At 47.2% G+C, this 57,671-nt stretch carries 52 protein-coding genes (2 of these 52 only partly in view); 25 read left to right on the top strand and 27 right to left on the bottom strand.

Going from position 1 to position 57,671, the window contains the following annotated elements; all coding sequences use genetic code 11:
* The 5 genes from THEBA_RS12975 to THEBA_RS12955 all read left to right on the top strand — a co-directional run.
* A protein-coding gene (locus tag THEBA_RS12975) for an ABC transporter permease (RefSeq protein ID WP_006489421.1) crosses the window boundary here: on the top strand, nt 1-445 show its final stretch. 524 nt of this gene lie to the left of the window's left edge; 445 of the gene's 969 nt are visible here — the last part of the coding sequence; the start codon falls outside the window, past its left edge; it ends in the stop codon at nt 443-445.
* Nucleotide 446: 1 nt separating this feature from the next.
* Nucleotides 447-1,538 (top strand): ABC transporter permease, encoded by a 1,092-nt coding sequence (locus tag THEBA_RS12970; RefSeq protein ID WP_006489422.1) that lies wholly within the window; start codon nt 447-449, stop codon nt 1,536-1,538.
* Nucleotides 1,535-2,512, top strand: coding sequence for an ABC transporter ATP-binding protein (locus THEBA_RS12965; protein WP_006489423.1), 978 nt, complete (start codon nt 1,535-1,537; stop codon nt 2,510-2,512). Before THEBA_RS12970 ends, THEBA_RS12965 begins: the two co-directional genes overlap by 4 nt.
* Entirely contained in the window at nt 2,509-3,495 is a 987-nt protein-coding gene (locus THEBA_RS12960) for an ABC transporter ATP-binding protein (RefSeq protein WP_006489424.1), read from the top strand. The genes THEBA_RS12965 and THEBA_RS12960 overlap by 4 nt, the downstream gene beginning before the upstream one ends.
* Nucleotides 3,496-3,752: 257 nt before the next feature.
* On the top strand, nt 3,753-3,902 hold the full coding sequence (locus THEBA_RS12955) for a hypothetical protein (protein ID WP_014731912.1): 150 nt from the start codon (nt 3,753-3,755) through the stop codon (nt 3,900-3,902).
* A 1,246-nt stretch (nt 3,903-5,148) separates the two neighbouring features.
* Here the strand turns inward: THEBA_RS12955 and THEBA_RS12940 are convergent.
* From THEBA_RS12940 to THEBA_RS12875, 14 genes are all read right to left on the bottom strand, one after another.
* Nucleotides 5,149-6,177: a zinc-dependent alcohol dehydrogenase gene (locus tag THEBA_RS12940; protein ID WP_014731910.1), complete on the bottom strand. Its 1,029-nt coding sequence runs from the start codon at nt 6,175-6,177 to the stop codon at nt 5,149-5,151.
* Between the two features lie 11 nt (nt 6,178-6,188).
* A complete protein-coding gene (locus THEBA_RS12935) occupies nt 6,189-7,175 on the bottom strand; it encodes an aldo/keto reductase (protein WP_014731909.1) in 987 nt (328 codons plus the stop codon).
* Between the two features lie 14 nt (nt 7,176-7,189).
* On the bottom strand, nt 7,190-7,750 hold the full coding sequence (hxlB, locus tag THEBA_RS12930; RefSeq protein WP_014731908.1) for a 6-phospho-3-hexuloisomerase: 561 nt from the start codon (nt 7,748-7,750) through the stop codon (nt 7,190-7,192).
* The gene (locus THEBA_RS12925) at nt 7,747-8,400 is read right to left on the bottom strand and encodes an orotidine 5'-phosphate decarboxylase / HUMPS family protein (RefSeq protein WP_236609264.1); all 654 of its coding nucleotides are present in this window, start codon (nt 8,398-8,400) and stop codon (nt 7,747-7,749) included. Before THEBA_RS12925 ends, hxlB begins: the two co-directional genes overlap by 4 nt.
* On the bottom strand, nt 8,400-8,801 hold the full coding sequence (rbsD, locus tag THEBA_RS12920) for a D-ribose pyranase (protein WP_014731906.1): 402 nt from the start codon (nt 8,799-8,801) through the stop codon (nt 8,400-8,402). Before rbsD ends, THEBA_RS12925 begins: the two co-directional genes overlap by 1 nt.
* Nucleotides 8,802-8,815: 14 nt before the next feature.
* A complete protein-coding gene (locus THEBA_RS12915; RefSeq protein WP_014731905.1) occupies nt 8,816-9,565 on the bottom strand; it encodes a GntR family transcriptional regulator in 750 nt (249 codons plus the stop codon).
* A 44-nt stretch (nt 9,566-9,609) separates the two neighbouring features.
* A complete protein-coding gene (gene xylB / locus THEBA_RS12910) occupies nt 9,610-11,139 on the bottom strand; it encodes a xylulokinase (RefSeq protein WP_014731904.1) in 1,530 nt (509 codons plus the stop codon).
* Nucleotides 11,136-12,068: a ribokinase gene (locus tag THEBA_RS12905; RefSeq protein ID WP_014731903.1), complete on the bottom strand. Its 933-nt coding sequence runs from the start codon at nt 12,066-12,068 to the stop codon at nt 11,136-11,138. The genes xylB and THEBA_RS12905 overlap by 4 nt, the downstream gene beginning before the upstream one ends.
* A gap of 18 nt (nt 12,069-12,086) precedes the next feature.
* Nucleotides 12,087-12,500: a VOC family protein gene (locus THEBA_RS12900; protein ID WP_014731902.1), complete on the bottom strand. Its 414-nt coding sequence runs from the start codon at nt 12,498-12,500 to the stop codon at nt 12,087-12,089.
* Between the two features lie 6 nt (nt 12,501-12,506).
* Nucleotides 12,507-13,499, bottom strand: coding sequence for an ABC transporter permease (locus THEBA_RS12895; RefSeq protein WP_006489440.1), 993 nt, complete (start codon nt 13,497-13,499; stop codon nt 12,507-12,509).
* A 1-nt stretch (nt 13,500) separates the two neighbouring features.
* A complete protein-coding gene (locus tag THEBA_RS12890) occupies nt 13,501-15,024 on the bottom strand; it encodes a sugar ABC transporter ATP-binding protein (protein ID WP_014731901.1) in 1,524 nt (507 codons plus the stop codon).
* A 14-nt stretch (nt 15,025-15,038) separates the two neighbouring features.
* Nucleotides 15,039-15,734: a deoxyribose-phosphate aldolase gene (gene deoC, locus THEBA_RS12885; protein ID WP_014731900.1), complete on the bottom strand. Its 696-nt coding sequence runs from the start codon at nt 15,732-15,734 to the stop codon at nt 15,039-15,041.
* A gap of 77 nt (nt 15,735-15,811) precedes the next feature.
* Nucleotides 15,812-16,780: an ABC transporter substrate-binding protein gene (locus tag THEBA_RS12880; protein ID WP_006489443.1), complete on the bottom strand. Its 969-nt coding sequence runs from the start codon at nt 16,778-16,780 to the stop codon at nt 15,812-15,814.
* Nucleotides 16,781-17,000: 220 nt separating this feature from the next.
* Entirely contained in the window at nt 17,001-18,809 is a 1,809-nt protein-coding gene (locus THEBA_RS12875) for a diguanylate cyclase domain-containing protein (RefSeq protein WP_014731899.1), read from the bottom strand.
* 386 nt (nt 18,810-19,195) lie between these two features.
* On the opposite strand from THEBA_RS12875, the gene THEBA_RS12870 reads away from it, so the two are divergent.
* The 5 genes from THEBA_RS12870 to THEBA_RS12850 all read left to right on the top strand — a co-directional run bounded on the left by THEBA_RS12870 (nt 19,196) and on the right by THEBA_RS12850 (nt 25,455).
* Nucleotides 19,196-19,993 carry an electron transfer flavoprotein subunit beta/FixA family protein gene (locus THEBA_RS12870; protein WP_014731898.1) on the top strand — a complete coding sequence of 266 codons (798 nt, stop codon included), beginning with the start codon at nt 19,196-19,198 and terminating at the stop codon, nt 19,991-19,993.
* Complete coding sequence (locus THEBA_RS12865) at nt 19,986-20,984, top strand: electron transfer flavoprotein subunit alpha/FixB family protein (RefSeq protein WP_014731897.1); 999 nt, start codon at nt 19,986-19,988, stop codon at nt 20,982-20,984. Before THEBA_RS12870 ends, THEBA_RS12865 begins: the two co-directional genes overlap by 8 nt.
* Nucleotides 20,981-22,387: an FAD-binding oxidoreductase gene (locus tag THEBA_RS12860; RefSeq protein ID WP_014731896.1), complete on the top strand. Its 1,407-nt coding sequence runs from the start codon at nt 20,981-20,983 to the stop codon at nt 22,385-22,387. The genes THEBA_RS12865 and THEBA_RS12860 overlap by 4 nt, the downstream gene beginning before the upstream one ends.
* Before the next feature lie 577 nt (nt 22,388-22,964).
* On the top strand, nt 22,965-24,191 hold the full coding sequence (locus tag THEBA_RS12855; protein ID WP_014731895.1) for a transposase: 1,227 nt from the start codon (nt 22,965-22,967) through the stop codon (nt 24,189-24,191).
* Between the two features lie 634 nt (nt 24,192-24,825).
* Nucleotides 24,826-25,455, top strand: coding sequence for a class II aldolase/adducin family protein (locus tag THEBA_RS12850; protein WP_014731894.1), 630 nt, complete (start codon nt 24,826-24,828; stop codon nt 25,453-25,455).
* Between the two features lie 386 nt (nt 25,456-25,841).
* Here the strand turns inward: THEBA_RS12850 and THEBA_RS12845 are convergent, their stop codons facing one another.
* Together THEBA_RS12845 and THEBA_RS12840 are read right to left on the bottom strand one after the other, a co-directional pair.
* Nucleotides 25,842-28,340: an ABC transporter substrate-binding protein gene (locus THEBA_RS12845; RefSeq protein ID WP_014731893.1), complete on the bottom strand. Its 2,499-nt coding sequence runs from the start codon at nt 28,338-28,340 to the stop codon at nt 25,842-25,844.
* 534 nt (nt 28,341-28,874) lie between these two features.
* Nucleotides 28,875-30,044 carry a TraB/GumN family protein gene (locus THEBA_RS12840; protein ID WP_006489455.1) on the bottom strand — a complete coding sequence of 390 codons (1,170 nt, stop codon included), beginning with the start codon at nt 30,042-30,044 and terminating at the stop codon, nt 28,875-28,877.
* A 117-nt stretch (nt 30,045-30,161) separates the two neighbouring features.
* Between THEBA_RS12840 and THEBA_RS12835 the strand changes: the two genes are divergently transcribed.
* Nucleotides 30,162-31,121, top strand: coding sequence for a GNAT family N-acetyltransferase (locus THEBA_RS12835; RefSeq protein ID WP_014731892.1), 960 nt, complete (start codon nt 30,162-30,164; stop codon nt 31,119-31,121).
* Between the two features lie 706 nt (nt 31,122-31,827).
* On the opposite strand, the gene THEBA_RS12825 is transcribed toward THEBA_RS12835, so the two are convergent.
* Nucleotides 31,828-32,763 (bottom strand): alpha/beta hydrolase family protein, encoded by a 936-nt coding sequence (locus THEBA_RS12825; protein WP_006489459.1) that lies wholly within the window; start codon nt 32,761-32,763, stop codon nt 31,828-31,830.
* Between the two features lie 67 nt (nt 32,764-32,830).
* Here THEBA_RS12825 and THEBA_RS12820 point away from each other — a divergent pair, with 67 nt between their 5' ends.
* From THEBA_RS12820 to THEBA_RS12765, 12 genes are all read left to right on the top strand, one after another.
* On the top strand, nt 32,831-34,012 hold the full coding sequence (locus tag THEBA_RS12820) for a DUF401 family protein (RefSeq protein ID WP_014731890.1): 1,182 nt from the start codon (nt 32,831-32,833) through the stop codon (nt 34,010-34,012).
* 49 nt (nt 34,013-34,061) lie between these two features.
* Nucleotides 34,062-35,210 carry an ABC transporter ATP-binding protein gene (locus THEBA_RS12815; protein ID WP_041928324.1) on the top strand — a complete coding sequence of 383 codons (1,149 nt, stop codon included), beginning with the start codon at nt 34,062-34,064 and terminating at the stop codon, nt 35,208-35,210.
* Nucleotides 35,191-36,084, top strand: coding sequence for an ABC transporter permease (locus tag THEBA_RS12810; RefSeq protein ID WP_407656316.1), 894 nt, complete (start codon nt 35,191-35,193; stop codon nt 36,082-36,084). The genes THEBA_RS12815 and THEBA_RS12810 overlap by 20 nt, the downstream gene beginning before the upstream one ends.
* A complete protein-coding gene (locus tag THEBA_RS12805) occupies nt 36,084-36,872 on the top strand; it encodes an ABC transporter permease (RefSeq protein ID WP_014731887.1) in 789 nt (262 codons plus the stop codon). Before THEBA_RS12810 ends, THEBA_RS12805 begins: the two co-directional genes overlap by 1 nt.
* 15 nt (nt 36,873-36,887) lie before the next feature.
* Nucleotides 36,888-37,901 (top strand): extracellular solute-binding protein, encoded by a 1,014-nt coding sequence (locus THEBA_RS12800; RefSeq protein WP_014731886.1) that lies wholly within the window; start codon nt 36,888-36,890, stop codon nt 37,899-37,901.
* Nucleotides 37,902-38,050: 149 nt separating this feature from the next.
* Nucleotides 38,051-39,001: an AAA family ATPase gene (locus THEBA_RS12795; protein WP_014731885.1), complete on the top strand. Its 951-nt coding sequence runs from the start codon at nt 38,051-38,053 to the stop codon at nt 38,999-39,001.
* Nucleotides 38,988-40,259, top strand: a complete 1,272-nt coding sequence (locus tag THEBA_RS12790) for a DUF58 domain-containing protein (protein ID WP_014731884.1) — start codon at nt 38,988-38,990, stop codon at nt 40,257-40,259. The genes THEBA_RS12795 and THEBA_RS12790 overlap by 14 nt, the downstream gene beginning before the upstream one ends.
* 103 nt (nt 40,260-40,362) lie before the next feature.
* The gene (locus tag THEBA_RS12785; protein WP_014731883.1) at nt 40,363-41,664 is read left to right on the top strand and encodes a hypothetical protein; all 1,302 of its coding nucleotides are present in this window, start codon (nt 40,363-40,365) and stop codon (nt 41,662-41,664) included.
* Between the two features lie 185 nt (nt 41,665-41,849).
* A complete protein-coding gene (locus THEBA_RS12780; protein ID WP_006489472.1) occupies nt 41,850-42,050 on the top strand; it encodes a cold-shock protein in 201 nt (66 codons plus the stop codon).
* A 131-nt stretch (nt 42,051-42,181) separates the two neighbouring features.
* Nucleotides 42,182-43,999: a DAK2 domain-containing protein gene (locus THEBA_RS12775; protein WP_014731882.1), complete on the top strand. Its 1,818-nt coding sequence runs from the start codon at nt 42,182-42,184 to the stop codon at nt 43,997-43,999.
* Nucleotides 44,000-44,008: 9 nt separating this feature from the next.
* A complete protein-coding gene (locus THEBA_RS12770) occupies nt 44,009-44,782 on the top strand; it encodes a DUF1295 domain-containing protein (protein ID WP_014731881.1) in 774 nt (257 codons plus the stop codon).
* A 7-nt stretch (nt 44,783-44,789) separates the two neighbouring features.
* A complete protein-coding gene (locus tag THEBA_RS12765) occupies nt 44,790-45,419 on the top strand; it encodes a glycerol-3-phosphate acyltransferase (RefSeq protein ID WP_014731880.1) in 630 nt (209 codons plus the stop codon).
* An 11-nt stretch (nt 45,420-45,430) separates the two neighbouring features.
* Here THEBA_RS12765 and THEBA_RS12760 read toward each other — a convergent pair whose 3' ends face one another.
* The 6 genes from THEBA_RS12760 to THEBA_RS12735 form a co-directional block, all read right to left on the bottom strand.
* A complete protein-coding gene (locus THEBA_RS12760) occupies nt 45,431-46,147 on the bottom strand; it encodes an ABC transporter ATP-binding protein (RefSeq protein WP_006489481.1) in 717 nt (238 codons plus the stop codon).
* Entirely contained in the window at nt 46,137-46,931 is a 795-nt protein-coding gene (locus THEBA_RS12755; protein WP_006489483.1) for an ABC transporter ATP-binding protein, read from the bottom strand. Before THEBA_RS12755 ends, THEBA_RS12760 begins: the two co-directional genes overlap by 11 nt.
* Nucleotides 46,928-47,974, bottom strand: a complete 1,047-nt coding sequence (locus THEBA_RS12750) for a branched-chain amino acid ABC transporter permease (protein ID WP_236609168.1) — start codon at nt 47,972-47,974, stop codon at nt 46,928-46,930. The genes THEBA_RS12755 and THEBA_RS12750 overlap by 4 nt, the downstream gene beginning before the upstream one ends.
* Nucleotides 47,975-47,978: 4 nt before the next feature.
* Nucleotides 47,979-48,920 carry a branched-chain amino acid ABC transporter permease gene (locus THEBA_RS12745; RefSeq protein ID WP_006489487.1) on the bottom strand — a complete coding sequence of 314 codons (942 nt, stop codon included), beginning with the start codon at nt 48,918-48,920 and terminating at the stop codon, nt 47,979-47,981.
* A gap of 65 nt (nt 48,921-48,985) precedes the next feature.
* On the bottom strand, nt 48,986-50,089 hold the full coding sequence (locus THEBA_RS12740) for an ABC transporter substrate-binding protein (RefSeq protein WP_014731879.1): 1,104 nt from the start codon (nt 50,087-50,089) through the stop codon (nt 48,986-48,988).
* Between the two features lie 299 nt (nt 50,090-50,388).
* Entirely contained in the window at nt 50,389-51,726 is a 1,338-nt protein-coding gene (locus THEBA_RS12735; protein WP_014731878.1) for an MATE family efflux transporter, read from the bottom strand.
* Nucleotides 51,727-51,818: 92 nt separating this feature from the next.
* Between THEBA_RS12735 and THEBA_RS14760 the strand changes: the two genes are divergently transcribed.
* Nucleotides 51,819-52,022, top strand: a complete 204-nt coding sequence (locus THEBA_RS14760) for a hydrolase-like protein (protein WP_236609167.1) — start codon at nt 51,819-51,821, stop codon at nt 52,020-52,022.
* A 544-nt stretch (nt 52,023-52,566) separates the two neighbouring features.
* Nucleotides 52,567-53,802, top strand: a complete 1,236-nt coding sequence (ltrA, locus tag THEBA_RS12720) for a group II intron reverse transcriptase/maturase (RefSeq protein ID WP_014731877.1) — start codon at nt 52,567-52,569, stop codon at nt 53,800-53,802.
* Nucleotides 53,803-54,283: 481 nt separating this feature from the next.
* Here the strand turns inward: ltrA and THEBA_RS12710 are convergent, their stop codons facing one another.
* The 4 genes in view from THEBA_RS12710 to THEBA_RS12695 are tightly spaced (at most 34 nt apart) and all read right to left on the bottom strand, a layout consistent with a single transcriptional unit that may run on beyond the window.
* Entirely contained in the window at nt 54,284-55,342 is a 1,059-nt protein-coding gene (locus THEBA_RS12710) for a GAF domain-containing protein (protein ID WP_014731876.1), read from the bottom strand.
* A gap of 34 nt (nt 55,343-55,376) precedes the next feature.
* Nucleotides 55,377-56,486, bottom strand: coding sequence for an N-acetylglucosamine-6-phosphate deacetylase (nagA, locus tag THEBA_RS12705; RefSeq protein WP_014731875.1), 1,110 nt, complete (start codon nt 56,484-56,486; stop codon nt 55,377-55,379).
* Between the two features lie 30 nt (nt 56,487-56,516).
* Nucleotides 56,517-57,581: an SIS domain-containing protein gene (locus THEBA_RS12700; RefSeq protein ID WP_236609166.1), complete on the bottom strand. Its 1,065-nt coding sequence runs from the start codon at nt 57,579-57,581 to the stop codon at nt 56,517-56,519.
* A gap of 26 nt (nt 57,582-57,607) precedes the next feature.
* Nucleotides 57,608-57,671: the final stretch of a LacI family DNA-binding transcriptional regulator gene (locus THEBA_RS12695; protein WP_014731873.1), read on the bottom strand. Its footprint extends 947 nt past the window's final position; only the last 64 of its 1,011 coding nucleotides appear in the window; its start codon lies beyond the right edge, outside the window; it ends in the stop codon at nt 57,608-57,610.

Below are 57,671 nucleotides of genomic sequence, written 5' to 3'. Positions count from 1 at the left end.
GGCGCCTTTCAGCCTGGAAAAGTTTGTGGATCTACTTAAACACCTGTGGATTCCTCTCGTTGTAGTAGGCATGAGCGGTCTTGCTGGACTCATGCGTGTCATGCGCGGGAACATGTTAGATGTCATTTCTTCTCCCTTTGTCACCTCGCTCAGGGCTCACGGGCTCGATGAAAAGACCGTAAAAAGGCACGCGATAAAAAACGCACTCAATCCGATGGTCAGCATAGCCGGAACGGAGCTTCCTAACGTATTCAGCGGCACCATAATAGCCGCTATCGTCCTGAATCTGCCGACGATGGGACCGTTCTTCTATAACGCGCTTCTCAACCACGACCAGTATCTAGTAATGACGTTCCTTATGTTCATCGCCATCATAACCCAGATCGGGAATCTATTTGCCGACATAGCGCTTGCCGTTCTCGACCCACGGATAAGGATGAGCTGATATGCAGAGCACGAAAAGCCGGATTGCAAAGAATTTCTTCAAACATAAACTTGGTGTTGTTGGCTTAATAGCCCTTTCTATCATGTATCTGCTCGTCATATTTTCCGACTTCATAGCGCCATACAACTATGTGACTTCCCACAGGAATTTCGTCTATGCGCCCCCCTCGAAGATCCGATTCTTCGATGAAGAAGGTAAATGGATCGGCCCCTTCGTGTACGGGATGAAGAAGGTCAGAAACCCCGTGACTTACAGGCTGGAATTCTCCGAAGACACCAGCCGGCCAGTTCCTGTGAAGTTCTTCGTCAGAGGGGAGGAATACAGATTCTGGGGGATTTTCAAGACTGATCTCCATCTCTTCGGTGTTGAAGAATCTTCCGATATAGCGATGGTTCTTCTTTTTGGCGGCGACAGATTTGGCAGGGATCTATTCTCCAGGGTCCTGATCGGGGGGAAGGTCTCAATGACAGTCGGCCTCGTCGGCACTCTGATAAGCGTATTCATAGGAGCGATAGTTGGAGCGCTTTCGGGATTCTACGGCGGGACTATAGACGTAGTCATACAGCGTTTCATTGAGCTTCTGAGATCCTTTCCGAGGATTCCCCTCTGGCTCGCGCTTGCCACGATTCTACCTCCTCAATGGCCAAGTACATGGGTCTATTTCGGAATCGTAATCGTTCTTTCACTAATCGGCTGGATGGGTGTTGCGCGTGTTGTCAGAGGAATGGTCCTGAGCCTGAGAGAGAAGGAGTTCATTCTGGCCGCCAGAGTATCCGGTGTATCTAACATGAAAATAATAACGCGTCACTTGATTCCTAACACGATAAGCTACCTCATAGTCGTCTCTACTCTTTCAATACCGGGAATGATTCTGGGAGAGAGCGCGATTAGCTTCCTGGGGCTCGGTATAAAGGAACCTATGACAAGCTGGGGCCTGCTGTTGAAACAGGCCCAGTCTATATCTGAACTTGAGGCCCATCCCTGGCTAATGGTTCCGGGAATCTTCATAATCGTTGCGGTTCTCTCCTTCAACTTCGTGGGAGACGCCTTGAGAGACGCCGTCGATCCTTACAGGGCGGTGGAGAAGGTATGAGCGCGATACTCGAGGTGAAGAATCTCAAAACTTATTTCAGGACCCCGGACGGTCTGGTCAAAGCTGTGGACGACATAAGCTTCTATCTCGAGAAGGGAGAGATCCTCGCACTTGTCGGAGAATCCGGCTGTGGTAAAAGCGTTACCGTCCAGACAATTCTCGGTCTGATAAAAGTGCCGCCGGCCAAGGTTGAGGGAGAGATCTTGTACAAGGGAAAGAACCTCGTGGGACTTTCTAACAAGGCGTACAGGGACATAAGGGGCAAGGAAATCAGTATGATCTTTCAGGAACCTATGTCGGCATTCGATCCCCTGTACACGATAGGGTTCCAGCTAACGGAAGTTGCCAGAGCACACATGAACTGGGACCAGACCAGAACCTACGATGAGATCATTTCAATTCTCAGGAGGGTAAATATCCCAGAACCGGAGAAGAGGTACAGAGAGTATCCCCACGAAATGAGCGGCGGAATGCTTCAAAGAATTATGATTGCGATGGCCTTAATAACAAATCCGGAGATAATAATAGCGGACGAACCAACCACCGCACTGGATGTCACAATTCAGGCTCAGGTCCTGAACATTATGAGAGAGCTCCAGGGTGAATTCGGCAGTTCAATAATCTTCATCACCCATGATCTCGGGGTAGTTGCCGAACTGGCCGACAGAGTACACGTAATGTACGCCGGAAAGATTGTCGAGAAGGCCGGGGTGAAGGAACTATATTCCTCGCCCTCGCATCCGTACACCAAGGGTCTTCTCAGCTCTAGAGTGACAAGATCCTTCAAGGGGAAGAAACTGCCTTACATTGAAGGATACGTTCCCAGGGCATATGAATTCCCAGAAGGCTGTCGATTCAACCCTAGATGCCCTCACGCGATGGAGATTTGCCGACAAAAAGACCCGCCCGAATTCTATGTTGGTGACGGCCACACCGCTGCCTGCTGGCTTTTCGAGGGGGGATCCGAAAAATGAAGATACTTTCTACAGAAGGACTTAAGAAGTTCTTTCCGATAAAGGCCGGTGTCTTCTTCCAGGTAGTCGGTCATGTAAGGGCAATGCAGTCTGTTACCCTTGAGATAAGCAGGGGAGAGACAATCGGAGTCGTCGGGGAGTCGGGCTGCGGCAAGAGTACTCTGGGCAGGACCATAGTAAAGATCTACGAGCCGACCGGTGGGAAGATACTCTACCATGACGAAAATGGAGAGGAACACGACATAACCAAAGGGCTTGGAAAGAACGTGCGCTCGAAATTCCGGCGAGATGTTCAGATGATCTTTCAGAATCCCTTCGATTCACTTGACCCCAGAATGACGGTAAGGGATATTATACGGGAACCGATCGAGGCACACAATCTCTTATCCAAAAAAGAAGCAGAAGATTACGTTGGAGAGCTTCTGATGAAAGTCGGTCTCTATCCCGAATACGCTCAGCGTTACCCTCACGAGTTCTCCGGGGGACAGAGGCAAAGGATCGCGATAGCCCGTTCGATCTCGGTTAGACCGAGACTGATTATATGTGATGAACCTACATCTGCCCTCGACGTTTCCGTTCAAAGCCAGATCATAAACCTGTTGCAGGAGCTGAGGGAAGAAAGCGAGATGTCCTATATCTTCATCTCGCACAACTTAGACGTCGTACACCACATGAGCGACAGAATAATGGTAATGTATCTCGGAAACGTCGTAGAGACTGCCGAAGCGAGGGAACTCTTCAACAACCCCGCTCACCCTTACACAAAGGCGCTTATGGCTTCGATTCCAAACTGGGATCCCGAGGACCGGAAGCTTCAGAATATCAAACTGGAAGGGGAGCCCCCTAGCCCGATAAATCCACCTTCTGGCTGCCCGTTTCACCCTAGATGCCCCTACAAAATGGACATCTGCAGCGAAGAAATGCCCGGAAACTTTGAGGTGGCCGAGGGACATAAAGTCGCCTGCTGGCTGCATAAAACCTGAGGTTAGAGGTCAGTAGTCAGAGGTTGGAAGAGCAAAGGATCAGTTGCAAGTTCAAAGTTGTGAGTTGTAAGTAGAAAAGTCCAACAAAACGGGTCTCGGGTCTCGTGAAGAGAACCGCCAATCAGTTCAGGGTTTCAAAGCAACTGAGAAAGTTGTCCGGGAGCGGTTTGTGGAAGCCCCTCACTCTGTCATCCCGAACTTGTTTCGGGATCTGCACTTTTGAAGACCGTTGTCGGGGTGTCGGAGGCCGGGGGTTGGTGGCATCAAGATCAGAAGTGATGCTGCCTCCGGCAGGAAGTGAGGCTCGCTCGCGCGAGGAAGTGATGCCCGGAAGAACATCCGGGGAAGTGATGCTGGCGCTTACGTGCCAGGAGGCAAAAACCAAGGAAAAAGAGCGAGCAAAGTGAAGTAATCTGATCAAACGAACTCATTTTGTCATCCTGAAGCGCTCCTGTTCAGGATCTGGGCTTTTGAGAAACCAAGGTTAGAGGTCAGTAGTCAGAGGTTGGAAAAGCAAAGGATCAGTTCCAAGTTCAAAGTTGTGAATTGTAAAACCGGCGTTGGAGGCCGGAGGTTGGTAGTAGGAAGAGCAAAGGGACTGGCTGGCTGTTGAATGGTTCTCCGTTTCCCGAGGAGAGCCTTGAAGCAGTAGCATCGAGATTCCGACCAGGAGCTTTGTCGGAATGACGGAATTGGGTGTTTTCGGAATAACCGTTCTTGCCAAACCATTATTCTGAGAGTAGAGAGAAGGGAAAAGCGAAGAGAGCAAGTAAGGTTCTGGGTTCTTGAAAAGCCTTGAAGAGCTCTTCAGTTTCCCTAAAGAGTTCATCATTACATATGAGTCAAAGAGTTAAATTCCATTAATATGTTGGTTCTCGTGCGAATGCTGTGTTTGGCTCCTGATGATCCTGATCTTAAGTCCTCCCTTGAGGGAGGAGGGCCACGTAGTGGCGGAGGGTGTTGGTCTTTGTATGCGAAAAAACCGATGCTCTGAAATAGTCCGATGTGAGTGGTTGCTCGATGTTAGTTCTTGGTCTCTGGTAGGAGCATACATATGGATCACAGACCAAATAACGTTAAGAGCGAATTTGTCGTTCAATTTCAAACAGGCCAATCTATTATAAACGTTGTTCAAAGAGCACACACCCCACCGCAAGCGGTCCCCCCCGCTCAAGCGGGGATTTAAGATCAAGAACATAGAGATCCATGAAACCGTCATTATTTACTACTAATGCTAACTGATTCTGGAACTGAGGAGCAAAATGATTGAGCTCCGAAGAAGACGATGTGGGTAGTGATGAGCTCTCGAGAGGGGTGTCGACGGCTCCATCGTCGACGGGGTGTGTGCACATCAAGAACGGACCTCATTTTCAGTCATAACGGAATTCTTTACCAAGAACGAACAACCTGGACGCGCAGCGTCGGAACGAAGAACCAGTCTTCCCGAAGGACGGGTCCATGGTCTGGGACGAAGGACCAAGGACGACTTGGTCTTCTCGGAGGACGGTGGACCGTTGACGGACAACGCGGTTTTCATCAGCGCTCAGCGGGTTCTCCGCCTTTAAGCGCAGCGAGCTCTCGACAATACTCCTTCTCTTCAGGCCGATCTCAAAGAAAAAGGTCCGCCATTGAGGCGGGCCCCTGTATTCATTTTCAATCTAGCATTACCGCTTTGATTACTTTGTCTTTCTCGTTCTCCGCTCTGACCATCATCTCACCGATATCTTCCAGTTTGAAGGTATCGGTAATCAGCGGTTTCACATTTACTGCTCCGCTCTTTATCATATCTACGCATCTTGGAAAGTAGAGAGCCGGAACTGCATGTGAGGCCCTAAGCTGAAGCTTGTTGAAGTGGAACTTGTTTGCATCGAACTTTATGAAGCGTCCCTCCCCGTAATCTATTCCGATGAAGCCGACGACTCCTCCAAAATTCATGACGTCAAGAACTTCGGGGATCACGTAAGGCGGTGCGGTTACGAGAGCTCTATCGACTCCGCCCTTGGGGAATTTATAGGAGCTGATCGGCGTCTTGTCGACGAGTATAACATCCTCCACTCCAAAGCTCTTTGCAACATCTATCCTTATCTTAGATCTTGAATGGTTGGCGACAAAGATTCTTCTCGCTCCCATGGCCTTGACTATCTGAACGGCCATGAGACCAATCGGACCCAGACCAACTACCAGCACGTCGTCGTTCAGCCTAGGATCAACCGTGTATGTGAGATCCAGCGCAACTCCCATTGGCTCGACGAGAGAGGCCTCCTCAAAAGGAACTCCCTCGAAGGGAACTGCATTTTGTTTGTCTATTATTACCTTCTCGGCAAAGCCCATCGTGAGATTCTCTTTCTCGGCCCTTATGAAAACGTTGGGCGCTCTGTCATGGCAGAGATCTACTCTCCCGTTTCTGCAGTCCTCGCATGTCCCGCAGAAAGAACCGCTTTCTACCAGCACACTCTGTCCGACCTTGACATTTTCGACACATGAACCGATCTCTTCCACAATGCCGACTATCTCGTGGCCGAAGGTCTGCCAATCTTTGGCTTCAGTTCTTGCTGTGTGGAGATCTGTTCCACAGATTCCCGAGGCCTTTATCTTCAGCAGTACGTCATTTGGTTTCAAAGGGGGAAGTTCTACCTCCCGAATCTCGAATTTGAACGGCGATTTTACAAACGCGGCTTTCAAATAGACACCCCCTACAGCTCCAGATTGGAACTGGAGACTATCTCTTCTATTCTTTCATATAGTCCGTCATCCATATCCCATTCGACGGCGCCGAGATTCTGTTCTATCTGTTCGACCTTCTGAGCGCCTGCAATTACCGAAGTTACTGCTTCATTTCTGATAAGCCAGTTGATGGCTATGTGACTCAGAGGCTTCCCTATCTCATGCGCCAGTCTGTTCAGTTTTACGACGACCTCGTAGTATTTCTTGAACTCAGGTGAATTTAGCTTCGGATTAGCGGCCCGCACATCGTGTTCGCTGAACTTCTTCTTGTCGCTTATCGCTCCAGCCAGGAGGCCCTGGAAGAGCGGGCTATATGGCAGAAAGGCCATTCCATTCTCCAGAACGAAGGGAAGGACTTCATCTTCGACTCTGTAATCGAGCGGAATATTATGGTAGCTCTTTGGATTCCTTTCGAGCATATTGTAGAGGCCCTGCATACTGCATACCTCTCCAACCTTCATCGCCCTTTTCGCCTCGGGAATGGAAAAATTTGACAGCCCTATGTATCTGATCTTTCCCTCTTTCTTCAGCTCGACCATAGTCTCCATTGTCTCTTCGATTTCGACCTCAGGATCGGGCCAGTGAAGCTGATAGAGATCTACATGATCCGTCCCGAGTCTTCTGAGACTATCTTCAATCTCTTTTCTTATGCTCTCAGGTTTGAGACAGTTTCTCGTCCTTCCCTGATCGTCCCAGAGAAGACCACACTTGGTTGCAATGAAGATCTTATCCCTCAAACCTTTTATTGCCTTCCCGAGCACCTCCTCGGCGTGTCCCAGACCATACACCGGCGCCACATCGAAGAAGTTTATTCCTCCGGCTATTGCCCTCTGGATCGTCTTGATCGAGTCTTCATCTGTCGTCCCATCCCAGAAAGACGGGCCTGAGATTCCCCAGCAGCCGTAACCGAGCGCCGACAGCTTCTCATCTATCTTTTCCACTTTTTTGTACTTCAATTCCTTCGCCTCCCTTATTCGAGATTTGCGTGGTTCTTGAACATCGTTTCCGAATCTATGCTCAACCTCTCCATTAAATTCATTACAACAATATCCGTTAGGATCAACAGTGATTGCTCGAATAGATTTCCCATCGGTTGAACCGAAGAGACACCAGCCCTGTCGGGCACTTTGGGAGTCTTTGTGGGAATCGTAATGACTATATCGCTTATTCCCGCCACAGTAGATTCTTTGCTGGCAGTTATGGAAGCTATTCCGGCTCCAAATTTTCGGGCCTTTTTGGAGTTAAGAACCACTGAAGGAGTCTCCCCCGATGCAGATCCGATGATTAAAAGGTCTCCCTCTCCCAAAGAGGGGCTGGTTACTTCTCCCACAACATGGACCTTCAAACCCAGATGCATAAGCCTCATCGCGAAGGCCTTGATCGCCAGGCCAGACCTGCCCATCGCAAAGAGAAAGACTCTTCTTGCATTTAGAATACTTTCGGAAAGCTCTTCGATCGATTCATCTGTAACTCCCGAAAGGACCGATCTTATCTCGTCAATAACAAGATCAAGCGTGCCTTCGAATTTCATGAACCTTTCTCCAGTCTCGTCTTTATCTGGAACGCTACTCTTGCAGGGTCCTCAGCCTCCCAGATCGATCGTCCCGCGATCACCACATCGGGCTTCAACGGGAAGACATGGGAGAGATTGTCGGGAGATATTCCGCCAGCAACGGCGATCTTTGCCTCCGGAAGAACTCTCCGTATAATCTCTATCTTTTTCGCGTACTCAAGAAGGTGCAGGCTCTCACCCACACCGCTCAGATCGGCCGAAGTGTGGATGCATATGTAATCCGGTGATAGCGGAGAGACCTTTTCGGCAAAGGATTGGAGATCCGAAATCTCTATTGTATCCAACATAAGTTCTCCGCCAAACTGGTCGGCAGCCTTTCTGACTTCCGAAATCGTCTTGAAGGAAGCGAACCCAAGAACCGTCACGATATCTGCCCCGCTTTCAAAGGCCATCGCCGCTTCGAGATAACCCCCATCTACAATCTTCATATCTGCAAGAATCTCATGATCGGGCAGGATCTCGCTTATCTCTCTCACCAGAGTCATACCGTGCGCAAGAACGGCAGGCGTACCGACTTCGAGAATGTCTATGTAATCGGCGACTTCTTTGGCAGTCTTTAAAAAGCTATCCTTTATGTGAGTGTCGTTTGCGAGTTGTAAACGGATCATCAATAGGTTACCCCGCCAACGAGAATGATACTTGAGTATGGTATCTGCTCGCCGGTTCTGATTACTCCCTTAGACTGCGTGTTGGTGAGTTCCTTGAATTTGACATGGGGAACGAACTCCACTTCTATGCCTTCAGGAAGATGCTTCAACGTCTCCTCGAGGCATTTCGGACTAACGGTCTTCATCTCTTCGGAGAAGATAACCTTCTCGACTTCAAGCTCTTCCAGCACGGGATCTAGAACATCGAAGACCCCTGGCTTTCCGCCTACAATGCTTACGTCAATCCTGTATCTGTCAGAAGCAATAGGCAGCCCTGAGTCAGATATTACCAGTAAGTCTGTGTGGCCCATCGAACCTATTAGATTGCATATCTCCTTGTTCAGAATTCCGCTTTTCTTCATAATTATCTCTCCCTTCAAATCTTTGTAGTCAAATGTATCCGGAATTTGTAGTGGGTCGCTTCGTACCAGCACTGCACGAATTCAACATACTCACCGATAGCAGTACAGCCTACTCTTTCGTAATATAGGATCGGCGCCCCCTCTTCTATCTTCAGAAGCTTCGCTATTCTCCCTTCTGCGAGCCGTCCCTCTATGATCGCGTCTCCTTCGACTACGGCCGTTCCCCTATTTCTCATCAGTTCATAAAGAGAACCCTCAAAGTTCTCTTCTCCGGTAAGGTTTGATCTAGATGTAAGAAAGGATATGAAGAGCGCAAGAGGAAAGTAGGATTCATTTCCCCTCAGTCTGGTAACTTGAAGCAACTCTTCGTCTTCCGATACCTGGAGAATTCTAGCCATTTCCGAACCGGCCTTGACTTTCTTCACCTCAACAACCTTCGTAATCGGCACATGGTTCTCAAGTCTCATCTGTTCGGTAAAGCTTCGAATAGTTGTAAGCTGCTCCTGAGAAGCGTTGTTCGTTATGATAGTCCCCCTTCCACGAGACCTTGAGATCTGTCCGCTGCTTTCCAGGGCCTGCAAAGCTCTCCTAACGGTCGCCCTGCTTACATCGAACACTTTCATCATGGCTTCTTCCGTTGGAAGTTTTCTGCCAACGGCGCCCGGTTCCTTCATATAATCAGAAATTATCCTGTAAATCTGGTAGTAGAGTGGAACCGGACTTGCTCTATCAAGGGCTATTCTTCTGTCTGCATTAAAAAGCATGATGAAATCACATCCTTCTTTACGGTACTAGAGAGACAAACAGGCTAATTCGTATATGTTCTCAGCTTGGCAAGGTCTTCATAGGTTTCTATGAGCGAACTGTAGGCCCTATCGAAAACCTCGAAAAGTCTTTCGTAGTACCTGTGATTCTCTGGGTTGTATTTGATGAACTGAACATCCCTTACAAAAGTAGAGGCTTCCTTGAACGTCATCTCTCCAGCTCCAACAGCACCAATAATAGCCGCTCCCATTGACGTTGCCTCTTCGAGATACTCGGGTATCGTAACCGTCTTCCCAAATATATCTGCCACAATCTGTTTCCAGTTCCTTCCCTTTGCTCCTCCGCCGATAAGGCGAATCTTGTCGAACTTCCCCTTAGTCTCGAGAATATCCAGGACTATTTTCAGGTTGAAGACCACACCTTCGAGCACCGCCCTCAGCATATCGGCCTTTCTATGTGTAGATGAAAGTCCTATGAAGGCTCCTCTAGCATTAATGTTCCACCTCGGGCTTCTCTCCCCGAGCAAATAAGGCAGAAAGATGAGGTTCCCGGCTCCGGGTCTTGTCTGGTCAACCAGATCGTCCATAATCGTGAAGGCGCTCAGCCCCAGTGCCTTTGCCTTCTCTTCTTCATGCTGGCAGAGAGCGTCCTTAGCCCATTGATACGAAGCTCCCCCGGCCTGCATTGTTCCAGTCGGGCAATAGAAACCCTCAATGGGATATGCGAAGTTAAATGTCCTAGATTTCTCGTCGAAAATAGGTTCCGTGGAACATGTGCTCACCCAGCTAGATGAACCGAGATAGAGATAGGCCTCGTCTGGACTGACAACCCCTGCTCCCAGGCAGGCACAGGCGCCGTCTCCGCCGCCGCGGACTATTAGAGTCTTCTTCGACAGTCCCAGTTCCTCCGCCACCTTTGGCAGTATCTCCGAGACGACATTCGTAGAGGAGGTCACATTGGGAAGTTTTTCCATATCCAGCCCGAACACTTCAACGAGTTTCTCCGACCATTTCAGGTTTTCGATATCGAAGAGAAGCGTCATCGACGCATCTGAGTGGTCAGTCCCGAACTCTCCGGTAAATCTTGAGACGATGTAATCCTTCGCATTCAGGAATTTATGTGCTTTATTGTATATTTCAGGTTCGTTATCTTTTATCCAGGCAATCTTCGGACCGGAGTAGGTCGGCGTTATCCTAGATCCAGTGAGCCTGTATACGAAATCATTGCCCACTTCTTCGAGCCTTGCCGACTGTTCGACGCTTCTCTGATCGGCCCATATTATGGCCCTTCTAAGAAGCTTTCCGTCCCTGTCAACGGGGATTGCCCCCATCATCTGACCGCTGAAGCTTATAGCGACTATCTCTTCGGGATTGACACCGGCCCTGGCGATGAGATCCGGGGTCGTATTCTTGACGGACTCCCACCACTCCAGAGGATCCTGCTCTACCTGATTCGGACCGGGATGATAGGTCTTGTAACCTGAGAAGGAACTCGCCAGGAGCTTCCCGTCTATTCCATATAGCGTCGCCTTGTTCCCGGTGGTTCCCAGATCGTATGCGATGACGTATTTCATTTCTCATCGCCTCCAGTTATCTCATTAACGAGAGCTTCTATTTCTTCCCTTTCCGGCATTGAAGGCGAAGTGCCAAATCTAGTCGTAGAAATGGCCGCTCCGGCACGGGCGTAGTCGATGGCTCTTTCCAAGCTCTCTCCCCTCGAGAGATATGCAGCAAAAACTCCGGCAAATGCGTCTCCAGCTCCGGTTGTATCGATAGTCTTTACCTTGCAGGCGGGAACGAGCCCTCCATTGACCGATGGACAGTAAACCCCCTTGCCTCCGAGAGTTATCAGCACTGTGTCCACCGACTTCTTCAATTCAGAAGCTATGGCCTCTATCGACTCCATTCCGTCCAGCGGAATTCCCGTCATTAGGCTGGCCTCTATCTCGTTCGGCATAATAATGTCGACATATTTTAGGATCGAATGATCAAATTCCTTCACGGGCGCGGGGTTTAGCAGAACTCTCGCTCCGGAGTCTCTGGCGAGTTTTATCGCCTCGTAAGTTGCGTCGAGATTCGCTTCAAACTGGGTAAGAAAGACATCGGAAGAGGTGAAGATATCTCTGTGTCTTATAACATCTTCGACAGTCAACTCGTTGCAGGCCTCTGGCGCAACTGCAATGGCGTTGTTTCCGTTGTTCTCATCTACTATTATCAGAGCGACTCCTGTTCCGGCAGTATCCGACTCGAGAAGATAATCTTTTGTGATTCCAAATTTATCGAATGCATCCTTCACAAATGGAGCAAACAAGTCTTTGCCGATCTTAGTCATGAACTTGACGTCAGATCCTGCCTTTCTGGCAGCCACAGCCTGGTTGAATCCCTTGCCTCCGGGGCCCATCTTGAAGGGACCGGAAAAGACCGTCTCTCCTACAACGGGTATATGGGGAGAAAGGGTAGTGAGATCCATTACATAGCTACCAAATACTGTCACTTTGTTCATCTGATACCTCCAAAAAGTTTAATGATTCAATCTGGGTCTCTTCTCTTCCGCGATCTCCAGCAATTCACCGCCCGGACCCTTGAACGTGTTGTAGAAAACCTTTCCGTCAAAAACCGGAATAGGATCGGGCGATTCGAGTTCAATGCCGTTGCTCTTCAAATAATCCATTGCTTTTTCAATGTCATCTACAACGAAAGAGAGGTGCTGAAAGTGAGACTGTGACTCGGGAGCAAATTTCCTCTCCTTGCTATCTTCGTAGCACATGAGTTCGATTTCACAACCTTCGCCGGCAACGAATGCTACTTCGAGTTTCTTTTCAGGCAGCTTCTCTCTGTTAACCAGTTTCAACCCGAGAAGGCCTATATAGAACTCGAGCGCTTTATCGAGATCGGGAACTTCTACTGCCACATGAAAGAACTTATTTATCTTCATTATCTATCACGCCCTTTTGAAGAGTTTCTTAAGACCTTCGCCCTTCTTCCTGCTCTTTATGAACTGATCGAAGAAGACCGCAAGGATTATTATTGCTCCGATAACGATCTGCATTATAAATGGATCTACACCAAGAAGATTACCGCCATTTCTTATGGTCTGGATTATAAGAGCGCCAAGGGCCGTCCCAAGAACGGTTCCTACCCCTCCGCTCAGACTTGCTCCTCCGATGACAACCGAGGCTATGGCGTCGAGTTCGTAACCGTCTCCCCCTGTCGGGACCCCTGCGGCCATTCTCGTTCCCAGCATCAAACCGGCTATAGCACTGAACAATGCGGCCACAATGTAGAAGGAATACATGTTCAGCCGGATATTTATACCTGACAGCCTTGCAGCTTCCTCATTGCTTCCTATGGCGTATAGATTCCTTCCGAATTTTGTGTATTTGAGCACGAGCATCATGAAGCCGGCGAGAATTATCCACGTCCAAGCGAGCGCCGGTATTCCGAGAAACTCTAAAACTGCGAATCTCCTGTACTCCAGAGGAACGGCAGTTACCATTCTTCCGCTGGATATATACATTACTACACCTCTTACGAGCGTCATCATACCTAGGGTTGCAATGAAGGCCGGTACCTTTCCATCATGTACGGCAACTGCGTTGACCAAACCTATTAGCGCACTGATTCCCAGTGCCAGCAATATACCTACAATTGTGGGAAACTGAAATTCTCCCCTAGTAGAAGTGAATATCGCAAATACCATTCCGCTGAGTCCAACTATAGAACCAACCGAAAGATCTATTCCGCCAGTTATGATTATAAGGGTCATACCGATGGCAACCACACCATTTATGGATGACTGCCTGATGAGATTGGTTATGTTAGCCCATGAGGAAAAGTTGCCTCCTGTTGCGATGGCCAGAAAGACCCACATCACAACCAGAATGATCAAAAGGTTTCTTTCAGTAAATGTCTTCCTTTCTCTCCTTCCAGCCATTTCAGACCGCCTCCTTTACCTTTTCTCTTGAGACAATGTTCTTCATTGCCAGTGTCAGCAAAAACTCCTCGGAAAAATCTTTCTTATGAACCTCGCCAGCCATTCTACCGTTAGAAATAACGTAGATGCGGTCGGACATTCCCATTAGCTCGGGAAGATATGAAGAGATTAAAATTATTCCCTTGTTGCTGGAGAGTATCTCACCGAAGAGTTTGTATATCTCTGATTTCGTCCCAACGTCGATTCCGACGGTCGGTTCATCGAAGATTAGAACATCTGTGTTTTTGCAGAGCCATCTCGCGATGATTACCTTCTGCTGGTTTCCACCACTCAGCTCGGAAACCGGCTGGAAGATGCTGCCAATCTTTATTGAGAGCTTGTCGATATATTCTCTGGCCTGTGAATGAGCCTTCCCATAGTTGATGATAGGACCCGTCATCACCTTGTCAAAGTTAATTATGTTTATATTGAAATCTATATCCTGCTGCAAGAAGATTCCTTGTTTTCTCCTGTCTTCCGGAAGATAGCCAATACCCTTCATCAGCGCATCCTTCGGTGTCTTGATCGAAACGTCTTTGCCTTCAACTACTATTTTCCCTTCTTTGAGAAGATCGGCACCGAAAAGCGCCCGTGCAATCTCAGTTCTTCCAGCGCCCACCAGGCCAAAGAATCCCACGACTTCGCCTGCCCTGACATGAAAACTGATATTCTCGAATCTCTCTCCGGAAAGGTTCTCAACCCTTAGGAGTTCTCTGCCGGGTTCTGTATCCTTCTTCAAATACATCTCCTCGATCGATCTTCCAACCATTAGGGGGATCAGCTTCTCAACGTTTTCAAGCTCTTCCGTTGTGTAAGTTCCCACCGTGGCCCCGTCTTTCAAAACGGTAACCGTATCACAGATGTCAAAGACCTCCTCAAGGTTATGCGAGATATAGATTACGGCCGTTCCCTGATTTTTGAGCTCATCTATTATCTGAAAGAGGATTTTAGTCTCGTTTCTTGTAAGCACGGCAGTCGGTTCATCAAAGATGACGAGTCTGGGCTTCTGCCAGAGTGCCTTGGAAATTGTAATCATTTCACTTTCAGCAATGCTCAACTCTTTAATGCTCTTGCGAACGTTTATATCCAGACCGATGTTTTCCAGAAACTCCATTGATTCTTTGTACATCTTCTTCCAGTTTATGAATGGGCCAATCTTAGGTTGCTGCCCCAGAAAGAAGTTTTCTGCCACTGAAAGATCGGGAGTTACCATTACATCCTGATAAACGGCGTAGATTCCCAACCCCTTGGATATCAATGGTGAGTTCCTGGTAATTTCATTTCCCTCAAAGATCATTGTCCCTGAGTCCTTCGTGTAAGCACCTGTGATTATCTTTATAAGTGTAGATTTCCCAGCTCCGTTCTCTCCCACAAGGCCTCTTACCTCACCACTCTTGACGGAGAGGGAGACATTGTCAAGAGCTCTAACGGCAGGGAAGGTTTTGTTTATACCTTCTAGTTCAATTACGGTCTTTTCCTCGGGCATGTCATCGCTCTCCTTTAGCCACCGTATTTCTTTTCATACTCTTTGTATATGGAGACGCTGGAACTCGAACCGAAGACTGTGGCTCCCAGTTTCATGAATCTCTCGACCTGTTCGAGAGTTCTGACGCCGCCGGAAACTTTGATCTGTTTCTTCCCGGAAACGATGGAGTTAATGAGTTCAACATCGCGATAGGAGGTTGCTCTGGGACCGAAACCCGTCCCGGTCTTAACGAAGTCGATCGTTGGAACGTCGACTATCAGTTCACATACCTTGACTATTTCCTCTTCAGTCAACCTGCTGGTCTCGATTATGAATTTACAGACTCTGTTTCCTTTCTTCACTCGCTCGGAAAGAGTTACGAACTCCCGTTTCATCAGATCCCAGTTTCTTGATTTGACTGCGGATACGTTTATCACAATGTCGAAATCAGTAACCGCCTCTCCGAGAGACATGTAGTATTCTATTTCTCTCATTTTCAACTCTGTGGGAACCATGCCGAGCGGAAAGCCTCCTGGGCCTACGTTAATTCCAACCTCAGTTCCCTCGACTTTTTCAATAACATAAGTAGGGATCGCATACCACGGAACAACCACATTTCTGAAATTGTACTCGAGTGTATCGTCAACGAAGCTCTCAATATCCTCCCACTTTGATTCGGGATTCAGCAAAGTATTATCGAAACGCCTGTTAAAAGGAATGTCTCTATTCATAAATACCTCCCGGGATAGGCAAAAATTTCTGAAAAAGGGCAGCTTTCGCTGCCCATAATCGTTAGAAACTTAAGGTATCAGTACTTCTTCCTTGAGAATGGGTCGAGAACCCACATAGAATCATCAAGTATATCCTTCTCGACTACGTAGACTCCAGTATCGAAATACTCGGGAAGCGGTTCGCCATTGATTGCCATGAAGGCAAACATGACACCCTTGTAACCCATACCGTGAGGATCCTGAACGATAAGAGCCTTCAAGGAGCCGTTTCTGAGAGCATCAATTTCCTGCGGGTCCGAGTCGTATGCAACCGCGATGACTTCATCCTGAAGACCTTGAAGCTCGATAACTCTGGCAACTCCGTCACCTGTGTGGTTGTTGTCCGCAAACATTCCAACTAGATCGTCGTAAGCGATTAAGAGGTCTTCCGTAGCGTTGGCCGCTCTAGAAATGTCGTTGTCAACATAGATCGTGGGGAGGACTTCTAGATCAGGAGCTATCTCGGCGAGTCTTGTCTTGAATCCATCGTCTCTATCTGTAAGAACCTGAACACCAGCCATTGCGCTTACTAGACCGATCTTACCCTTGAGGTCCTTACCTGCTGCCTTGAGATATTCAACAAGCTTGTCGGCTGCAAGAGCGCCTCCGACTTTGTTGTTGGTGGCGAGGAATGAATTGTATCCGGTGTCATAGACAAAGTTGTCAATGAGAATGATCTTGATACCCTGCTTGTAAGCTTCGTCTAGAATCAGAGAAGGAGCTTCCGAGCTTGTCGAAGAAATAACGATTGCGTCTGGCTTCTTGTTGACAACGTCCTCAAGAATAGCGACCTGCTTGTCGATGTCTGATTCGGACGGAGGTCCGTAGACCGTGACATTAACAAGGCCCTGTAGATCGTGTTCGGCGTTCTCGGCGCCGACTATCGTGTACTGCCAGAAGTCAGAATCCGTTGCCTTGACTATGAAGGCAATTTCGTAAACTGCAAATCCCAGTGTGGCTCCGAAAAGAAGTGAAGCCATGACAAGTAACATAAGTACTTTTCGCATTAGCAAAACCCTCCTTATAAAGTTGTTCTGTACATACGAATGTACACATGTACGTACAAACATAATAATTATAACAAGCGAACGAACTCGAAACAAATTTGAATGACAGAGGAAATCTTAGTGATAAGAACTTTAGAGAAAAAAAGAAGACATAATCGTCTTTAATCACTCTTAATCATCGCCAGTTGTTTCAGGAAAGGTTGGTCTTCTGGACTCTGTCTTATCTTCTGAGTTCTCTTTTCTTCGAATACATTGCAAGCTCCGCATTTCTCAGCACATCTTGAAAATCAGTTAGAATGTCTCTCTTAGTGGCTACTCCAAATGAGACACTAGCTTCCACGGCGAAACAGTCTATCTTGCTCAGATTTTTCTCGATTCTTGAAACGATTTCCTCTGCCATTTCGGTGTCTGTTCTCAGAAGAAGGACAACGAACTCATCTCCACCCCATCGAACAACTAGATCCTCGTGCCTGCAGGATTCTTTGATTGTGCAAGATATAGTCTTCAGATAATCGTCGCCGTAGAAATGGCCGAAACGGTCGTTCAAACCCTTCAGCCCGTTTACATCCGCGAAAATTACGGAAATTGGAAGATTTCTCGAAGTGTCTACTCTCGATACTTCCTCATCGAAGAAGGTCCTGTTGTAAAGACCGGTCAGCGAATCGTGAAAAGCAAGGAACTGTATTTCTCTAGTCTTCTTGATCCTTTCAAGGGCTCCAAGAGCATGAAACATCAGTAACTCGGCAAGCTCCGCGTCTTCATTGTTGAAACTGCCAGACTCAATAGTCACCGACTGAAATACTCCGATCGTTCCAATCGGAACACTTAACAGAGCTTTGATTTTGCTGCTTGAAGGCATGGCGTCGTCTTCTTTCGAAACATCGTCCAGAATAATTGTCTTCCCTGTTCTCAATGTTCTTCCCGCTATTCCCTCATACTTCGGAACACGAGAGTTGACCTCTATGTTATCCGAGTGTCTCTTAACTACCAGGTAGTCTCCTTCAACAACATCAAGACTGTAATAATCAAAACTCAGAATCTCTGTGGCCGCTTTCACTATTAGATCAAAAACATCCTCTTCCTCTGTACAACTTTCCATTTTGAAAGCAATGTCATGGAGACTTCTTATCTTCGCTCTCAGCGCTTCGTTCTCGATCGCTTTTCTTTCAAGCTCCTCAGTTCTTGCCTTGACACGTACTTTAAGAGTGTGATTCCAGAACCAGAGGACAAACAGACCAATGACAAAGAAAACGAGAATTCCTGCGGTCACCAACAGATTCCTCTTATTCTGTTCGAACCAGTTTGCCGAGCCAAACCACTTTTCGAATATATCCCTGTACTCGCCGCTCTCCCTTACAAGCAGGAGTCCTTTATTCAACTTATTGAGAAGAGCGAAGTCGTCCTTTGCCGTTGCGAAGGCATAATCTCTCTCGAAGACCGTGGCACCGGAAACCTCGAGATTATCGATCTCATTCTCTTTCGCAAAATAAAGGGACTGATACTTCTCGAAGAGACCAAAATCCCCGGTGCCCGATGAAAGAAGCTTCAAGCCGTCAAGAGGAGATTCAACCGCGACAATCTTGTCGGTTATTGAGTTTTCAAGGAGATAGTCGTCCATGACACCGTTCCTTTGAACAACAATTTCCCTTCCTCTCAGATCATCCACGGTAGGTTCCTGGGAGCCTTTTCTGTAAAAGATCGCCATATGCAGAGTATTGTGGGGAATCGAAAAACCGTATATCTTTTGCCGTTCGGGAGTGACAGCCATGCCTATTAGTCCGTCAAGTTCTCCCGACTTGAATTTTTCAACAACGAGATCCCATTCACCGAGCTCTATTTCAATATCCAGCTCGGCGACTCTAGAGACGGCCTTCATCAAGTCCACATTGAATCCCGTGTACTCACCGTTTTCATCAACAAACTCATACGGAGGATAGGCACTATCACCGCCGAAAGTGAGCTTGTCCGCAAAAGCAAAAGTACTTAGTAGAACCAAGAAAAATGATAAGAAAGCCTTCCCGTTCTTCATCGATTCACCCCGATTATTGATATGATAGCACAATCATTACGAATAATTGAAGTTCTAAAAACCCGGAATTCAGTGGAATCATTTGTGGGTAATATTTATCGCTCGCAAGCAGACTACAAAGTACTTTCCATTAACTCAAAAGCAATATTATGGAAAAATACCTAAAAGTTTTTGCAGTCTACATTTGTGCACTTCCACTTTGTGCTAACAATTACATCACTTGATTAATTTTTCATCGGTTTTCAAAGCATAACAGTCAATAATAATCAAGTGGCTAAAAACAAGTCTTTCATGGACTTTCGGTCCATAATCTAGACTAAGGCCGCGAAAGTAATCGACACGTGTATTAAGATTGAAGAGAGAATACACGCCTGGGGGGAATTGTCTTGAAAATACTCGTTCTTCTAAAACAGGTCCCGGACTCCGATGAGGTGAAGCTCAATCCAGAGACGGGAACAATGATAAGAGAGGGTGTTGGCACCGTAATCAATCCTCTCGACCTGCACGCGCTGGAAACGGCATTGAGAATTAAAGAGACTGGAGATCACTCCGTTACGGTTGTTTCTATGGGACCACCAGCAGCAGAAGAGGCCGTGAGGGAAGCAATAGCAATGGGTGCCGACAGGGCGGTTCTGCTGACTGACCGTAAATTCGCAGGTGCCGATACGTGGGCTACATCAATGGCTCTCGCGAGGTTTGCGGAAAAGGAAGGTCCCTTCGACCTAATCCTGGCCGGAGAGAAGGCTACCGACGGTGAGACCGGTCAGGTGGGCCCCGAAACCGGTGCTATGCTGGGTATTCCCGTTGCTACATATGTTTCGAGAATAGTTGAGCTAGATGAATCGGGCATAACAATCGAACGCGAAGTGGAAGAAGGAAAGGAAATATGGAAGCTACCCCTACCTTCGCTTGTTTCGGTGACTAAGGATGTCAATGAACCCAGACTCCCTACCTTGAATGGAAAGAAACTCGCGAGAAACGCATCAGTAGAGAGGATCGGCAACGATTTTCTGGAATTAGATCCATCTGAGATCGGCTTGAAAGGATCACCCACAAGGGTAGTAAGAATAGGAACCCCGAAGCTCTCTAGGAAGGTAGAGATGTATGAGGGAAGCAGTATCAGAGACGGAATTGATGAGATAAAAAAGAGGTTGGCACCCTATCTGGAGGTGAACCATGAGTGATCTCCTGGTAATCGCAGAAAGAAGAGGAAATGAAATCCACTCAAGTACATTCGAACTACTTGGAAAGGCAAGGGAGTTATCCATAAAGCGGCCTCTTACGGTTTCTGTAGTGGTTCTTTCCGACAAGCCTGTCGAAGAAGATTCAGCCAACTCTCTCTTCTCAGGTGGTGCTGATCGAATTATCCTGGCAGTGGATAGAAGCTTCTCCAGATTCAATTTCGAACCATACACTAAGACTCTGGCTTCTATAGTAAGAGAGTTCGCTCCAGAGATCGTACTTGCACCGGCCACAACTTCAGGCAGAACCTATATGCCCGGCCTGGCGGCTCTCTTGAAGACTGGCCTGACGGCCGATTGCACCGGCCTAGATATAGAAGAGGAAACTGGAAATCTTCTTCAGACAAGACCTGCCATAGGCGGCAACATAATGGCGACGATAAAGACCCCGAATCACAGGCCTCAGATGGCCACCGTGAGGCCCAAGACATTCTCGGCTCTGAAGGAAGCGTATGAAAGCAAAAGTGAACTGGTTAACTTTGAAGTGACTCCAGATTTGACCCAAACTGAAGCAAAACTAATCGAGTTTCATCCAATAGGAGCGGGGCAGAAGGGAGTTCAGGACGCCGAAGTGATAATCGCCGGAGGCATGGGACTTCGAAAGGTTGAAAACATGGAACCGATCTTCAGGCTTTCAAAAATGATCAACGGAACCGTTGGCGCTTCAAGGAAGATCGTTGATTCGAAGTGGATAGGACACGAAGCTCAGGTCGGATTGAGCGGCCATACAGTTAAACCGAAGATCTACATCGCTGCGGGTATTTCCGGCGCCGTTCAGCATATTGCGGGGATGCAAACCGCAGAGTTCATCGTTGCGATAAACAGAGACAGGAACGCTGCGATTTTCAACTTCGCAGATATTGGGCTTGTTGGAGACGCTGTCGAGATTCTGAACGAACTTGCAAAGTCTCTTGAGTCGGAGGTGAAGAGATGAATTACGGACGGCTCAACGCGGACCTGATCGAAGAGTTACAATCACTACTTAACATCCCCGTCAAATACGATGAGGAGTCACTGGATAGATATTCTAGAGACGAGACGGCGGAATTGAAAGCCGTTAGACCGGAGGTCGTCACTTTCCCTGTAAGTACTCAGGAAGTGTCGGAGATCATGAAATTCGCAAACAGGCATCTGATTCCAGTTACCCCAAGAGGTGCGGGAACGGGCCTTTCGGGAGGCGCGGTGCCTTCATACCGTGGAATCGTCATGAGCTTCGAGAAGATGAACAGAATTCTCGAGTTCGACGAAGCAAATATGATGATTACCGTCGAACCGGGAGTGATAACCGGCGAAATTCAGAAACTGGCAGACAGGCATAACCTCGTTTACGGAGGTGACCCCTGCAGCAGCGAGAGCTCCTCGATCGGGGGCAACGTTGCGGAAAACGCCGGAGGGAACAAAGTCATGAAATATGGACCGACAGGTTACCATGTTTACGGCCTTGAGGTAGTCCTGCCCTCAGGCGAGATCACATATTTCGGAGGAAAAAGACTGAAGGATGTCAGCGGCCTGGACTTCGTCCATCTAATGGTCGGATCTGAAGGCACGCTTGGAATTGTCACGAAAATAACGTTGAGGCTGCTGCCAAAGCCGAAGTATTCGGTGGCCTTGCTCGTACCATACCCGGATATCGACACGGCAATTGCAGCAGTACCTGGATTGATGAGCGGTTCAGGTGTTGTCCCTACTTCTCTGGAGTTTATGGATGGCTCGTCGATAAGGGCGGCCTGCAGCTTCCTGAACATCGAGTTTCCGTACGCTGACGCCGGAGCTCATCTGATAATAGAAGTCGAAGGCAACAGCAAGGATTCGATATTCGACGATTACGTCAAACTCGGAGAAGCCGCCATCGAAGCGGGCGGGCTTGAAGCCTTTGTGGCAGACAACCGGAATACGAGAGACAAACTATGGAAGGCCAGAAAGTCGATTGCGGAGGCACTGGCCGCAATAAGCCCGGTGCACAGCATGGAAGACGTCTCCGTTCCGATGGCGAATATACCTAAGCTAATAAAGAGGTCTGAAGAGATCGCAAAGAAGCGCGGACTCGAAATGATTGCCTTTGGCCACGCCGGAGACGGAAATGTCCATGTCACTTTTATAAAGGGAGACCTTCCACAGGAAGATTGGGACAGAAATCTCCCGCTGGCCGAGAAAGAGCTCTTTGACGAAACCACAGAGTTAGGGGGCTGCATCAGCGGAGAACACGGTATAGGTATCAAGAGAAAGAAATATCTCGCATCGATAGTAGACGAAGCGCAACTTGACCTAATTCGAGGCATAAAAAAGGCCTTTGATAGAAACAACATACTCAATCCGGGGAAAATAGTGGATCTTTGAAAAGAAACCGAGGTTAGAGGTCAGTAGTCAGAGGTTGGAAGAGCAAAAAACCAGTCTCAAGTTCTAAGTTGTGAGTTGCGAGTAAAAAAGCCCAACAAAACGGGTCTCGGGTCTCGAGTCTGGGGTCTCGCGAATACAAGTGGTTAAACCATCACGACCCCAGTGCTATTGAGGCTGTCATCCCGAACTTGTTTCGGGATCTGATCTTCCGAAAGACCGGGGTTGCGGGTAGCAGGCTGGTGGTCGGAAGAGCAAAAAACCAGTTGCAAGTGTGAGTAGAAAAGTCCAACAAAACGGGTCTCGAGTCTCGAGTCTGGGGTCTCGCGAACAGAACCGGCTCATCAATTCAGGGTTTCAATGCAACTGAGGAAGTTGTCCGGGCAGCGGGTTTGCGAAGTCCCTCAAATTGTCATCCCGAACTTGTTTCGGGATCTGGGCTTCGGTTGGGCAAGAACATCTTGCATCCAGGAGTGTTCAGGAACGATAGTAGAATATCCGGAGCAGGAATGCTTCAGGACCAAAACAGCGGTAAACGAAACACTCAACAAACTGCCAAACAAGCAACGGAGGTGCAGTTATGGAGATAGTTGGAATTGATTGGGGAAGAAAGAAGCATTACTGTTATCTTTTGCACCAGGGTAAGAAGTTAGTTTTAAAGAACAAGGAAGAAGATTTTGCGAAGCTTCTGAAGATAAAGGAGGCGGTCTATGTTATTGAGGATGGCAATAACAGGATCGTCGATTATCTTCTAAGGAACAACAGGCAGGTGTACATACTTCCAAGCAGGAGATCGAGCGAAGCCAGGTCATTCTTCGTGATAGAAGGCAAGAGCGATTTCATTGATTCGAAGGTAATAGCGATGACCTATGAGCATAACCCCGAATGGTGTTTGCAAGTGAAGAGGGAAGGGATAGCTTTTGAGCTGGATGTACTGGTTGAAGAGAACGCTGTGATAAATGTATCTATGATGCAGGATATAGGAAGGCTGGATGCATACCTTGAAAGGTACTGGCCGGAGGTGAAAGAAGTTTTCAGTGGCACTTCCGCCAGAAAACTGGCGTTTATATCCATCTGTCCTACTGCAAAAGACTTTCTCTCAATGTCTGATAAAGAGATACTCCTGAAGCTTAAAGAGATGGGTTTCCTGATAAATAGCAATCTCAAAAGCAAGCTGAAGGAGCTCAGAAAAATCGCGCTTGAAAGATATGTGCCAGCTTCCATAAGGACATTGATAGTCGCTTTCTCAAGGTACGCTATGGAGAAGAAAGTGATGAAGGAAGAGATAGGCAAGCAGATGAAAGAAATCATTGAGAAAAGCGAATTCAGTGTGCTTCTCACCTTACCTGGAGTGGGAGTAATAATCGCCAGCCAGCTCATAGTTGCCTACCTAACACACAAGTTCAGTTCCTACAGAGACCTTCAAAGGTACGCGGGAACTACTCCGACTTACTATGGAAGCGGTAACAAGAATACCACCAAGATGAGAAGTAACTGCAATCACTATCTCAGAGGGACTCTTCATATAGCCAGTCTTGCTGCAACAAATAGCTCTAAATGGATGAAAAGATTCTACGACAACAAAAAGAGCGAGGGCAAGAGCTCTGCTCATGCCCTCCGTGCATTGGCGAACACCATCCTCAAAATCGCCTTCGCCATGCTTAGGGATTTGACTCCCTACTCAGAAGAGAAATTCCTCAAGAGGAATCCTCCTTCTGATTATACTACTTCTAAAAAGGAGAGAAAACAGAAGCCTGAATACTCGCTGAAAGTATCTTCAGTAGCTACCTGCCGGTCTACTGCTTGATCCTTTCAGTCTGCCTTTTTTGTAACTGTTGACATAGTAGAAGCCAAACCATTATTCAGAGAGTAGAGAGAAGGGAAAAGCAAAGAGAGCAAGTAAGGTTCTGGGATCTTGAAAAGTTCTTTAATCCCCTCTGGAGAAGGATGTCGACGGCTTCATCGTCGACGGGGTGTGTTCACATCAAGAACGGACCTCATTTTTCAGTCATGACGGAATTCTTTACCAAGAACGAACAACCTGGACGCGCAGCGTCGGAACGAAGAACCAGTCTTCCCGAAGGACGGGTCCATGTTCTTGGACGAAGGACCAAGGACGACTTGGTCTTCTCGGAGGACGGATGACCGTTGAGGGAAAACGGTTTTTTCATAAGCGTACAGGGGTTCTGCAAAGAATCTCGCTCCCAAACCTCTATTTCTTTGTTTCTTGCCTCCTGGTGTGCAAGCGTAAGCATCGCTTTTTCAGAGGCTTGCTGTCATTGCGACTACTGCTGCTCCTTGGTGCAATGCGTCCCGCCAAAGGATAGACTGGCCAGGAAAAGCCTGATGGTCACGTGTAGCGTGACTGGCTATAATAGAATCGACTTATAGTTATTTCATGCTATATATGGAACAAAATATAGAACAAAATGGAGGTCACTATGGATTTGAGAAAAGAGCTGGTCCTTTTCGCGAGGCTGGCATGGGACAGAAGACTTACCGAGAGTACCGGTGGAAATATGAGCGTTAGAAATGGAGATCATTTTGTGATTACCCCCACAACAATGGTGAAGCACTTTCTCACGGAAGAGGATCTTGTCGAGGTAGATCTGAATGGAAGGAAAGTTAGTGGGAGGCGCGAACCATCATCGGAATACAGGATGCATTTGAAGATTTACAGAGAGTGTGAAGACGTGGTTTCCGTCTTCCATGCTCATCCCGTTTACGCGACAACTATCGCAGTTCAGCAGAAGAAGTTTCCTGTGAATATTCTTCCTGAAACTGCGCTCATGCTGGCTCCGATAACCTATCTTCCCTACAGAATGCCTGGTACGGATGATTTTGCGGAGGTATTCGACGAGGGTTTGAAGCTTGGCTCGCGAACCTTCGTTTTGAGAAACCACGGTGTTACAGTCGGCGGAAGTAGTATTGAAGAGGCATATGCAAAGCTCGAGACGCTGGAGTTTCTGGCTCAGATCACCCTCCTTTCCGGTGCCAAACCCGGTTACCTCGAAATCCCTTCCGAAGATGTGGAGAAGTTCTTGAAAAAAATAAGAGGATCTAAGGAGTAGTTTCAGCCATTCTTTAGATTTTCACGCAGAAGCACCCGAGATTGCCTATAAAACCGCGTTTCAGGGTGAATTTATTCTCTCCAGTTGCTTTTCAAAGGAAGGAGTTTTGTCTCTTTACTCGAAAAATATATACTTGTCAAAAGAGTTTATCCACTGGAAACCGCTGCTGCCTTCAATTAGACTTCACGATTGTTTTTGGTTCGATTCTCTTTTTACCGAATTACTGATATTTCAGAAGGCTTTATTCAGTTTGAAAAAAACAGACTGTGCACGAGAAGTCCGTCTGGTGGGTTTGTAGACTTCCACTCCATCTTTAGTCGCTGTACAGGACAAATGAAAGAAGAGGCAGTGTCGTAGTAGACACTGCCTCTTGAACTTGAACCTTATCAGTAGATTACTATCGAAGTCGAAGCAGAAGCGGGAATGGCTCCCTCCAGCTCGGCAATGGCCATGATATCGTAGGATCCTGGATCGAGATCCATGACGGCACTTGCCGGTATCACGCACTCGAATAGTCCGGCTTCAGTCATTGCGGCTTCGAACTCCCGTGTCTCTTGTCCAACTATCAGGGATAGAGTAACCTTTCCTGTTGTGGCAGGAACTGCCTCATCTATTGGATAGGTCACTTCTGATACGTAGACATTTACGGGAATATCGCTGCCCTTAGCCACAAAGGAAGGTGTTTCCAAGCTGTTTATCTCCATCCTTATAGCTTTCAGTTCTTCTATCCAGTATGTATCTTCGTATGGATAGTCAGGATCTCTGAAAGCTCTCAATTCTATGAAGTTGGAAGTTGAGTCGAATTTCGACAGATAGAAAGGTCCATTGCTTATATAGGCGTGGCCGTAATTGTCTATGAATTCAATTGCAGCCTCGTATCTACCAAGTACGTATTCCTCGTCGACAAATTCTTTGATGTAGTTTGGAATATGCTTTCTTTCCTTCATCTCGACAAGTTTAGCTCGGATGTCTTTCACACAAGCAGGAGCAATGGCATCTACTTCTGTGAAGGCGGGATCCATTGTAATTGAGTAAGCAGTACCGGATTCGCTGCCTTCAGTTACAAGGAGAGACATGGCTTCTGCTATCTCCCAGGCACAGCCAACTGGATGACCCGACGAAGAAACACTTATACCTGGTGCTGCCCAGCTAGCAACTCTTTCCTTGCTTGCCGGGAAGTTGTAATTGAAGTATACGGTTATGGTGTCGTCCTCGTTCAAAACCCAACCTATGATTGTATCGAGACCACTCTTAAGAGAAGAAGAATATGCCTGTTCGTATTGGAGATCATCGTCGCCCTCTTTGTTCGCCCACTCCATCTGGAATGCCTGAGCATATAGGAAGTCAACGATCGTGATCGGCTGCCCATGGTGAAGTTTGCCAAACTTGAATTCATAGGTAGCCATGGATATCGACTTGTTTCCTTCTCCAACTTGTAGCCAGGCTTCGTTAAACGGGCAGTAGTTGATAGCATTTGCGGGCACTTCGTAATCTCCGACAACGTCTCCTTCTTCATTACGTCGGGCCTTAGTTTGAACTTCAACCGGTACGGCCCTTAGAGGTGTTGGAATAGCCGAAGCGGGGCTTTCAAACATCGCTGAATCGTAAAGGTTTTCGGCAATGTAATTCGAATAGACGCTGTCAAAACCGTCTGTTCCTATCGGGTCCCAGGCATCCATGAAGAGAGACCCCATAGCCGAGAACTGTGTTATGAATAGCGTTCGGTCATCTGTAACGGCCGTTCTTATCGACCATGTGTTTAGACCGTCTCCCAGCCCATATGCGAACCTCTGCTTGAGTCTTGATGCGTTCGCGACAAAAAAGTCGAGCTGATTGACAACGTATATCCTAACAGCTTCTTCCAAACCGAGTTCAAGGCCTCTTAGCGCAAGTTCCCAGTACTCTTCCTCTGTCAAGAAGTTACCGGTGTAAGCCTTTAGCGTGACTTCATCGATCTCATCCTGTTCGTAATTCCAAAAGCCTTCCGTCATTCCGCCCGGCATGTATCCATACCAGGGAGCGTACATTTGCGCGACGATATGTTCCCAGAAGGCCCTCGTCGCACCGGCTCCCCAGCCCTCAGTATACATCTGCCAGGTAAACTCTGCGGGATCGCCTCCGTAGACGACGTTACTGCACTTAATCCTGTCCCAGTACAACCTTTCCGCCTTCAGTCCCGCCTTTTCAAGCTGATCCCCGATATAATCTCCTTCCTTTAGACGACCTTGAGGATCATCGACTCTAATAGCAATCTTGATTGTTACGGGCTCATTATCGAAGTACCAGAACCCATCTCCTTGCTTGACAAGTCTTCCGGCATTCTCCGGTAGTGCGGCTGCAGCTTGCATAGAGCTTTCTATTACTTGCAAAGCTCTCGCTTCGTTCCCCTCAGCCGTCAAGCCAAACTTTGTGGCGAGAAGGTTGTACCTGTACGTTCCCGGCTGGCCAGTAGTAGCCATTGTGAAGGCCGGTGTCCCGGCTCCTCCGAGAATCTCGTCAACAAGGTATTGCCTGTTGATCAGGTCGTTCATCGCGAATCTGATATCCCTGATCGCAAAGGCGTTGAAGTACTCCTTCCCTCCAACTTCAACGACATATGGCGCTTTGTTAGGGATCGGATTCATCAGTAGCGACCAGGATCCTGATGGAACAGCATACAGGTCAAGCTTGTCTCTAGTGGCCTGATCCAGCCCGAAGATCTGTGGCCCTGAAAGACCCCACATGAATATATCTGTAAGACCTTCAGCCGTGTCCTTCAGCGCGATCTCTTCCGACATTCTCACGTTGAAGTAAACAAGATCAGGATAAGGTCCCTTCTGCGAGGACAGAGCAAGTCCGCCCAGCAGCAATAGCATGACCAACAGCACATAAGTTAGCTTCTTCACTTCCTTCGCCTCCTTAAGAAATTAGCGTTTCGATCGAGTCACAACTTGAACTGGGATAAAGTTGTTTCGTCTACGTAGTGGCAAGAAACGAGAGAGATAAATATAGAACGAAAAATCAGTGTGTTTGATTGTCGATGCTGAAGTAATCCATGCTTCACGAAGAAGCTAATGTATTTGCAAGATTATTATATTACATTCACATGCAAAATCAGAAGAACAAATAGGCCCAATTTACGGTGTCTTTGCCAGATAAAACCAGCCCTGTTACTTTGTCTTTCTATAACTCCTTATTGTGCGAGAATACTTCATGAAATAGCTTTTCGATAACGCTGAGAAGTTCATTTTCCAGCTTTAGAACATTACATAAATACTTATTATTCCTTTTTCAATGATTTGATAATTTCTTGTTATCCAGATTCTTGGTCTCAAGACCTGAAATACCAATCTATCCGACAATATTGACCAAACTCAAATAATTAGAATTCCTCACCTTGATTCAATTAATTAGTACGATATGATAGCACTTTCGTGCTACTACCCGAAGAAAGAATTGATGAAAATTCTAACTACTTCGGCTCCCCCAATGAAAGTGCCTACACTGCTTCCAACGTTCGCGAATACCACAATCAGAAGGATTTTCGTGACTCTGTTTCTCCAAAAACCCTTGAAGGAGTTTACATCTTCGTTCAGGTTCTCAAAATCCGAGACCTTGGGCTTTCTTACGATCGCTTCCACAAGTCCGGCAAACCATCCCGCAGCCAGAAGCGGATTCAATGAGCTTACAGGGGCAACAAAGAACGCCGTCAGTATAGAGAGAGGGTGACCAAAAGCTATAAGAGTTCCTAGAGCAGAAAGCGATCCATTCCATAGGATCCAGCTTAGAATCTGATCAAACCCTGCATCGCGATTCACTATTAACGTTGAAACAATCAAGGCGATGATCGCTATCGAGATCGTCCAGCCGATTATCTTACCGGTCTTCTTCTTAGGAGGGATCTTCGTGAGTGCAACAAGATCCTGATCCTCTTTTATGGCCTCTTTCAAACCCGGGACATGCCCGGCACCAACTACGGCGACGACTTTCTTTCCCGGAGCCGTCTTGATCTTCTGGGCGAGATACTTGTCCCTTTCGTCAATCAATGACTCCTTGAGCTGAGGAAAGGACTTGGCAAGCTCACTGAGCGCAGAGGTCAGCATATCCCCCGACTTCATTTTCTCGAGATCTTCTTCTGTTATCTTCTCATCGCTGAAGATAGACAAAACTAGAGTGAAGAAGAGTTTCGTCTTTCCCCAGAAGCCAAGATTTCCCCATATTCTTGCGAAAGTGACCTGAATATCTCTATCTGCAAGAACAAGCTCCGCTCCTGTCTCTTTTGCCGACTCAATAGCCTGCAGCATCTCCTGTCCTGCCTGTATTCCTATTTGTTTTGCCATTCTCTTTTGATAAGAGGAAAGTATGAGGTTAGCTAGCAGAAGAAAAGACTTCTTCTCTTTAACTACCTTTGCGATATCGGTCTTCTTCCATTTATCCTGATCCTGTATCGATTGGTATCGGGAGTTGCACAGTTCTATTGCAACGGAATCGGGTTTTTCCTCTTCGATAATCGCCTTTACTTCTTCGGCGCTATTCTTTGATACGTGAGCGGTACCGATAATTATCAATTCTTTGTCATCAAGCATTATTCTGTGTACTGTCTCGGACAACGAAATCACCCTTTCGATTTGACTATCAAATTCTATTTAATCACAATCTTGCACCCAACTCTTCTTTGTGAGATTATCAATTATATAGCTCATTAGATATTCATGGGAGGTGTTCTCTTGAGCAATCCCGCACGAGCAGAAATCGAAGACCTACAAGGGATGGTTGACCTTGCATCTCTTGTCTTCAAAAGTGAAATGGGAAAGATCTTTCCTGTGCTGTTTTCGCAAGAGAATGTGGAAAACATGACAATCGTTAAGGAGAAGGGAAGACCGGTGTCGATGATCGGCTTACTCCCTAGGGAAATCTCTTTCTTCGGACACAGGATGAAGGTCGGTCTCATCGGTTCAGTCTGCACTCACCCGGACTACCGTGGGAAGAACTACGGAGCCGTGACTCTTGCGAAGGCCGAAGAACATGCTATAGATATAGGCCTATCACTACTCATAATTTCCGGAGGCAGAGGCCTATATCAGCGGTTCGGAGCGGTCAGGCCACCAGGCACGAAAAGAATTCTCGTGAAGCCGGGAAGAACGGCATCTATGAGGGAAGCGAAAATTTCGGACATTGGAAAGATTCTCGATCTTTACAGAATGAAACCCCTGAGATACATAAGGAACTTCACAGATTTCGAGAAAACCTTCTCAACGGGTTACGCGGAGGCACGTAAGACAAAAACGTACTTGAGTGAAAAGGCTTACATTACCGTTGTCGAGAGAGAAGACAATCATTACGTGATTGAATACGGCGGAGGCAGCAAAGACGTAATCTCATTGACAAGGGGCTATATCGAAAAACTCGGACTCAAGGGATGCATAATCGTCGCCGAAAGACACTTCAAGGCAGAGGAGAGCCTTCCGTTCGAGTTTCCCGGAACGGCGAAAATTATCTCCAAAAGAAGCTTCTTTGATCAAATGGAGGGCTACTTCACGGAGATTATGCCTTCAGAAGACTATGACAGATTCATAGAGACCGTTGAAAGACTGTCATTGGCGGAATTCAACCAGGAAGTCTTTTGCTGCAGCAAATTCAAAGGACTGCCTCTTTCTCTTCCAAACTACGGATTTGATTACATTTGAAAACAGACGGCCAGTTCAGCCTCGCGCAGAGGACAGTTTGGAGTTGTCAGTTCCAAGTTGCAAGCTCTAGGCGCAAAGAAGAATAAAAGACTAGACGCAGGGCGCCGAAGAACACCGGCGGACGCAAAGTTGCCTTCGGCAGGAGGCGAAGCCGACTACATCGGGAAGTGAGGCTTGCTGGCGCGAGGAAGTAATGCTGGGAAAATCATCCCAGGAAGTGATGCCCGGAAAAGCGTCCGGGGAAGTGAGGTTGCTACGCAGGAAGCGATGCTGGCGCTTACGCGCCAGGATGCAAGAAACAAAGAAATAGAGGTTTGGGAGCGAGATCCTTTGCAGAACCCCTGTACGCTTATGAAAAACCGTTTTTCGTCAACGGTCCTCCGTTTCCGCCAAGAAGCATCGGTTCTTCGTTCCGACGCTGCGCGTCCAGGTTCTTCGTTCTTGGATAAGATCGAAACCTTGATCCCTAAACAAGTTCGGGATGACAGAGTGAGGGACTTCCACAAACCGATGTCAGGATAACTTTCTAAGTTACAGTAAAACCGTGAATTGATGAGCCGGTTCTCTTTACGAGACCCCAGACCCGTTTTGTTAAGCTTTTTTACTGCAACTTGGAACTGCATCTTGCAACTAATTTTCTGCTCTGACCACTGGCCTCTATCCTCGATCCTCGCGCGTGTGCGCGACCGCGGAGGATACGCGCGTTTTAGAGAACACTCTTCCCTTTACATTTTCTTTCGAAGAAATCGATAGAACCCTTCAATATCGTCTTTTTGAACAATATGGAGGTAAGATGGCCGGAAGGCATCCAGCGAAGAGTAGCATCTGGAAGCATTTCGGCGAGTTCTCTCGTAGAAGGTCTAGGAATGAAAATATCGAAAAGAGCTCCAGTTAAGAGAGTGGGACACCTGACAAACTTTGCGTAAGTCAGGGGGTCGTATTCGAAGCACGAGATCGGAGCACTCCCGATTTCGATTTCAGGCTTCTGTAGTGAGTTCAAGAACTCTCTGTAATCTACTTCGTGCAATTTACGGCATTTCTCTCTATTACAGGATCCGTCTTCTTCGTACTTGACCCTCATTACTCCGGTCACAAAGCTTTTCCAGGTAATGTGATAGAAATTGCCTCCGGTGACAACAAGCGACAATCCACTTATGGAAGGTTCTAACGCTGCGGTAATGACCGCGATAAAACCCCCGAAGCTGTAGCCCATGAGGAAGTAGGGTGGGGGGCACTCCCACTTGAGGTAGTTTAAAGTAGTCAAACCATCCACAACGGCGTTTTCAAACCTTTCTCTTAGAACATCCGTCCTGGGATCCAGAAACAACTCCCCCGATTTGTGGCCGGCGGGGGTTCTTTCAAAATGAAAGGGAAGTATCATCATGGCACCGGAGTAACCGTGTTTCGCGAGGTTCTCCGGGAACCACCTGAGATAATCTAGATTCTTCTCTCCCCTTCCATGAAAAAACAGCACCGTCCCTTTTCTGCCCCCTTCGTAAAGGTACAGAGGGATGCTGCCATTCTCCGGATATTCGCCTGGATAATTCGACTTGAGGAAGATCTTAGAACCTTTGCTTGTTTCCAATCTCTCGATAATCTCTGGGTGATCGGAATAACGCTTTGCGAAAATCTCCTTTTCCATTTACATCTACCTCTATAAAAGTATATAATAATTCGATAAGCTAACCTGTACCTTCTGGGAGGAACGGATGAATACTTTAGCGGTCGCAATTGCAATCGTCGTTTTGATTGTATCTCTAAAACTCTTTAAGGACATCTCTTTGTCACTCCTCTTTTCAGTGATATCTTTGGGTATTGTTCTTCTCATTCCACCTGCAGACTATTTCAACGCTTTTGCCAAAGAGGTGAGCGACTGGGAATTCTGGAAGGTAATCATCACTGTTTTCTCCATATACTTGATGGGTGAAACGATGGACAAGAGCGGCAATTCTTCAAGATTTGTAAGAGCCGTTGAAAGTCTTTTCCCCGAGCCAAGAGTCTCGATTGCGTTGATGCCTGCGATAATCGGACTCCTTCCGATGCCTGGCGGGGCAATGTTCTCCGCGCCCATGGTTAAAGATCTAGCAAAATCCGACCCCACTATTTCAAATGAAGACGGCCTTGTCTTCAACTACTGGTTCAGGCACGCAATGGAGTTCTTCTGGCCTCTGTACCCTGCTCTGGTTATTGCATCTGGCATATCCAGGATTAGACTCAATACGCTTGTCCTTTGGCTAATGCCCATAGGGGTTGTCGCTTTGGTTACCGGATATTTACTGATGATTCGAAAGCCGATCAAGATCAGATACAGTCGCTCGGCGTTAAAAGAGCTTTTGATTAGCGCCTGGCCGATAATCGCAGTAATCATACTGGTGATACTTAATCAGCCGGGCTGGCTGTCCGTCCTCGGGACATCGCTAGTCTATTTGCTTCTCAATAAGAACAAGAAAAAGGTGCTATTAGCGGCTCTCAAATACAAGACGTTTATCTTGCTTTTAACTGTCTTCTTTTACAAAGACCTTGTTGAAATCGCAGAAGTTCCGCAATCTATGGGCAGCGAGCTTATCGCCTGGTCGATACCGCCCCTGACTCTGGTAATTCTTCTTCCGTTCCTAATGGGATTCATGACGGGGGTAACTCAGGCCGGGGTAGGTCTCAGTCTTCCGTTAATTCTCAGTATGGGTAACGGTTATGGTACACTTGCTACAACGATTCTCGCTTACACGTTCGCAGTTGTTGGAGTTCTGGTTTCGCCGGTCCACCTCTGTCTCGTTTTGACGAGCGAATACTTTAAAGTCGAGTATCCGAGAATCATAAAGAGGATATCGGTGGTCACTTTGCTCTCGGTTGCGGCCGGCATTGTCGTCTTTGTGCTACTTAAGTCAACTTGAATTAACACAACTGAAGACCCAAAAGGCTATACTGTTACTTGCTCTAACGATGACTGGAGGTGAGAATGAATTGAAAGAGTACTCCGTTGTCCTTTCGAACGTGACCAAGATCTTCGACGATTCTTTCACTGCTGTGGACAACGTTTCTCTTACGATAGAACAGGGCGAGTTCTTCTCTCTTCTGGGTCCCTCCGGTTGTGGAAAGACTACGATACTAAGAATGATCGCCGGATTTGAGGACCCCACCTTCGGAAACATAACTCTCAACGGAAAGAACATTATCGGTACACCCCCAAACGAAAGGGAAGTCAATACTGTTTTTCAGAACTACGCACTCTTTCCTCATCTAAATGTATTCGAGAACATTGCGTTCAGCCTTAGACTGAGAAGAGAGCCAGAGGATCAGGTCAGGCGTAAGGTCAAGGAAATGATAGAGCTTACGCGTCTCAATGGCCACGTTGAGAAAATGCCTTCCCAGCTCTCCGGAGGTCAGAAACAGCGAGTGGCAATTGCAAGGGCCCTTGTGGGGAGACCGACAGTGTTGCTTCTCGATGAACCCCTTGCGGCTCTCGACGCGAAACTAAGGCAACACATGCTGGTAGAGCTAGACACGATTCATGATGAAGTGGGCATAACGTTTATTTATGTAACTCACGATCAAAGTGAAGCTATGTCGATTTCCGATCATGTGGCCGTCATGAATGAGGGGGAGATCATACAGCTTGGAACACCCTTCGAAGTCTACGAGAGTCCAGTAAACGCCTTTGTAGCCAACTTCATAGGAGAAACTAATTTCTTCACAGGGAATGTCGTGAAAGTAGAAGACGAGTACTTCCTGCTGGACACCGAGAAATTTGGAGAGATCTGGTTCTACAAAGATATGGAAGTGATAGAGGGGCAGGAAATTCAGGTATCGTTGAGACCTGAGAAGGTTAAGGTTACTAGGGATATGCCGGTTGCTCCCGAAGGTGTCAAGTTGAATGTGCTGAAGGGCGTCGTCGACGAGACTATCTACCTTGGGAATCAGACGAAGTACACGGTAGCTATTGGCCAATCATATCTAAAGGCGTTCAAGCAACACGTTAGATACTTGTTCGATGAAGTAATCATCACGTGGAAAGACGATGTCTATGTCTGGTGGTTTGCCGATGACAGTTATGTATTAAGAGAGACAGGCGGTGTTCCTGTTGAAGAGTAAGCGGAATCTGACCGGATTTCTGATCTCCATGCCCGGGGTCCTGTGGCTTACCGTTTTCTTTTTGATTCCATATTTGATAATCATACTGTACAGCTTTCTCACTCCGGGAATATATGGAGGAGTAGAACTTCCCTTCACACTCGCTGCATACACCAGAATGCTCGGCAGTGCTGGATACTGGCAGATACTCTGGAAGACCGTGTGGATATCTCTTGTCTCAACAGTCATATGTCTGGGAATTGGACTGCCAACTGCCTATTTCATAGCTACCTCGAAGAGAAGCAATATCCTTTTAACCCTCATAATCGTCCCATTCTGGACGAATTTCCTTGTGCGGATATTCGGGTGGATGGTTATTCTTGGAAGAAATGGGGTTATTAACTCGTTTTTACAGCTCATCGGTTTCGATAGACCCTTGACGCTCATGTATACGCCGGGTTCAGTAATACTTGTCATATCCTATATGTATCTTCCGTACATGATACTACCGCTTTACAGCGCGATAGAAAAGTTCGACTTCAGTCTCGTAGAAGCCGCCATGGATCTAGGTGCAAAGAGAACCGAGGCGATAATGAAGGTTCTTATCCCTTCGATCAGAGGGGGGATCATAGCAGGAATAATCCTGGTATTCATACCTGCCCTCGGTTCTTACGCTATCCCCGACCTTGTGGGTGGGACCGACGGAGCGATGTTGGGAAACCTAATTGCCAAACAGCTGACGGCGGCAAGGAACTGGCCCTCCTCTTCTGCGATTTCGATGATATTTCTGTTGATCTCCACTCTGGGTCTCCTCGTTTATATGAGAATAAACAAAGTCCAGACCAAGAGACGGCTTACCGTTCGCGAAAGTTATATGAACGAGGAGGAGATTTGATGGAGACGAAAAAGGTAATCGGGAAGCGCAGATTCTCTATGACCATAGCCACTCTGGCCTTCGTCTTTCTATACCTGCCGATTATCGCTCTAGTTCTACTGTCGTTCAACAGCTCCAGACAGGGTGTTTCGTGGACGGGCTTCACTTTGAAGTGGTATTCTGAGCTGTTCAGACAGGCCGATGTGTGGAGAGCCTTTCTCAACACAGTCATCATAGCTTTTTCGTCGTCCCTTGTGGCGACAGCTATAGGAACCTTTTCGGCAATGGCCCTCTACTGGTATCAGTCAAGGTTGAAAGGCTACCTCGGCATACTGGTTTATACGCCCCTCATAATCCCGGACATTTTAATGGGTGTATCGATGCTGATATTCTTCGTTGCAATAGGCATTCCATTAGGTCTTTTCACGATTTTCATAGCGCATGTAACCTTTTGTGTCTCATATGTCACGGTGACGGTGATGACCAGACTGGAGGACTTCGACTATTCTGTGGTCGAGGCGGCAAGAGATCTGGGCGCGAAGACCAATCAGGTCTTCAGAAAAGTGATTCTTCCGATGATAATGCCAGGGATAATGGCAGGCTTTCTGCTGAGTCTGACATTGTCGATAGACGATTTTGTCATTACCTTTTTTGTTGCCGGTCCGGGATCTACCACTTTGCCTTTAAAGATCTTTTCAATGATAAAGTTCGGGGTTTCCCCGGTAATAAATGCGCTTTCGACTCTGCTCCTGGTTGGGACTCTATTCATCTCTTTCTTTGGAAGCAGATTCAGGAAGCTAATCTTTTAGGAGGTGGGACAATTGATGAAGAAACTGACAATCGTAGGTGCCATACTTTTCGTTTCCGTGCTCACACTAGGTCAGGGAAATCTCATAATCTACGGTTGGTCGGACTACATTCCCAGTGAGGTTATTGAAGCCTTTTCGAAGGAGTATGGCGTAAATGTGACTTACGACAGCTACGATTCGAACGAGACAATGTTCGCCAAGATCAAGGCCGGAGCACGAGGATACGATCTTGCAATGCCCTCTGCAGATTACACTAGCATAATGATCAAGGAAGATATGCTCATTCCGATAGACAAATCTCTGATACCCAATCTGGTCAATATCGATCCCTCTGTCATTGAGCAGATGTACTACGATCCCGAAAACACATACAGCATTCCCTACATGGTAGGAACTACGGGAATTGCAGTCAATACGAAGTACGTAGAGAGCTATCCTAGGTCTTGGAAGATCTTTGAACTGCCCCAGTTCAAGGGAATGATGTCGTTGCTGGACGACATGAGAGAGGTCTTCGGAGCGGCACTCAAGTTTCTTGGTTACTCGGTAAACACAACAGACACGGCTGAGCTCCAGGCGGCAAAGGAACTAATACTTACCTGGAAGGAAAACATTGCGAAATTCGACAGCGAACTCTTCGCTAAAGGCGTGTTATCAGGGGAATTCTGGGTTGTGCACGGCTATGGCGAAAATATCTTCTATGAGGCGACCGAAGAGGAGCTCGAGGACATCGATTTCTTCATTCCGGTTGAAGGCAGCACTTTGTGGATCGACAGTTTTGTAATCCTGAAGGGGGCCAAAAATATCGATAACGCCCACTTGTTCATCAACTACATATTGAGGCCGGATGTTGCCGCGAAGATTTCTGATTATCTTCTCTTACCTTCACCGAATGTACCGGCAAGAGAACTTATGGAAGAAGAACCTGTCTACTCTGCCAAAGAGATGGAAAATACAGAACTGATAAAGGACCTTGGAGAGGATCTTAGAATCTACAACTCTCTGTGGAACGAGATTCGGTTCGGCCTTTAGTATAGAGCCTAACAAGGCAATCAGAGCTCGTTCAAAAAAACGCGTCTCCTAGAAGAGATGCGTTTTTCTTTGAAAGTTGGAAGGGTTTGCGAGCATTTGTTTGCATGTGTTACACTTCTACAGGCTGCAGACTTCCTAAGAGGTGAAAGATGGTTTCTATTGGAGAATTCGGAAGCAAGATCAAAGAGAATATTTCCAGGGTAATCGTTGGAAAGGAAAAGACTATAGAGAGGGTACTGGCCGTTCTGATAAGCGGTGGACACGTCTTGATAAACGACGTGCCGGGCGTGGGTAAGACCATGCTGGCGAGAAGCCTGGCGATTTCTCTCGGGCTGGAATTCAACAGATTGCAGTGCACTCCGGACCTTCTGCCTGGTGATGTAACCGGCATAAGTATTCTCAACCTCAAGACAAACGAGTTCAACTTCAGAAAGGGTCCAATCTTCACCCAGATTCTTCTCGTAGATGAAATAAACAGAACGACCCCAAGAACGCAGTCCGCTCTTCTCGAGGCGATGGCCGAGAGACAGGTTACAGTTGACGGCAGGAGTTTCCAGATGGAGAAACCCTTCTTCGTAATTGCCACTCAAAACCCGGTCGAGTTTGAAGGAACGTTTCCGCTTCCCGAGGCGCAGCTTGATAGATTCTCCATCTCCCTAACGATGGGATACCCCGATGAGCAAAGCGAAAGAAAACTTCTAAAGGGAATCTCCGACGAACATCCCATAACTTCTCTAAAGCCAGTATCCGGTCAGGACGAACTCGATTCCGTTCTAAAGCAGGTCAAGGAAGTAGAAATAGAAGACTCCGTTCTCCAATACATTATCTCCATCGTAAACGAGACCAGAAGCCACCGAGACATACAGCTTGGCGTAAGTCCAAGGGGATCGATCGCCCTTATGGAAACGGCCAGGGCCCTTGCAGGTATCAGGGGCAGAAGATTCGTCATTCCCGATGATGTCAAGGAAACGGCCTGCGATATTCTTTCCCACAGAATAATAATCAAGCCTGAAGCCCGGCTTATGAGAAGGACTAACAGGGATGTAATAAACGAAATAGTCGAATCTCTCCCAATACCGATCAATAATGAAAAGACTTGAGCTGGAGGAGATAAGATCTCGAAAAGGACCGCTCATAATTGCGACGGGCTTCTCTGTCGGTTGGTCTCTTTTCTTTTTCAATGTTTATTCGGCAATGTTTTTGACCCTTTCTGCGGTTGTATGGATCTACTACTATCTTTCTAAACTCATCCTGAAAAATCTTACAATAGATCGCTCCGTTGATAGAGAAAGGCTCTTTCCGGGCGAAACCCTTACTCTCGTTCACAATATTCAGAGGGTACCTTTCATCTCTCTCAGTCTCACTGTAATCCCTGTCATTAGAGCCGAGAGAGAGTACGCAGCACCAAGAGAGAGCTCGATCTCCCTTTCCTCTACCGAGGACAGCAGAGTAGAATCCAAGGTGGTTTTCAGAAGACGCGGCGAGAAGGATCTTTCGAGACTAATCGTTGCCTGCAGAGATCCGCTGGGACTCTTTTCTCACAGCGCCACGTATTATACGCCTCAATCGGTACTTGTACTTCCCAAAGTGATGGATCTTGAAACCTTTCCTCTAAGGTTAAGAGAACTACTTCCCGGAAGAGAGAGCGACTTCAGACTGATGGAAGATCCCATTGACTTCAAAGGAATAAAAGAATACGAGAGAGAATCTTTGAACAGGATACACTGGAACGCCTCGGCAAAACTCGGAAAGCTAATGAGTAAGGAATTTGGATACACTGCCGTGAGCAAAACAGTTCTCTATCTGGATCTGAATCTTTCGAGAGAGGTCTTTGCCCGTGATGTCTGGGAAAGGATAAGGATAGATTACGAAGAGATAGCCGTTCAGCTTGCCTTAGGTCTAATAAGGCTTTCCTACAGATCCGGAGGAAGTATACGACTGGTAAGCGTGGGAGAAGAGGTATTGAGATTGAGCGATCGGGGAAGAGACTGGATAGACTTCGCCGAAGCCCTTTCAAATACAAAGGGTATCGATCATGGATCTCAGCTATGCGAAATAATTGAAGACGACCTTGAACAGTTCGATCCCTCGACAACTGTTGTCCTAATATCGCTATATCTCGGCGAGGAGATTCTGCCCCAACTCTTGAGGGCAAGGTCTCACGCCAGTAGAGTCGTAGTCCTTATAATACCGTTCAGTCCCAGAGAACCGTGGATGAAGAGAAACGTATCTTATCAGATGCTTCCGAAAACGATCGATGAGCTTAAGAAACGCGCGGCCTTCCTCGAAGAAGAGCAGATAATCGTACGAGTGGTCGGAGACGACCAGTCGATTCAGGAGGTGCTTCTAGATCTCTAAAATAGACAAAACCTCTATAGCCGCCTCGATCGTTGTATTCGCTGTCAGTTATGTACAGCTGTTCTTTTCCGGTGGAGTTGTTTTAGCACTAATCCTCGCAGGAATGGTAGGCTTTCTCTTCTACTTTGGAAGAACGAAGGCCGGCTGCAGTATCTACTTCGTTCTCCCGGTCTTACTCTTCACTACTACGATACTGCTTATAGGCGTCTTGAGAACGGATGTCGTACAATCGCTTTCTGCACTGGGATCTATTGTGGGAGTAATACTCTCGATGGACAGAAGTGTCCGTCTTGCAGTTCCCGGTCTCTTCATGGTAGGAGTTTCGCTTTCTTTTAGTCCCAATCTCTTTCAAACCGGAGCTTACATTACACTTGCCGTAATCCTTGTCAGACTTCTCATGACACGCAATGTTCCGAGACTCTTCCTTTTGCTATCAATCTTGATCCCCCTGCTTTCTCTGAGCCTTTTGGGAAACTACAGAGGAGGCATCTTATCAAATGAAGAAAGAACCTCTACGGCCAACCTAGTAGAAAGCGAAAAGGAATTATTCCCAGAAGAGGGTCTCACCAAAGACGCTACGGTATTGACATCTCGACCCTCTTCAAGAGGTTCTGCAGATGATTTCGACTTTCTTGTCCTTGAAGAAGTCGCCGAGGTACGGCTTATAGACTCTGTCTTTCTCTTTGGATTCTACACAATAGCTTTGATCCTTGTAATTGTTGTATCCAGGAAGGCCATCCTGGAAATGGGGCGATGGAGTCGTCTTATCCCTCCGTCTATTGTTCTTCTTTCGATAGTGGCAGTACTGATTGGAGGATTCATGTATTTAAGATCTCTCCCTCTTTCCGAAGAGATCGTATTAGGGACGGGCGGTCCCTCCAATCAGACGTCCTTTGCGCCTTCCCAATCGGTTACAGGACTGCCTGAAGAAAACGAAGAAGATGAACCCGAAGCCATCCTTAACAAATCGGCGGCTTACAATATTCTCAGATGGTCGACTCTAGCTGGAATTCTCCTTCTTTCTGCCCTTCTTGCGTATTTTGTGACAGTCATTGCTAGAAAGAACCAGACTGTATCTTCAACTCTTAAATCCAAAGACACGATCTTGACGGAGGTTCGTCAAAGCGCGTCTGTACCTCCCAAATTCAGTGAGGACAGAGAATTCATTATCTCAAGCTACAAGTGGTTAAGAGAGTTCTACTTTGAAGAGTATTGCCAGCTAACTCCCTTCGAACTGATTCAGGAGACGGAGGCTTCGCTGAAGCATCTTCTAATTGAACTTACGGAAATCTATGTTCCAGTCAAATATGGGAATCTAGAACCGGAAATCTATCAGTGCAGAGAGTTTCACAAGCTTTTACTGGGCCTGAAGGAACTTCTGGACAGAAAAAAAAGGAACTTTTGATAATGCATAGCAACTACTATGTGCGCGGCTTTTCGCATATTGAACAGCTTGCATTTTAGAAATAATCAAATTCATTTGGAATCGGCTTGCATTTTATTCAGTTGTGTGTGTTATAATCATTCTGTCCAAAGGACACTATCGCTTTGCAAGTGGTGCAAGGTAGTTTTAAGGAGGAACATTTAAGTATGACAGGAACAGTAAAGTGGTTCAACGGAACAAAAGGTTATGGATTCATTACTAAGGATGACGGTGGGGACGTTTTCGTTCACTTCTCAGCTATTGAGATGGACGGTTTCAAGACCCTTGACGAAGGACAGAGAGTCGAATTCGAAGTCGAAGACGGTCCAAAGGGTCCTCAGGCAGCAAAAGTTAGAATTGCGAAGTAATCGATTGTCCATATAAGGAACCCGATCGCCCGCTTTCAGCGGGCGATTTTTTTATGTATCGTGACCATCTGACTAATCCCCGGTCATTGTGCTAACATATCAATAATCGAACTAATTAGTGGGAGGTAACGATGAGCTCCAAATTTTTGAATCTGCTTGACGGAACGATGTTCTTCAATGCCTTTTCTTCTGGTGCCACTGCCGTAATAAGAGAGCAGAACGACCTGAACAGGATAAACGTCTTTCCTGTTCCCGACGGCGACACCGGAACGAATCTCGCCTCTACGATGCGGTCTATTCTTGAGCTGACAGATGTCTCTCATTCGATTGGCAAGACAACGCGATCGATAGCCGATGCCGCACTCATGGGAGCTCGTGGAAACTCTGGAGCGATATTCGCCCAGTATATGCACGGACTGAGTACCATCATTGGAGACAGAGACAGTATCGATAGAAAGACCTTCGCAAAGGCAGCACATGAAGCGATTTCATATGCCTATGATGCTATGGTAACCCCCGTCGAGGGGACGATGCTGACCGTGATGAAGGATTGGGCCGAGGCTTTGATCGCCATAGAAGACTCGGAAAGATCGTTTTTCGAGATGGTCGAACGGTCGAACGAAGTAGCGCTCAAGTCTCTCGAAGAAACACCGGAGAAGCTGGCCGTGCTGAAGAAGGCCGGCGTAGTCGACGCCGGAGCGAAGGGCTTCGTAGCCTTCATCGAAGGTATAAAGACTTTTCTGAGCGGAAGAGGCGTCAATCTTGAAGACGAGATCATCCCCGATATCGAATTGAAAAAACACGTCCATATAGATGAAGGCAACATCAAGAACAGATACTGCACCGAGGCGATAATCGAAGGTTCTCGACTGGACGTCAATGGAATAAAGTCGATCATCAGTCAGTTCGGAGATTCCGCCCTGGTAGCGGGAACGGACACTAAGGCAAGAATCCACGTTCATACTAATGAACCGGCAGAGCTCTTCTTCAAGCTGAAGGACTTCGGCACAGTTACTCAGCAGAAAGTCGATGACATGGAGATGCAGTACAGGGTGAGTCAGAAGAGGAAGTATCCGATCGCACTTGTTGTTGACTCCGTTTGCGATTTACCGAAGGAGGTAATTGACTACTACCAGATTCAGATGGTGCCATTGTATCTCAACTTCGGCAAGAGTCAGTATCTAGACAAAATAACGTTGAAGGCAGATCAGTTCTACACGCTTCTCGACACGACGGAGGACTATCCGGTTTCGGCTCAACCGGGATTGAACACTTTCCAGAATTTGTACCACTTTCTTGGAACCCATTATGATTCTATTATAGCTATCCACGTCTCGGACAAACTAAGCGGTACATGGAACGCCAGCACCAAAGCCGCAGAACGCATGAAGGACAAAAAGATCAGCGTAATAAACTCCCGGCATGTTTCGGGGTCCATTGGTCTGCTCGCGCTCACGGCCGCCAGAATGATAGAGGAAGGTCGTAGCCACGATGAGATCGCAAAAACAATCGAGTCCCTGTCTAAAAACACAAGGATCTTCGTGAGTGTCAACACTTTGAAGTACATGGTGAAAGGTGGAAGGGTAAGTCCAGTTCTAGGGCTGGTCGGTAAGGCAATGAATCTTAAGCCGATTGTATCGGTAGACAAGGAAGGAAATTCGAAACTCTACGGAAAGGCCTTCAGCAAGTTAGGCAACATGAAAAAGATACTTGGTTTCGTGGAAGAGCTGAACAGAAAGTGCAGCGTTGTATCTTACAATATTACTCACGCTCATGCCCACAAGACCGCAAAAGCGTACGAGGAAAGCCTCATGAAACTGCTTGGAAAGAAGCCCGAGTACATTATGGAAGTCTCCCCTGTTGTTGGTATTAGCGCGGGGGTCGGTGCTGTAAGCGTTTCCGTGCTTTGCGAAAGAGACACCTGGTCTCCCGATGTCAATATCAAGTGAGGTGAAGAGATGACTTATGTGATTCTTTCCAGTTCTTTAGTGGTCCTTGCTTACATGTCTCTGTTCTTTGCTATCGGCACTTTAAAGAAAGACAATTCCGTTGTCGATATAGGCTGGGGCGCTGGATTCGTTGTTGTTGCTTTGTTCACGCTCTTCGTGTATGGAGAGTTCAATGCAAGGCAGGTAATCACGACTGTCTTGATTGCGTTTTGGGGAATCAGATTGACCACACATATTTTCAAAAGAAACTGGGGGCGTGGTGAGGATTTCCGTTACGTTCAGATGAGAGAGAAGTGGGGAGAGAAGGTATTGATAAGATCCTTCCTGCAGATCTATATGTTGCAGGGCCTTTTTATGGTGATTATCTCTTACTCAGTAATGCTAATTAATAGCCATTCGGGAAGGTCATTTGGATTTTTGGACGTTCTCGGAATTCTTATTTGGGTCTGCGGCTTTTCCATCGAAGCAATAGCAGATAAGCAGTTGAGGGATTTCGTGAAGACTAAGAAACCCGGAGAGATAATGACAAAGGGTTTGTGGAGATACTCTCGCCACCCCAATTATTTCGGCGAGGCCGTTCAGTGGTGGGGTATATTCGTCATTGCCCTTTCAATTGAAGGGGGAATATGGGCAATCATAAGCCCGATAACAATAACCATATTGTTGAGATTCGTTTCTGGAGTGCCCTATCTGGAACGGAAATACAAGCAGTACCCGGCATTCAGGGAGTACATGAAAGAAACAAACGCATTTGTCCCCTGGTTCCCTAGAAAGAAGTCGTGACGTAGAAATGGAAATCTTGTTCTCCGCGCTCTTGGCCTATCTGATTGGATCCATTCCCACAGCATTTCTCATCGGGAAGAGTCTCTATGGATTCGACATAAGAAAACAGGGCACCGGTAATATGGGAGCTTCCAACATGGTTGCCGTAAAGGGCTGGAAGATTGGAATCCTCACTGGAGCTATCGACTTCATGAAGGGCCTGGGAACGATCTTGATTATTAAGGGCGTCTCCCCTCACTGGACCTATCAGATGCTTTTCATTGCGGCCAGTTTTGCCGCGATCGGTCATATGTATCCCGTCTTTCTGAGGTTCAAGGGTGGGAAGGGAACCGCAACACTGGCCGGTGGCCTTATAGGTCTTGATTACCAGGTCGCCCTGATCTGTATGGTCATACTTCTCGCTTTTATCGCGATTACGGACTACGCGGCTCCGGGCATTATTGCAGTCTCTTCAGTAATGATCTTCCTTTTCAGAATCTTTGGGTACAGATGGGGAATATCTCTTCTTTTGATACCCATTGCAGTAATCATGATAGCTAGAAATCTCGAGAATATTCAGAGAATTTTGCGGGGAGAAGAACCGGGGCTGCGGGCGCACATAAGAAAAAAGAAAAGGGCCCCGCAAAAAGGGGCCTAAGGGTGATTCTCTCAAATTCCCAGGTACACTTTTCTAACCTCTTCACTTTCAAGTAGTTCCTTTGCTGAACCTTGAAGTGTAATCTTTCCTGTTTCCAGCACATAAGCATATTTCGATATTTCAAGGGCCTTGGCCGCATTCTGTTCGACAAGCAGTATGGTAACTCCCCGCGAATTGAGTGTCTGGATTGCCTGAAAAACCTCTTCAACGACAATGGGTGCTAGACCGAGCGAAGGTTCATCCATCATTATTAGATCGGGATTCGCCATAAGGCTTCTACCTATAGCCAGCATCTGCTGTTCTCCACCGGAAAGCGTTCCTCCGGACTGTTTCAATCTCTCTTTTAGAACAGGGAAAAGCGAGAAGACCGCCTCGAAGTTGCCTTCTATCTCTTCTTTGTCCTTCCTGTTGTATGCTCCCATAAGAAGATTCTCTCTAACCGTGAGATTTGAGAATATCCTCCTTCCTTCAGGTACGAGAGAAATCCCAAGCTTTGCCGTTCTGGCGGCTCCCAGCCTGTTGATATTGTTCCCTCTGAAAGAGACTTTTCCACCGGAGGGCCTTATCAGTCCGCTTACGGCACCAAGCGTGGTGCTCTTCCCGGCGCCATTAGAGCCTATTATAGTTACAATACTGCCCTCCTCAACGGAGAGCGTTATGCCTTTTACTGCCTTGATGACACCGTATGAAACCTGGAGCTCATCAACGCTGAGAATTTCATTTGCCAACCGTAACCCACTCCCTACCCAGATAGGCTTCGATAACCCTCACGTCCTTCTGAACAAAGGCGGGGTCCCCTTCACTGATGGTCCTTCCGTGATCCAGAACCATTATCCTTTCACAAAGCCCCATTACCAGTTTCATATCATGCTCTATGAGTAGAACTGTAAGGCCGAAATCATCGCGAATTCTCCTGATAGTATCTACAAGACCTGCCGTTTCAGAGGCATTCATCCCGGCAGCCGGTTCGTCGAGAAGGAGAAGAGTCGCCCCCGTCGCCATTGCCCTTGCAATCTCCAGTAGCCTTTGCGAACCATAAGATAACGCGCTGGACTTTTCATTCGCCAGCATTTCGAGACCGAGAACACTCAGCAGTTCAAGAGCCTTGTTTCTCATCTCCCGTTCTTTCTCGGAATAACCCAGTCTGGTAACGCTTTTGAAAAACCAGCTTACGGCCTTTCCGTTGCTTGCAATCGTATGGTGTTGAGAAACCATTACGTTCTCTAAAACGGTAAGATCTCTGAACAGACGGATGTTCTGAAAAGTCCTTGCAATCCCAGTTCTTGTTATCTTGTCCGGTTGGAGTGCCGTAATCTCATTTTCCCTGAACAATATACGACCATCTGTAGGTTTGTAGTGTCCCGTTATCATATTGAAGATCGTTGTCTTTCCGGCACCGTTCGGGCCGATCAAACCAAAGATCTCGCCTTCTTCTACGCGAAGCGTTACATCCTTCACTGCGGTGAGTCCGCCGAACTTCATTGTTACATTCTCAAGTGTGAGCAGACTCATCTCTTGTATCTCCTCTTGAAAACAGAAACGAGTCCATCCCAGGAGAACTCACTTCTTCCCATCAGTCCCCTCGGCCAGAAGATCATAATTATCACGAAGAGTCCCGAGAAGACGAGCATTCTCATACCGCTTATGCCCATAATCTTGAAACCCAGGATATTCATGGGGCCCTCGAGGAAGCGTAGCCACTCGCTAAGGAAAGCAAAGAGCGCACCGCCGATTATAGCTCCTGTTATGCTTCCCAGCCCGCCGAGAACTATCATTATCAGAACGTTGAAGGTGAGAAGGATGCCAAACGTGTTTGTTCTAGGATCGATTGTGCTGAGCCAGTGTCCGTACAAAGACCCGGAAATCCCCGCAAAAAACCCGCCAAGAACAAAGGCTGTCAACTGATGCTTGAAGACATTTATCCCCATCGCTTGAGCCGCGACTCTGTCTTCTCGTATAGCCCTCAAGGCCCTTCCGAAGGAACTGTAAGCAAGACTCAGGACAGTGGCTACGGTAACAAGCAACCAGCCCCATGCCCACCAGACATTCGTGTGATCGGGAAGCGCCTTTAGGCCCAGCGCCCCGTTTGTTATTGAATTGAGATTAAGCGCAAAGATCCTGATTATTTCGGAAAAACCGAGCGTCGCAATTGCAAAGTAGTCACCTGTAAGCCTCAACGACGGCCAGCCAATCAGGAAAGCAAATACGGCCGCGACGAGACCGGCAATTATCGTTGCCCAGAAGAAGGGAATCTGAATAGAGTTCAGCGGCCACACCAGTTTCTCAATGAGAAAGGTCATTTCCTTTTGCTCCGGCGACAGAGTCAGGAGCGCGGAAGTGTATGCTCCAACCGCAATAAACCCTGCATGTCCCAGCGAGAAGACTCCCGATATTCCATTAACCAATGTAAGGCTTACCGCCATGATTCCATATATACCAATAAGCGTTATTATTCTCGAATAATAGCTGTTCAGTAATTCCTGCGAAAGAAAAAGAAGAAGCGCTATGGAGGGTAATGCTATCAAAGTGAGTATCATTTTGGTCCGCTTCTTCATTCAATCACACCTTTACTATTTCAGGCCTTCCAAGCAGACCGGATGGCTTGATTGAAAGGACGATTATCAGGATGAAGAAGGCGAAGGCATCTCTGTAACCTGCCGCCCCGGGCATTATTCCTACCATCATGACTTCGGTTATTCCAAGTATCAGACCTCCGAGAACCGCTCCCGGCACTGAACCTATTCCTCCGAAGACGGCGGCGACAAAGGCCTTCATTCCGGGTATAAATCCCATATAGGGCCAGACCTGGGGATATCTTATTGCCCAGAGTATTCCACCAATCCCTGCAAGCGCCGAGCCGAGTGCAAATGTCATTCCGATTACCCTGTCGACATTGACTCCCATAAGCGATGTTGTCTGAATATCCAGGGAAACGGCCCTCATAGCCATTCCCACCTTTGTTTTGAAGATGAACCACCACAAAAAGACGAGCGCAATTGCAGCAACGATAAGTGTTATGAGAGAGATTACCGGAAATCTTATCCCGCCGACTATCACCTCTCTCCCATATTTGACCTCCATCTCACCGCCGATGATAATCATTTCATTGAGAGATTGGGGGAAGATAGTACGGAATGATCTCGGGATACCGGAGAATACGACTACCGCAAGACTTTCAAGAAAGAAAGAAACACCGATAGCCGTTATCAGCGCCGATATTCTAGGAGCATTCCTGATAGGTTTGTAGGCAATCCTGTCAACCGTAAATCCAAGAAGAGCAGCGCAAGCTACGGCAAGAATGGCCGCAAGATACCATGGAAGCTGCGCAAGAGTCACAAAGAACAGAGCAAAATAGACGGCCATCATGAAGATGTCGCCATGAGCAAAATTGATCAGCCTTAAAATCCCGTAAACCATTGTATAGCCTATCGCTATCAGGGCATAAAGGGAACCGAGACTAAGACCGTTGATAAAGTTCTGTAGAAGAGTCTTAGGATCCAAGCTTACACCTCCGGCCGATTGAAAAGAGAAAGGGGAGGGTGGGGCTTTTAGCCCCACCTTCTTTACTACGGATTTATAGTTGTATCGTACACGAACTTACCGTTTTCAATCTTTACAATCGCAACGGACTTTATCGCGTCACCGTTTTCATCGATAGTGATTATTCCCGTCACGGCAGGAAAATCCTTTGTCTGTCGAACGGCCTTGGCTATGGCTTCTCTATCTGTGCTCCCCGCACGTTCTATTGCGTCCCTGACGACCAGATATGTGTCGAACCCGAGGGCGGTGAATGTTCCGGGCGCTTCACCGTACTTGGCGGTGTAGGCTTCTACGAAAAGCTTCGCATTCTCTGTGATTGCTGGACTTCCTGCATCGTAGTGAGTTGTAAAGTAGAGTCCGTTTACGGCATCTCCACCGATTTCAATAGTTTCCGGCACGGCCGCCCCGTCACCTGCTATTATCGGCTCGTAGAAACCAAGTTGTCTGGCCTGGATGGCTATTAGCGCGATTTCCTGATAGTAACCGGGAATGAAGAAGGCACCGGCACCCTTGGAGATGGCATCGGAAACCTGGGCTGTGAAGTCCTGGTCTCCAGATTTGTAGTACTCGTAGAATACGCTTCCACCAAGCTCGTTAGCCGTTTCCTTGAAGTAATTTGCAAATCCGACGGCATAATCCTGCTCAACGTCTACGAAGACAGCAACGTTTTCCGCACCCATGTTATTGAATGCAAGCATCGCTGCCGCAACCCCCTGGAAGGGATCGCTGAAACAGACACGGGAAACATACTTCTTGTCCTGAGTTACGAGGGGATTAGTTGAGCTGGGAGAAACCATTGCAACGCCGTTTTCTTCTGCAACCGTTCCTCCGGCAATCGTGTTTGAGCTTATTACCTGCCCGATGATAGCAACAACCCCTTCCTGCTCGATCGCACGACGGGCGGTGTTAACGGCCTGAACCTTGTCGGAGTTGTTGTCGAGTAAGACGATTTCAATTTTCTCCCCAAGAACCTCCGGGAAAAGCTCGTTGGCAAGTTCGACTCCCTGCCAGATCATCTGGCCAAACGCGGCGACTCCACCGGTCATCGGAAGAATCGCACCTACCTTGATTGAAGCAAGTGCTGATACTGAAAGAAAGACAACTAAAAGAATTACAAAGAGTTTTCTCATACTTCTACCTCCTCCTGAAGTGGTTACAAGTGAATGAGACTAACCCATAATCTGATGAACATTCTTTCAAATCCAAGCAAGAACAGAAATCAGTGTTCTAAGCTAATTATTCCCCCGAACGTATATTTAACTAGCCAGAACGAAGAAATTCGAGCATTTGCATGTTGTACGAATACTACCACTAATGACAATAAGAAAATATTACGAAGTGAAACAATGAAGAGAATTTAGGTAAAATATCGAAGACATCGTCTGTAAACGGTAGTAATTACCTCACATTGGACTTGACATGTTCTATCCTAAATAACCGGGTTCAGCCAACGCTTCATGAAAATAACTATGGCCGCTGCAGAGGAAATCACCAGATTGCTTACGAACATCGCGTACCAAATTCCTGTGATTCCCATGGACATACCGAAGAAGTATATCAGAGGAAGGCGTATCCCCCATAGTCTAGTGATATTGAGAATCATGGACTGAACTGTATGGCCCGAGCCTCTTAAAGCCATGTCGAAGATGTTGTAACTTGCGAAGATCGGTATCGAAAAGGAGACTATTCTGAAATACTTCTCTCCTTCAATCAATACGAGCGGGTCGTTGATGAAAAACGCCGTCACTTCCTTCCCGAAGAAGAACGTGCCGGTGCTGATCACTCCAACAATCAACACGTTTATTCCGGTCGCCTTCCATACAACTGAATAAGCGTCACTCTTTCTTCCAGCACCTAGATACTGCCCAACCATCGACGACGTTGCCTGGGAAAGGCCGAAAGAAAACATCGTTGCAAGCGAAGTAATCCTGTTTCCCACGCCCAGGGCAGCGGTTGCAACTGAACCGAACCCGGCAACCATCGAGGTAATTATTAGGAACGCAAGAGCCGTGATCGACTGTCCGGCTGACGATGGGAGGCCTATTCTCAAGACGCGGACAAGAGTCTTCCACTTTGGCCTAAGATCCCTCAAATTGATTTTGAATCCTCTCTTTCCTTTGAATAATATGACCGTCGCGATTATCACTACAACTCCTCTTGATATTACAGTTGCAAGCGCGGCACCGAAGACTTCCAGTCTGGGAAAGCCTATACCGAATATTAAGAGAGGATCGATAAGTGCATTCACCGTTACAGAGAAACCCATCAAGTACATCGGTGTCTTTGTATCACCAATAGCGGTGAAGAGTGAGTTGAAAGTGAACATCGTGAAGGTGAATGGAGCTCCCAGAAAGATCGTTCTCATATAAATATTGGTAACTGAAAGCAACTCTGGCGGAATACTGAGAAGCCTCAAAACGGCTTCGGAGAAGATCGCACCGAGAAGACCGAGAACAACAGCGACGGCGAAGCTTGTGGAAATAACCTGCCCGGCTACATGTGTGGCCTCTTCCTTTCTTCCTGCTCCGAGATTTTGAGAGACTAGCGCAAGTCCGGCCACCGCTAATCCTCCGCCAATAGAGATCAACAAGAAGATTGCAGGCCACGCAATTGTGGGTGCGGAGATCTCAATCTTTCCCAGCTTCCCGAGCCAGTATGCGTCGACCATGTTGTAAACAGTCTGGAAGAGCATGGTAAGAACGGCCGGCCAGGCGAGTTTAAAAAGGGCACTCATCATGTTTTCATTCAGAATATTGACTCGTTTCATCTTCACTCCTATGATTTCGATTACGTACTATTTCATTTATAACACAACAGTTACGAAATAAGAAGCGAGAAAAGTCCGTGGTCTGGGGGTTGGTGGCATCAAGACCAGAAGCGATGCTGCCTCCGGCAGGAAGTGAGGCTCGCTGGCGCGAGGAAGTGATGCCCGGAGGGGCATCCGGGGAAGTGATGCTGGCGCTTACGCACCAGGAGGCAAAAACCAAAGAAAAAGAGCAAGAGATCAGTTGTAAGTTCCAGTGTGCCAAGAAGGCGAAGAAGGAAACTTCAAGCCATGCTTAATCGAAGATGAGGGAGGGCCCCTCGAAGCCGCCATGCAGGTGGAGGCTTCAAACCGCCGTAAGCTGCTGTGGTAAAGAGCCATGGTAGTGAACGTTACGGGAAAAGGCGGGACAGTGATCCCGTCAGGTGAGTACCAGAGGAGACGAATACAAGTGAACCACCGTGAACGTGTCGTAACAACTACTAGTGTCATCTAAACCGGGGGGTGGAACTATCCCGGGATAAGTCTGGAGGAAACCTGCTTACTGTCCAGATGGTGACCGGCATATAGGTGGCGTGACCCTGGTACAGGCTTTGATTAGGAACTTGGGAACCTGGATCTGGATGTTAAGGGAAAAGCCGCAAGTGGAAGAACCCACGAGGGTGAAAGTACCGATGCCAGATTTCAGGGGCGGAACAGTCCGTAGTAGTGATGAAGCTCCTGTAATGGGAGTGGAGCGAAGGGACTGTGTTATCCAGTTTTGTAGGTTAGTCAACCAACTCTGTGCAGACAACCGAAAGGGAGGAACTGTGAACAGAGACAAGGAAGGAGCCAGCAGACAAGATGAGGTCGTATGAAATCCCCAAGAAAGTAGTACTGGAAGCATTCAAGAAAGTGAAAGAGAACAGAGGGGCAGAAGGAATAGACGAGGTAAGCCTGGAAGAGTTCGAAGCCGATCTTGACAACAATCTCTACAAGATTTGGAATCGAATGACCTCGGGCAGTTACTTTCCACCTCCAGTAAAAGCTATAGAGATAGAAAAGAAGAGTGGAGGAAAGAGAGTACTGGGAATCCCCACAGTGGGGGACAGAGTAGCCCAGATGGTAGCCAAAATCTATCTCAATCCCCTGGTAGATCCATACTTCCATAAGGACTCCTACGGATACAGGGAGGGAAAGTCAGCGATAGATGCCCTTGAAGTAACGAGGCAGAGATGCTGGCGGTATGACTGGGTACTGGAATTCGACATTAAAGGACTGTTCGACAACATAGACCATGAACTACTAATGAGGGCAGTCAAGAAACATGTGAAGATTCCATGGCTAATACTCTACATAGGGAGATGGCTGAAAGCACCCTTTATGCAAGCGAATGGAAGAGTCGAAGAGAGGAGCAAGGGAACGCCACAGGGAGGGGTAATAAGCCCTGTACTGGCTAACCTCTTCATGCATTACGCCTTCGACAAGTGGATGGAGAGAACTCATCCGGATAAGCCCTTTGCCAGATACGCAGATGATGGAGTGATACACTGTAGAACTCTGGAGGAAGCCCGGCTTCTTCTTGAAAGTCTCAAAGAAAGAATGGAAGAATGCAAACTAGAGCTTCATCCAGAGAAGACCCGTATTGTCTACTGCAAAGACGATAAAAGGAAGGGCGAGTATCCAAATACAAGCTTTGACTTTCTAGGATACACCTTCAGAGTCCGTAGCTGCAAAGCCAGAAACGGGAGGATCTTCTACAGCTTCACCCCTGCAGTGAGTGAACAGGCAAAGAAGGCGATGAGACAGAAGATCCGGAGAATGAGACTTCAAACCAAGTCATACCTGAGTATTGAAGAACTCTCAGAAAGAATCAACCCGGTAATAAGAGGTTGGATAAACTACTATGGACACTTTCGCAGATTTGAGATGTATACAGTACTGAGTCGGCTAAACAAAGCCTTAGTTCAGTGGGTAAGAAACAAGTACAAGAAAAGGAGAGGTCGTACAAAAGCGGGTAAATGGCTAGAAACTCTTGCTCGCAGGGAGCCTCGTCTATTTGTACACTGGACAATGGGGATATTCTATTCGGCTGGATAATGGGAGCCGGATGAATCGAGAGATTCAAGTCCGGTTCTGAGAGAGCCTGGGGGTGAAATCCCCCTGGGCTACTCACCAGTTGCAAGTTCTGAGATGCGAGTAAAAAAGCCCAGCAAAACGGGTCTCGGGTCTCGAGTCTGGTGTTTCGTGAATACAAGTGGTTGAACCATCACGACCTCAGTGCTATTGAGAGGCCGTCATCCCGAACTTGATCCGGGATCTTGTTCCAAGAACGAGCAACCTGGACGCGTAGCGTCGGAACGAAGAACCGTTCTTCCCGAAGGACGGGTTCATGGTTTGGGACGAACCAAGGACGGCTTGGTCTTCTCGGAGGACGGTGGACCGTTGACGAGCAACGCTGTTTTCATCATCGTACTGTGGTTCTTGGGATCATCGAGATGCTGAAGCAAGTTCAGACGGATTGTAAAGTTTTCAGAACGTTCTTGATCTTCATACCTCTGTTTTCTAACCTCTAGGTTTTTCACATGAATCTCGAGTATTCGATTACTCCGGATATCAGTCCGGCGAAGACCTCAAGAAGCTCTATGTCTGCTCTGCTCCAATCGAATTGGCCACTAAGCCTTTCCAGTCCGACGAAACCGACGGGCATCTGCCGAGAGAAAATCGGAATGACGACAAGTGAAACGACTCCCTGCTGCGCAAGAATTTCGGCTTCTCTGCTTGCCTCCTCTGGGAGTTCACTGACTACATAAGAGTGTACCCCGCCTTTTTTCATTTCCTTTATCCACCAGGAGAACTCCTCGAACGGCATGTTTTGAAGATGGGGTTTAGCGCTCTTGACGCCTTCTTTACACCATTCGTGGGTGTTCCTGGTCGAATTCGTCCTGTAGTCAAACAAGAAGACATTGGATCTGTCAGCGGAAGTGAGCTCGCCCAGTTGCCCAAGCGCCTTTTCTATCGCATCGTCTATGTTCTCATACTCTTTTAGCGCTCCGGAAACCTCTGAAATCACTCGTTCAAAATTCTGTCTCCATTGGAGTTCTGCGGCCACCTTCCTGTATGCACTCGTGTCTCGGGCCACGACCATAGTGACTATGGAGTTCTGAAGATCAAGCACCTTCAAGCAAATCTCTACTTGAAGTTTCTCCCCGCTCTTCATAGTGAGAAACGAATCAGTTGTACACATTCCCTTAATCTGAAGATCGGCCCTTATTTTCTTTATCTGAGAATCAAGATCACCGGCCACCGAATAGAAACTCATCTCAAGAAGCTCGTCGTAGGAGTATCCAAGTTTTTCGGCTGCACTGTTGTTAGCTTCGACTATCCTGCCGGGCCTCATAGGATCGTCGAGGCTCACAAGGAAGATCATATCGTCAATCAGGCTGGCAAACCCTTCATACTTTCTCTTGAGATACTTGTTCAGCGTATAAAACTTATTGGACCATGAGGTTTCTCCGACCAATGGATCCTCTGAAACCGTCTCTACGTGCATATTCCATCTCAACTTGGAAATACGTTCAGACAATGTCTTGATCTCCGCCGTACCGTTGTCAACGATGTACACTCTTATTGGTTCCATAAGACCCTCCGCAGCTGAATAGATAAGAATCTATTCAGGATTTAAATACAGTCTTCCCGTTCAGAATGGTTTCTTGAACTTCAAGCGTTTCGTCGAGCAATACCAGATCTGCGCGATAACCCTTGGAGATTCTTCCGCGATCCTTTATACCCATTGAATTCAGAGCGTTGAGAGATGATACCATTGCAAGTTCCTTCAATGTACAGTCAGTGAATTCTCTGAAATTTCTTACAGCTCCGCTGAAGACGAGTACGGCCGCGGCAATTGTTCCGTCCTCAAGAGTAGGTCTTCCATTTTTCAGAATGACCTTCTGTCCGCCCAGTTCATACTCTCCATCGGGCATGGCTGTCGCATCGATAGTATCTGTAACTATCATAATCTTTTCTGCGCCTTTTATTCCAAAGATAAGCTTCACAAAACCCGGCAGAGAGTGAATACCATCCATTATCATCTCTACCGAAAAAGGCAGCGAAAGAACAGCTCCAACGCAGCCCAGTTCCCTATGATGAAGAGTGTTCATCCCGTTTGGAAAGTGGGTTATTCTATCGCAGCCTTGGTTATATGCTCTCTCCATGTCTTCGTAAGTTGCATCGGTATGTCCCAACGAAAGAGTTATACCGCGCTTCTGTATCATTTCTTGCGCGTGTGAGAATCCCTCGAGCTCCGGAGCCATAGTAATGAGCTTCACCGATTCGATTAGCGTCTCCTCAATTTCCTTCAGGTCTATGCTTCGAATGAGTTCTGGATTCTGAGCTCCCTTTCTTTTCAGACTCAGGTAGGGGCCTTCATAGTGAATGCCCCCAACTGAAGTCATACTGTTATTCTTTATGTAATCTCTTACTACTCTAGCAGCAGAAAGGATTGCCGAAGGAGTCGATGACATAGTAGTGGGCAGGAAATAAGTCACTCCCTGAGAATAAAGGAAGTTCTCCCACTTTTCGAGATCTTTTTGACTCATGGAAAGAGTGTCCACACCCACAGAACCATGAGTATGGGGATCGACAAATCCCGGCATCAGTATTCTCTCGAATTCTTGAGTCCCTTGAACTCGCTTAATTTCAGAGATTACGTTTTCTTGAATTTCTACACTTCCCACAAACTCTCCATCGATAGGATCAACAACCAATACGTTCTCGAATCTCATCTTTCTTCCATCCTCCCTGCTATGAAAAAATCATGGCCAGGTTATTTGATTACCCGTCGACATCTTTCCTCTTCCCATAAGAACTCTCTCATCGAGATCGAAGATGCCTCTGTAGTAGGCCGAATATACTGCGAACCACTGGAGAGGGATCATCAGAAGGAACGGGGCGAAGAGTGGGTCGAAGTCTCCATAATCCTTCACATCAAAGCGTATTAGCTCCGCGCCGTTAGACTCAGCGATTTTTATAACCCGTTCGCTCATATCTCTCGACTCGTCGCTCCCCACAAGGAAGACCATCAGTGGCTTGTGACCGTCAAGCATTTCCGCAGGGCCATGTCTGAACTCCGACGTTTCAATGAATGAAGCGTTGACTCTCATGTTTTCCATGAAGACAGTCAGTCCGAACTTATAGCCTATGGCGTAGGCCGCTCCGCTTGCTAACACGTAAAAGAGATCACTCTCCTGATACTTCCTGGCCAGTCTGTAAGCTCTTGATTCCTCTTCCTTGTATATTCTGCCCAGTAGCTCAGGCATTATCTCTATCTGTTCGTATAACTTCGAAACGTCTCTCCCTTTTAGCCTGGCTATTTCAAGACTGAATATGAAGGCTCCGGCGAGTGGAAGTATAAACAGTCCATTAGAATCGTAGACTATCGATTCGTCGGCTTCCCTTGCCAGAATGCTGTCGGGTTTGCTTGTAAATGAAATCGTTGTCGCTCCCTTTCCGTTCGCAAATCTAAGTGCTGCCGCAGTATCTTCGGTATTTCCAGAGAAGGAGGCAAGTATTACCAGCGCATCCTTGTCAAGTCTTGAAGGATTAGTCCATATGAAATCATAGCTCTTGTAGTAATCAGAGGGAAGATCGGTCATCTTCTTGAGTATATAATCACCTGAATAGAGATTACACCAGGAGTTCCCGCTACCCACCCAGTAAATCTGCTTATAGCCTTTATCTAAAGCAGTCTTCGCAAGATTCTTGATCCTTTCTGTATGCTCTTCAAGGAAGGCAGAAAGATCCTTCTCAAGAGAAGGGGCAGTAAAGAGTACGCTTTGTTTTGCATTATTCAAAAAATCTTGAATTGTCAATCCAAACACCTCCGAATATCTATCAAGAAGTTTAGTTAGTCTCTTGGTGAGGTACATGATTCCCTTATGATGAGTCGTGTAGGCAGTCTGGTAAGTCCC

It is taken from the genome of Mesotoga prima MesG1.Ag.4.2, from assembly GCF_000147715.2.
Lineage (GTDB): Bacteria > Thermotogota > Thermotogae > Petrotogales > Kosmotogaceae > Mesotoga > Mesotoga prima.
This window is presented reverse-complemented; position numbering and strand designations above follow the sequence as displayed.

Excerpts from the sequence above, each read along its gene's own strand:
- THEBA_RS12970 (WP_006489422.1), top strand. The coding sequence starts at position 447 with ATGCAGAGCACGAAAAGCCGGATTGCAAAGAATTTCTTCAAACATAAA.
- THEBA_RS12965 (WP_006489423.1), top strand. The coding sequence starts at position 1,535 with ATGAGCGCGATACTCGAGGTGAAGAATCTCAAAACTTATTTCAGGACC.
- THEBA_RS12960 (WP_006489424.1), top strand. The coding sequence starts at position 2,509 with ATGAAGATACTTTCTACAGAAGGACTTAAGAAGTTCTTTCCGATAAAG.
- hxlB (WP_014731908.1), bottom strand. The coding sequence starts at position 7,750 with ATGAAATTCGAAGGCACGCTTGATCTTGTTATTGACGAGATAAGATCG.
- THEBA_RS12925 (WP_236609264.1), bottom strand. The coding sequence starts at position 8,400 with ATGATCCGTTTACAACTCGCAAACGACACTCACATAAAGGATAGCTTT.
- rbsD (WP_014731906.1), bottom strand. The coding sequence starts at position 8,801 with ATGAAGAAAAGCGGAATTCTGAACAAGGAGATATGCAATCTAATAGGT.
- THEBA_RS12915 (WP_014731905.1), bottom strand. The coding sequence starts at position 9,565 with ATGCTTTTTAATGCAGACAGAAGAATAGCCCTTGATAGAGCAAGTCCG.
- xylB (WP_014731904.1), bottom strand. The coding sequence starts at position 11,139 with ATGAAATACGTCATCGCATACGATCTGGGAACCACCGGGAACAAGGCG.
- THEBA_RS12905 (WP_014731903.1), bottom strand. The coding sequence starts at position 12,068 with ATGAACAAAGTGACAGTATTTGGTAGCTATGTAATGGATCTCACTACC.
- THEBA_RS12900 (WP_014731902.1), bottom strand. The coding sequence starts at position 12,500 with ATGAAGATAAATAAGTTCTTTCATGTGGCAGTAGAAGTTCCCGATCTC.
- THEBA_RS12895 (WP_006489440.1), bottom strand. The coding sequence starts at position 13,499 with ATGGCTGGAAGGAGAGAAAGGAAGACATTTACTGAAAGAAACCTTTTG.
- THEBA_RS12890 (WP_014731901.1), bottom strand. The coding sequence starts at position 15,024 with ATGCCCGAGGAAAAGACCGTAATTGAACTAGAAGGTATAAACAAAACC.
- deoC (WP_014731900.1), bottom strand. The coding sequence starts at position 15,734 with ATGAATAGAGACATTCCTTTTAACAGGCGTTTCGATAATACTTTGCTG.
- THEBA_RS12880 (WP_006489443.1), bottom strand. The coding sequence starts at position 16,780 with ATGCGAAAAGTACTTATGTTACTTGTCATGGCTTCACTTCTTTTCGGA.
- THEBA_RS12875 (WP_014731899.1), bottom strand. The coding sequence starts at position 18,809 with ATGAAGAACGGGAAGGCTTTCTTATCATTTTTCTTGGTTCTACTAAGT.
- THEBA_RS12865 (WP_014731897.1), top strand. The coding sequence starts at position 19,986 with ATGAGTGATCTCCTGGTAATCGCAGAAAGAAGAGGAAATGAAATCCAC.
- THEBA_RS12860 (WP_014731896.1), top strand. The coding sequence starts at position 20,981 with ATGAATTACGGACGGCTCAACGCGGACCTGATCGAAGAGTTACAATCA.
- THEBA_RS12855 (WP_014731895.1), top strand. The coding sequence starts at position 22,965 with ATGGAGATAGTTGGAATTGATTGGGGAAGAAAGAAGCATTACTGTTAT.
- THEBA_RS12850 (WP_014731894.1), top strand. The coding sequence starts at position 24,826 with ATGGATTTGAGAAAAGAGCTGGTCCTTTTCGCGAGGCTGGCATGGGAC.
- THEBA_RS12825 (WP_006489459.1), bottom strand. The coding sequence starts at position 32,763 with ATGGAAAAGGAGATTTTCGCAAAGCGTTATTCCGATCACCCAGAGATT.
- THEBA_RS12820 (WP_014731890.1), top strand. The coding sequence starts at position 32,831 with ATGAATACTTTAGCGGTCGCAATTGCAATCGTCGTTTTGATTGTATCT.
- THEBA_RS12815 (WP_041928324.1), top strand. The coding sequence starts at position 34,062 with ATGACTGGAGGTGAGAATGAATTGAAAGAGTACTCCGTTGTCCTTTCG.
- THEBA_RS12805 (WP_014731887.1), top strand. The coding sequence starts at position 36,084 with ATGGAGACGAAAAAGGTAATCGGGAAGCGCAGATTCTCTATGACCATA.
- THEBA_RS12800 (WP_014731886.1), top strand. The coding sequence starts at position 36,888 with ATGAAGAAACTGACAATCGTAGGTGCCATACTTTTCGTTTCCGTGCTC.
- THEBA_RS12795 (WP_014731885.1), top strand. The coding sequence starts at position 38,051 with ATGGTTTCTATTGGAGAATTCGGAAGCAAGATCAAAGAGAATATTTCC.
- THEBA_RS12790 (WP_014731884.1), top strand. The coding sequence starts at position 38,988 with ATGAAAAGACTTGAGCTGGAGGAGATAAGATCTCGAAAAGGACCGCTC.
- THEBA_RS12785 (WP_014731883.1), top strand. The coding sequence starts at position 40,363 with ATGGTAGGCTTTCTCTTCTACTTTGGAAGAACGAAGGCCGGCTGCAGT.
- THEBA_RS12780 (WP_006489472.1), top strand. The coding sequence starts at position 41,850 with ATGACAGGAACAGTAAAGTGGTTCAACGGAACAAAAGGTTATGGATTC.
- THEBA_RS12775 (WP_014731882.1), top strand. The coding sequence starts at position 42,182 with ATGAGCTCCAAATTTTTGAATCTGCTTGACGGAACGATGTTCTTCAAT.
- THEBA_RS12770 (WP_014731881.1), top strand. The coding sequence starts at position 44,009 with ATGACTTATGTGATTCTTTCCAGTTCTTTAGTGGTCCTTGCTTACATG.
- THEBA_RS12765 (WP_014731880.1), top strand. The coding sequence starts at position 44,790 with ATGGAAATCTTGTTCTCCGCGCTCTTGGCCTATCTGATTGGATCCATT.
- THEBA_RS12755 (WP_006489483.1), bottom strand. The coding sequence starts at position 46,931 with ATGAGTCTGCTCACACTTGAGAATGTAACAATGAAGTTCGGCGGACTC.
- THEBA_RS12750 (WP_236609168.1), bottom strand. The coding sequence starts at position 47,974 with ATGAAGAAGCGGACCAAAATGATACTCACTTTGATAGCATTACCCTCC.
- THEBA_RS12740 (WP_014731879.1), bottom strand. The coding sequence starts at position 50,089 with ATGAGAAAACTCTTTGTAATTCTTTTAGTTGTCTTTCTTTCAGTATCA.
- THEBA_RS12735 (WP_014731878.1), bottom strand. The coding sequence starts at position 51,726 with ATGAAACGAGTCAATATTCTGAATGAAAACATGATGAGTGCCCTTTTT.
- ltrA (WP_014731877.1), top strand. The coding sequence starts at position 52,567 with ATGAGGTCGTATGAAATCCCCAAGAAAGTAGTACTGGAAGCATTCAAG.
- THEBA_RS12710 (WP_014731876.1), bottom strand. The coding sequence starts at position 55,342 with ATGGAACCAATAAGAGTGTACATCGTTGACAACGGTACGGCGGAGATC.
- nagA (WP_014731875.1), bottom strand. The coding sequence starts at position 56,486 with ATGAGATTCGAGAACGTATTGGTTGTTGATCCTATCGATGGAGAGTTT.